The organism is Occallatibacter sp. (genome assembly GCF_049582745.1).
Taxonomy (GTDB): Bacteria; Acidobacteriota; Terriglobia; order Terriglobales; family Acidobacteriaceae; genus Telmatobacter.
Genome location: NZ_JBAUUO010000009.1, coordinates 1 through 57,671, shown reverse-complemented (window position 1 = coordinate 57,671; position 57,671 = coordinate 1). Strand labels below are relative to the sequence as shown.

Here is a 57,671-nt window from a genome sequence, read left to right as displayed (position 1 = left end):
CCACGATACAACCGGAACCCAAAAATGCGTCGTGCCTCGCGGTCGGTTGGAGGCCTTGTCCGTCGAGTCATCAGTTGAGAATCTTCCCTAGCTCGCGTAGACTTCCAGCCAATTCCGAACCTCAAGACTGAAGGAAAGATGCTACTGATATTCGGCGGGCTGCCAGGTACTGGCAAAACGACCATTGCTCGTGCATTGGCTGGACAAATCGGGGCGATGCATCTTCGCATCGATTCGATAGAGCAAGTCATTCGGAGCTGGGCAAGGAACGCAGTTTCTCTAGATGACGTGGGATACCGCGTGGCCTACGCAATCGCCGAAGAGAATCTTAAAATAGGGATTTCCGTGCTTGCAGATTCGGTGAATCCGATATATATCACGCGCGACACCTGGCGAAAAGTCGGGCAACGTGCGCAGACAAAACTTTACGAGGTCGAGATTGCCTGTTCAGATTTCGCAGAGCATCGCCGACGGGTAGAGGGTCGTTCTGCAGATATCTCCGGCCTTGAATTACCAAGCTGGCAAGATGTAGTGTCGCGCCATTATGAAACCTGGAACAGCGAGCATCTAGTCATCGAGACCGCAGGGAAAAGCGTTAAGGAAAGCGTCGAGATTCTACGTAAGTTGATTGGAAGATGATCGGCAACCAAAAGGCGCGAACTTCGTCCGCATCCAACCGCGGCATATCGTCAAAAATACAAGAGTCCCTTACAAGATCTTGGCGCCGGTGAGACCGGCCTCGACGAACTCCGAGAGAATAACCGTCAAGCGAGAACCAACGTGAGGCAGATCACGCTACATCTGGATTGCCCACCACCCTCTCGGAACTCGGAACTATGATGGAAATGCCAACCAGATGTTCGAGCATATTAGGCAGGTGGCCCGGTCATGAACACCCCTATCATTCGTGGAGCATCCGAAAAAACGCCAGCCTGTGCCCCGTTCATCGCGGCCTCATCGCGATGAGCGGGTCGCAATCAGTAGCCGCGAAGGCTCGCCGTCCACTCCGACTCTATCTCCACCCTTATTATTTCCATGATCGAAGGTGCCCCATGTCTCGATTCTGAGCCGTGGGAAACCACGAACCCTCCTAACCCCACAAACACCCCCACAGCGCGCACAACCCCGCCAACCCCGCTAACTCGTCAAGCCCCACTCCAGGAAAATCTCTCCTAACCCCCTCATTCCATTCGCCAAAAAACTTCCCCCATTTTGCAGGCAATTATGCCCTTCCGGCGCACAATGAAATCGTGATTGAAACCTCCATCTCCGCGAACCAGCACGTCACCTCCATACCTTTGCAAGAATCGGGCGATCGAGCCGCTAAGTCCAATAAGCACAAACCTCTACAGCGAACCCCAATCCACACAGGCCTTTAGCGCCACCCTCATCTGCAAGCCGATGTAAACAAGACCTTTACCCTGAGAGATGGGATAATAGGGGGTGCCACTGTTAGAGTCCACGCTCTCTGACAGAGCTGCATCCACCACGAGTCCACCTGAAGCTCCCATCGAAATCTGCAAAACTATGAACTGCAGAACCCTGACCCCTGACCCCTGAACCCATGAACGCCAACCTCACCAAATCCTTCCGCGCCCCTCTCGAAGCCACCGGCACCTCGCTCCGCTGGGTCATCGTCCGCATCCCCTTCGACCTCAAGAAAGCCTGGCCGATGTGGAAGAGCCGCCGCGTCTTCGGCGAAATCAACGGATTCGCGTTCAAAACCGCGCTGATTCCCGGCGCCAAAGGCCAGGGCCACGTCCTTATTGTGAATAAAAAAATGCAGGCCGGGGCCCGGGTCCGCGCCGGAGAAAGCGCCCTCATCAAGCTCTCTCCCGACCTCGGTGAACTCGTCATCGATCTCCCCCCGGAGTTCGCGAAGATTCTCAAAACCAACCGCGATCTCAGAAAGTTCTTCAATGCCATGAGCCCTTCCATGCGCAAGGGCTTTACCAACTTCATAGCCGACGCCAAATCTGCCGAAACGCGCCTCAAACGCGCCGAAGCCATGGCCGAAAGCCTCATGCTCGCCATGGACGGCGAAGTGGAACCGCCTCCCATCCTCCGCGCCGCCTTCCAGCGTCAGCCCGACGCCCGCCGGGGCTGGGACCGGATGACGTCCACCCAGCGTAGAAATCATCTCCTCGGCATCTTCTATCCGCAAACCGTGGAAGGCCGCGAACGCCGCGCCGCCAAAGCCATCGAAAGCTGCCTCGCCGTGGCTCGCCGCCGGTCGATTCCATAGCGCGCCATCTACACTAGACACATGGAAGTCCTCTACGGCGTGCATCCGGTGGCCGAGGCTCTCAAGGCCGGCCGGCGCCGATTCGATCACGTCCTGGTCGCCGCCGAACGCCACGACGAACGCCTCGCCCGTCTCGTTGCCGATTGCAAACAGGCAGGTATCCGCGTCCGCCAGGAACCCCGCGACCAGCTCACGCATCTTGCCGGAACCGCGGCCCACCAGGGCGTCGTCGCGCTCGTCCGCCCGCAGGAATTACTGGCCATCGAAGACCTCTTCACCGCACCCGATCCCTCGCAGCCGCGTCTGCTGCTCGCTCTCGATGGCGTAGAAGATCCGCAGAACCTCGGCGCACTCCTGCGCGTTGCCGACGGCGCCGGTGTCGACGGCATCGTCCTCACCGAACGCCGCTCCGCACCGTTGAGTCCCGTTGCGGTGAAGGCCAGCGCCGGCGCCACCGAACATCTCCGCATCGCCCGCGTAGTCAACCTCGTCCGCGCATTGGAGGAGTTGAAGCAGCAGAACATCTGGGTCATCGGCCTCGACGAGCGCGGCGCATCCGACTACGACCAGTTCGACCTTACCGGCGACTGTGTCCTGGTCCTCGGCCGCGAAGGAGCCGGCCTCCACGATCTTGTACGCCGCACCTGCGACCATCTCTTGCGCATCCCCATGGCTGGTGGCGTCAGCTCCCTCAACGTCTCCACCGCCGGCGCCGTCGTTCTGTACGAAGCTGCAAGACAACGCCGTGCCGCTGCTCGTAAGCCCGCCGACGCTCGCCACGACGGCGCTCCAGCGTCCAAGAAGAAACAGAAAGGCCTAGGTTCATGAAGTTGTTCCTCGCCCGAGCGCTGGCGATCGCCTCCTTTGCCGCGCTCGCGGCCACAGTCCCCGATCAAGCCCAGACTCCAGCGAACCCCAGTCCCGCCAATCCATCGGGCCCGCCCCAATCCACGCCTCAGCCCGCCAAGCCCGCAGGCAAAGTCCTCTTCCAGCGCTCCCTTGACACAAACGGCGACACCGTCAGTACCACCGGCCCCGCAGCAAAACCGGCCGCTCCCGCAACCTCCACCATCGACGACGCCGACCGCAAGTCCGTCAGCATCACCGCGCTTGACCTCGACGTCCGCCTTAACGCCACCGCCCAGCAACTCGCCGCACGCGCGCTGGTCACCGTACGCAACACCGGCGCATCTCCGCTGTTGCACATTCCGCTGCAGATATCCTCTTCCCTCAACTGGGAGCGCATGCGCATCGCCGGCCGCGACGTATCCTTCCCCATTGCCACCATCAACTCCGACTCTGACCACACCGGTCAGTTGCATGAAGCCGTCATTCCTCTCGCCGAGCCGCTCGCCCCGGGCGCAACAGTTCAGCTCGACGTCATCTACTCCGGCACCGTGGTCGCCACCGCGCGCCGCCTGCTCTCCGCAGGAACGCCAGAGGACTCCGCTTCTCACTCCGACTGGGATGAGATCAGCCCCACCTTCACAGGCCTGCGCGGCTTCGGCAACGTCGTCTGGTATCCCGTCGTCAGCGTCCCTGTGATCCTTGGCGATGGAGCGCGGCTCTTCGACGAAATCGGCCGACAAAAACTTCGCGCCTCTGGAATTGAATTCCGCCTGCGCCTCACCGTAGAGTTTCCCCATGGTCAAGCGCCAACGATAGCCGTGGTCAATGGCAACGCCGTCCCTCTGAAAACTGTCGATTCGCAGGCCGCGAATTCCGACCTGCCGGGCATCGCCGCCGCCGACTCCGGTCCGACCATGCTTACTTTCGAGTCGCCCAGCCTATTTGTTGCCGCGGAAACAGCTCATCCGGGCACCCATCTCACCGTCTACACCGTTCCTGAAGATGAACCGGCCGCTCAAAACTGGCTGACTGCGGCAACAACTGTTTCCCCCATGATCGAGCGCTGGCTCGGTCCCACTCCGCGTACGCAGCTCACGGTCCTCGATTTGCCGGATCCCGAGGATGTGCCCTGGGAATCGGGTCCGTTGCTCGCAATTCCAGTTCGCGGCGGTCCGTCTGATCAACTTTCTTCCGTGCTCGCGCACGCCATGACCCATGCATGGATGGCGCCCAATCCCTACTGGCTCAACGAAGGCACAGCTAATTTCATGGGTACGCTCTGGGACGACCACCTGCACCGTCGCGATCAGGCTCTGGGCACGCTTGAGGCGGGCAGGCAGGCGCTTGCGCTTGAAGAACCCCCCAGCCCCGGCGAAGGTGCGGGTCAGCCCCTCGCGCATGCCACGTCGCCCCTCTACTATCGAACCAAGGCCGCATACATTCTGTGGATGCTCCGCGACCTCGTCGGCGACGATGCGCTTGCTACCGCTCTCCAGGCATTCAACGCCGCCTCCGACAAGGGCGCAAACCCAGCCGGCAGTGATCCATCGGCCTCGTTTCAGGCAGCCCTGATGTCCGCCGCACCCAGGGCGAATCTCAAGTGGCTCTTTGCCGATTGGATCGACGCCGACCACGGCCTGCCCGATCTCTCCGTCGACAAGGTCTTTCCCAACGCCGTGCAATCCGGGAACTGGCTCGTCTCAGTCACCATCTCCAACGCTGGCTATGCTGCCGCCGAAGTACCCGTCACCGTGCGCTCAGCGACGAACACCACGACCGAGCGCGTTTTTATTCCTGCCCGCGGAACGGTCACGCCCCGCCTGCTCGTGCAAGGCAAACCGACTGAGGCCCAGGTGAATGACGGAACCGTTCCGGAAACCCAGGCGAGCCTCCACATAACGCATCTTGATCAGCAACCGGAATCCGAACCGGCAATCGCCGCGCCGCAGTAGCCGCAGATCTGCATCCGCACTCGATCAACACTCTCGACCAGTCCAGTCACCTCCATCCAAAGATTGATGCGCCGGCATGGATCGGATCCTTAGGATTGGCAAACCATGGAGGCCCTCCCCCAAACCAAACGGCAGATGGGCGTGTGGGCGGCCACGGCGGTCGTCACCGGCGAAGCCATCTCGCTCGGCATTTTCCTCACGCCCGCCGGCATGGCCCGCTCGCTCGGCTCGCCCGCGCTGCTCGCCGCTGTCTGGTGCGGCATGGCGCTGCTCACACTGGCCGGGGCTCTCTGTTTCACAGAACTTGCCATCCGCAATCCGCACGACGGCGGCGAATATCTCTATCTCCGCCGTGGCTTCGGCGCGCGCGTCGCCTTTCTGTACGGCTGGATGGCCGCCATCGTCATGTACCCCGGTGTGGCCGCTGCCCTCTCTGTCGGCACCGTTCCTTATTTGCAGGCCCTTCTTCCCGTATCCGCCCCAATAGCAAAAGCCCTCCCCGCTTTGATTCTGATCACACTCGGCGCACTCAACTACTTCGGCGCAGGATTTAACAGCGGCGTGATGACTGCGCTCAACTGGCTCAAAGTTCCTGTCCTCGCAGCCTTGGTCGGCTGGGCGCTGCTTTCCGGACACGCGACCATGGCCAACGTCTCTCCGATCACCGCGCGTCGAGCCGGTTCCGATCCCTTGATCGATGCCATCGCTGGAGCTACGATCAGCGCCTTCTTCTGCTTCGGCGGCTGGTGGGAAGCCGGAAAGATCGCTGGCGAGGTCCGCAACCCATCGCGCAACCTCCCGGTTGCCTTTTCCGGCGGAGTGCTGATCGTGACGGCAATCTACCTGCTGCTCAGCTTTGCGTTTGTTGCCGTGGTTCCCATGCAACAGATTCAGTCCAACACTGCCTTCGTCGCCGTGTTTGGCCAGGCGCTCTTCGGTTCTGCCGGAAGCCGCGTTCTTTCGATGTGCGTCGTGCTCTGCGTCTTCGGCGGCCTGTCCGTGCTTAGCATGGCCGTGCCGCGCGTCACCTATGCACTCGCCCTCGGTGAAGCGGGAGGCACAAAGCGTGGCGGACTTCTTCCCGCATTTGCGCGCCTGCATCCGCGCTCCGGCACGCCGGCCAACGCGGTCCTGTTGCAAACCGGCATGGCCCTTCTTGTCCTGATGCTTGGCGCCTTTGACCAAATCCTTGCATACATCATCTTTTCCGCCGTCGTCTTTCTCGCCCTCACCGTTGCAACACTGTTTCGGTCCATTACGCCCGTACGCCGCTGGTGGTTTCCGGTCGCTCCCATCGTCTTCATCGCGGGCAGTAGCTTGCTTGCCATCATGCTTCTGATGCACAACCCCGGCTCCGCACTTCTCGGTGCTGGCGTCGTCCTCCTGGGCCTCCCTGTCCGCTGGCTCCTGACCAAGCGCGGCGAAATGCCATCCCCCATCGCAGCCGATTCCATCTCTCCCTGATCCATAAGAAAAGCCCCAACTAGTCACTGATAACTGACAACTGAAGACTTACACCTGGAGAATCCCATGCCCCACATTCCGCTACCCCCTGAACACATCGGCATTCGCGGCGCGATGGCGTTTCGGCCTGAAACGGCGCGTCCTCTCAACGATCTCGTCGAAATCCTGCTCACCGGACCAAGCACATTGAGTAAAGGCGAGCGCGAACTTATCGCTACCTACGTCTCCAGCCGCAACTGCACGCATTTCTGCGCCAGCATCCACGGCGCGATCGCCGCTGCACATCTTGACGGTGATGAAGCGCTGGTCAAACAGGTCAAGACTGACTTCACCCAGGCCAATATCGGTCAAAAGCTCAAAGCGCTCCTCGTCATCGCCGGCAAGGTCCAGAAGGATGGAAAGCTCGTTACCGCCGCCGACGTTGAAGCCGCTCGCAACCTGGCCGCCACCGATCTGGAGATTCATGACACCGTCCTGATCGCCGCCGCCTTCTGCATGTACAACCGCTACGTCGATGGCCTCGGCACCGTCCAGCCCGACGACGAAGCCCTTTACCGCGAACGTGGCCGCATGGTTGCCCGCAATGGCTACGTCAACACCAGCAAGGAGTACCTCGGCAAAGCCGAAGAAGTTCACAGTTGAACACTGATCCCTGACCCCTGATCCCTGGAGGTTACACATGCCGCACATCAATCTTCCCGAAGGCTATCCCGGCATCAGCGCCGGATTCACCTATCGTCCCGAGACGGCGAAGCCCATGCGTGAGCTCGCCGACATCCTGCTTCACCAGCCCAATTCGCTCGCCCCCGGCGAACGCGAACTGATTGCCACCTATGTCTCATCGCGCAACTGCACGACCTTTTGCGCATTGAGCCATGGCGCGGCGGCTGCAAATCATCTCGGAGACGCGTCCGTCGTCGAGAAGGTGAAGTCGAACTTCCTCGCCGCGCCCATCAGCGCCAAACTCAAGGCCCTGCTCACCATCGCCGGAAAAGTCCAGCAGGATGGCAAGCTGGTTACGGAGCAGGACGTGAAGGCAGCGCGTGCCCTCGGCGCGACCGACCTCGAAATCCACGACACGGTCCTGATCGCCGCGGCGTTCTCTATGTACAACCGCTATGTCGACGGACTCGCCACCGTGCAACCGACCGATCCCGGCATGTACGCGCAGATGGGAAAGCATCTCGCCGAAGAAGGCTACACCAAGCCCTCAATCCGCCACCCCGTCACCGCATCCTGATTATCGGGAAAAGGCAACCAAACAGTTGCATATCCAGTGCATCGGGAAAGATTTGCCGCGCGCGGCATATTGTATTTGGATTCCCTAGTCCCTAGTCTCCGCGTTCCTCGCCTTCACCTTGAACCAGATCGGCGTCCCCTTGAATCCAAAAGCCTCGCGAATCTGATTCTCCAGAAAACGCTCGAAAGCAAAATGTAATTTGATGTCGCGATCCGTAAACAACACAAATGTGGGCGGCGCCACCGCTGCCTGCGTCATATAAAAGATCCTGATGCGCTTGGCCATTGGCACTGGCGCTCGCTGAAAATCAATCTTTTCGAGAAACCGGTTCATCTGCCCGGTCGTCACGCGCTTGCGCCGCTCCGCCGCCACTGACTTTACTTCTTTGAGAACGCGCGGCATTCCCTTCACTTCGAGTGCCGAAAGAAAAATCACCGGCGCATAATCCAGATACTTCAACGCTCGACGAAGCTGCTGTTCGAAGATCTCGCGATCTGCCGCGGGTTTCCCATCCGTGCGTCCCGTCGTCACCGCATCCCACTTGTTCACGATGATGATGACGCTACGCCCACTTTCGTGCGCATAGCCGCCGATGGTCGCGTCAGCCCCCGTCACACCTTCCGTCGCATCGATCACCAGCAGAGCAACATCCGCCGCTTCCAGGTGCCGCCGCGCCATCACCACGCTCATCTTTTCGGCCATCAGGTGCGTCTTTCCCTTGCGCCGGATGCCCGCCGTATCCACAAAGCGCAGAGTGTCGCCCTCAAACTCGATCGCCTCGTCCACCGCATCGCGCGTCGTGCCGGCAATCGGCGACACAATGGCGCGCGAAGTTCCCGTCAGCGCATTCAACAGCGTGGACTTGCCCACATTGGGCCGCCCGATGATTGCAATCGCCGTCTCACGTTGCTCAAATTCGCCGTGTGTACGAATCAGTCGCTTTTGGGATTCGTCGTCCTCGCCCGTTTCGAGCGGGCCGCCCTCGGAGATCTCGGCTTCTTCGGCAATTTCCTCTGCGGTCTCCGCTTGTGTAGTTGGAATGGCTTCTGAGATCGCATCCAGTAGATCGCCGATGCCCAACGCGTGCTCGGCGCTGATGGCGTACACGTTCTTGATGCCAAGCTGCCTGAAATTCTCGGCGGCATAGGCCATGGCCTCGCCCTCGATCTTGTTCACCGCCAGAAACACAGGTTTCTTGCTGCGTCCCAGCAGCCGCACCAGGTCGTAATCCGGACTGGCCAGCTCGGTGCGCGCATCCACCACCATCACCAGCGCCTGCGCTTCCCTGAGCGCTACCTTCGCCTGGTTATAAATCTCTGTAGGAATCAGCTCCGGGTCGTCCGGAACGATCCCGCCCGTATCCACCAATCGAAAGCGCCGCCCCATCCATTCGTATTCGCCGTAGATGCGGTCCCGCGTAATCCCCGGCTCGTCGCCGACAATCGACCGCCGACTCTTCGTCAACCGGTTGAACAGCGTTGACTTGCCCACGTTGGGTCGCCCCACGATTGCTACAAGCGGAAGCGCTTCCGCTCCAGGCCGCGCGGGAATTACCGATCTGCGATACGTTGGCAAAGCGTTCTCCAAATCCAGGACATCTCTTCCAGTCTATCGTCGAAGAAGGGCTGTGCCCCATCGGGGTACCCTCTGGGTCGGCGGCTTTTCGCGATAAGTGGGTCTTATGCATTCCCAGACGATTGCACAAGGACATCTACGCTGACCCTCAACGTCTTCAGGACCTATGATGGAACCAGCACCTGCCGCCGATGGCCTCCTCCCAAACCTCAACCCGAACCTTGCCCACTCTCCACGAGTTCTTCGCGCCCGGCGGCATCCTGTCCCGTTCGCCTTTGCCCTACGAGTACCGCCCTGGGCAACTCGAAATGGCCAAGTCCGTCGAGCGCGCGCTTTCTGAGCGCCGCCATCTGATCGTCGAGGCCGGCACCGGCACCGGCAAAACCCTTGCCTACCTTCTGCCCGCCCTGCGCACCGGCCAGCGCATCATCGTTTCCACGGGCACAAAGGCGCTGCAGGACCAGCTCTTCTTCCGCGACGTGCCGTTTCTCGAGACGCTACTCGGCGATTTGCGCGTCTGCTACATGAAAGGCCGCGCCAACTACCTCTGCCGCCACAAGCTCGTCGCCCTGCGCGATCAGCCGATCCTGTCGGGACTCGAAGAGATCGACCAGTATCGCCAGATCGCCGAGTGGGAGAAGTCGACCGAAACCGGCGATCGCTCCGAGCTTTCCGAACTGCCTGAGTCGAGCGCTCTCTGGCACAAGCTCGACGCGCGCAGCGACGCCTGCCTCGGCTCAACCTGCCCGGACTATCGCCGCTGCTTCATCACCGAGATGCGGCGCCGCGCCCTCGAGTCCGACATCATCATCGTCAACCACCACCTCTTCTTCGCCGACCTCGCCGTCAAACAGCAAGCCTCTGGCGCACCAGACGCGGGCATCCTTCCCGAGGCAGCCGCCGTTGTTTTCGATGAAGCGCACGAGCTGGAAGAGGTCGCGTCCAGCTACTTCGGCCTGTCGGTTTCGAATATCCGATTTGAAGAGCTGGCGCGCGACACTGACGTTCTCCTGCGCGGCAAAGCGGGCGCGGAAAAGATGCCCGCCTCAACACAGCAACTGCGCGACCGCGCGCGCATGTTCTTTTCCAACCTGCCGAGCAATGGCGATGGCCGTCAGCCCTTCGACAATCGCGAAGAATTCCTCGAAACCTCGGGCGACCTCTACCTCTCGCTGCGCAACACCCTGCGCCTGCTCGAGTCCGAGATGGAGCTGCTCACCGACATCGACGAAGCCCCCGGCCTGTGCAAGCGCGTAGCCCGCCTCCGCACCGAGCTCGAGTTCCTGCTCGAATCCAATTCCAGCAACATGGTCTACTGGCTCGAACGCCGCATCGTCGGCAGCATGAACGCCGACAAGTCCGGCTCTTCCGCTCGCGGAGGCATGCGATCGCAAACCCGCCACACGTTTCTCCAGGCCACGCCCATTGACGTATCGGAACTGCTCCACGAGCTAGTCTTCGAAACCATCCCCACCGCCATCCTCACATCGGCCACCCTCACCGTCCAGGGAGGCTTCGAGCACATCCGCAAGCGTCTCGGCATGACGGAAGCGCGCGAACTCGTCGTGCCGTCGCACTTTCGTTACGGCGAACAGGCTCTCCTCTACCTGCCGCCCAACATGCCCGACCCGCGCGATCCTGAATTCCCCGAAGCCGCCGCCAACTGCATCCGCCGCGTGCTCGAGCTTTCGAAAGGCCGCGCCTTCTGTCTCTTCACCAGCTACGCCCAGATGCGCGATCTCTACGAACGCCTCCTGCCCGTGCTCGATTTTCCCATCCTGCTCCACGGCACCGCCCCGCGCAAAGCACTGCTCGAGGAATTCCGCTCCACGCCCAACGCCGTTCTCTTCGGCACATCCAGTTTTTGGCAAGGCGTCGACGTGCAGGGCGAAGCGCTGAGTTGCGTCATCATCGACCGTCTGCCCTTCGCCGTTCCCAGCGATCCCGTTGTGCAAGCCCGCATGAAAGCCATCGAAGAAGCCGGCGGCAAGCCCTTCTTCGACTACCAGGTTCCCTCCGCCGTGCTCACGCTCAAGCAAGGCTTCGGCCGTCTGATCCGCTCCCTTGAAGATCGCGGCGTGTTAGTTCTCCTCGACCCAAGAATAAGAAAACAACGCTACGGCCAGACGTTTCTGGCGAGTCTTCCGCCCTACCGCATGACCGCAACAATCACGGATGTCGAGGCGTTCTTCAGCAGTTAAAGTATTGATTGGTTAGCTCTGTCATCCTGAGGCGAAGCCGAAGGATCTGCGGTTGTTCCATTTCGTCATGCAAATCACCCCCACCGACGTCCTCTTAGTCATCGACCTGCAAAACGACTTCTGCCCCGGTGGTGCGCTCGCCGTTGCCGACGGCGACACCGTCATCGAGCCGATCCATCACGCCGCGGAGCATTTTCAACACATCATCCTCACCCAGGACTGGCACAGCCCCGACCACAATTCCTTCGCATCCGTCCACCCCGGCAAAAAGCCCTACGAGCAGATCGAACTCAGCTACGGCGAACAAACCCTCTGGCCCGATCACTGCGTTCAGGGCACCCCCGGCGCCGACTTCCACTCCTCGCTCGAATTAACCCGCGCCGAACTCATCCTGCGCAAAGGCTTCCGCCGCGCAATCGACTCCTACTCCGCCTTCTTCGAGAATGACCGCACCACCCCGACCGGTCTTGCCGGATACTTACGCGAACGCGGTCTCAACCGCGTTTTTCTTGCCGGCCTCGCCTACGACTATTGCGTCGGCTACTCCGCTCTCGATGCACGCCGCCTCGGCCTCGACGCCATTATCCTGCGCGACGCCTGCCGCGCCATCGACCTCAACGGCTCCGTCGCCGCCATCGAGCGCGAATTCGCCGACACCGGCGTTCAGCTGATCAACACCGCCGACCTCGCCCACTGATCCCACAGCCGCAGCACGTAAAATCTTCAGCAGGCCCATTCGCATGTCGCGCAACTTCTACATCCTCGCCGCCGCGCTCGGCTTCTTCGCTCTCGTTGCGGCGGGCATGACGTTCGTTCCATCAAGCTTTCAGCCCGGCCTGCCCGCTAACGGCTCTCTGTGGCGCATCGTTGCGCTGCTGATGATGCTCGCGGCCCTCGCTTGCGCCTTGATCGCCGTCATGAGCAACCTCTTCGAGCAAGTTGACCGCCGCACCGAGCAGCAGCGCCAGGATGCGCGCCGCAAACGCAGAGACACACCCCGTCCGCTTGATGAAGATTGATTCCAAAGATCTTGTAGGCATTGTGAGATGGCATCGTTGCCAAAAGAATTAAAATGAACACAGGCGGGGACCACTCCGCAACAGGACGTGATCGCTGATGTTTGAAGTTACCGTGGAGGGCGGATTTTCCTCCGGGCACTACCTTCGCAACTATCGTGGCAAGTGCGAAAATCCGCACGGGCACAACTACAAGGTGCGCGTCACACTCCATGGCAAGGAACTCGACGAGGCCGGCCTGCTGCTCGACTTCAAATTGCTCAAGCAGGTGATGCGCCCCGTCATCGACCGCATCGACCACCAGATGCTCAACGAGCTCGAGCCATTCACCGTGCTCAATCCCTCGGCCGAGAATATCGCGAAGTTTTTTTACGACCAGACCAACGAGCAGCTCGCCGAGATGACCAAAGGCCGCGTCCGCGTGAAGGACTGCACCATCTGGGAGACCGACACCACCACGGCTACTTACTTTGAATAGTCTGTTAGCGGGCAAGCTCTGTCATTCCGACCGAGCGAAGTGAGTGGAGGAACCTGCAGTTGCCTTTCGCCGATGAATGCAAACCTTTTATCTCTTGCGCCCGCGGCCCAAGTTCGCGCAGACGTTGCGCCGAAAACACTCCGCCGAGTGATCGTTCACCATCCCCGCCGCCTGCATCCACGCATACACAATCACCGGCCCGACAAACTTGAACCCCCGAAGCTTCAGCTCTTTCGAAATCTTGACCGAGAGGGCAGACTCCGCCGGTAAAGGCCCGGAATTCTGAATCGGCTTTCCACCCACAAACCCCCACGCCCACGCTGAAAAATCCAAGCCGTCATCCTTCATTGCGCGGAAGATCCGCGCGCCCTGGATAGTCGCCTCGATTTTCGCGCGAGCACGGATGATTCCCGCGTTCCGCATCAGCCTTTCAATATCGGCTTCCTTGAACTTGGCGACCTTCCCCGGGTCGAACTGTCTGAATGCTTTCCTGAATTCATCGCGCTTGCGCAGAACGGTAATCCACGCAAGCCCCGCCTGAAATCCCTCCAGCATCAGCAGTTCCCACAGCGCTCTGCTGTCAAATTCCGGCACGCCCCACTCTTCATCGTGGTAGGCGCGCAGCAGCGGATCGCTCTCAGCCCAATGACAGCGAAGTTTCTCTTTCATATCCGCATGTTAAAGGGAAGATCCCGCTAATTCATCTCTTTCGACTTCGACTTCAAATAGAGATCGAATGGAATCTCAAAGTAGAAGAGCTCTTCGCCGTCTGCGTTGCGCAATTCATGCAGGTGCATCTTGGCGCCCTGCAGCGGATGATCCAGTTGCGAAACATCGTAAAACAGAAATCCAGCGCGCGTAGTATGCGGCTCCACCACCAGCGCCTGGTATTCGAACTGGTCAAAGTCTTCCTCGACCTCCTTATTGCTGGCCTTCGGCTTCATCTTGATCGGAGGCAGTGGTCCGGGTAGAGGAATCTTCTTGCCCTCGCGTTCCGCACGCGTCATCAGCCGCTCCACATCTTCCGGCTCAGCCGCCTGGATCTTGTCGCCGCCTGCGGTGTAGAAGAGAATGCGCGCATCCCGCAGCGAGATCGGCTTGTCGCCCAGGTTTGTAACGATGAGCCGCACCGGCATCACGCCATGAGCCAGGTAGTCGACGCGGAATATGGATTCCTTTTCCTTCGTGTCGTACGGCTCAACCGCGATCGCGACATGCTCTTTTTCGTGGACCTCGACCGCCGGATAGGTGGTCGCCGGCTGCACGGGCGGCGCCGTGTGATTGCTGGCGCGGGCTATTGCGGCCAGCCCAATGACCAGAAGCGGGAGCGTGCAAGCGACCCTCATCGTGCTCGACTGTATCATTTGAGGGTTAGACCGGGGGAAGGCGAATTCCGTCTCGCATGGTTCTCTTTTTCTATAACCTCGCGCTGCTCGCGGCCCTGGTGGCCGGCGCTCCGTGGTGGCTTTGGCGCATGGCGACCACGCAAAAGTATCGTGAGGGACTGGCCGAGCGGCTGGGGAGCGTGCCGCAGAGGCTAAGAGTCGCCGGAGCAGGAGACAAGCCGGTCATTTGGCTCCACGCCGTTTCGGTGGGCGAAGTGCTCGCCGTCAGCCGCCTCGTGCAGGAGATCGAAGCTGCCCTTTTCGGATACCGCATCTTCATCTCCACCACAACGCGGACGGGCCAGGAGTTGGCACGCACGCGCTTTGGGTCCGAACACGTCTTCTATTGCCCGCTCGACCTCCCTTGGGCTGTGCGCGCATACCTCAGAGCACTCCAGCCCCGCATGTTGATCCTTGCAGAGACAGAGTTCTGGCCCAACCTGCTGAACGTCTGCTTCCGCCGCGATATTCCAGTCGTGGTTGTCAATGCCCGCATCTCCGACCGCTCGTGGCCGCGTTACCAGATGCTGCGCCGTTTGTGGCGACCGATCCTCGGCCGCCTGACGCAGGTACTGGCGCAAACCGAAGTCGACGCCCAGCGTCTGATCGCTCTTGGATGTGATCCGCAAAGCACAAGCGTCTCTGGCAATTTGAAATTCGACGTGCGCGCGGCTAAGGAAGCCGAGGCGACGAGACGTTTAAAGGTCCTCGGCGAAAACTTTCGCTTTCTCGTTGCCGGAAGCACGCTGGAAGGCGAAGAGGCGGCGATGCTGGAGGCATGGCCGCGCTTGCTGGCGAAGGAGCCTAACCTTGTTATGGTGCTCGCCCCGCGGCATCCCGAGCGCTTTTCAGTCGTTTCTGCTCTCCTTCAGAATTCCGGCATGGTGTGGAACAAACGCTCGGACTGGGATAGAAACTCAACGAATGCCATCGCGCCGCTCACGCCCGGTCAGATTGTTTTGCTCGATACCATCGGTGAACTGGCGTCTGTGTATTCCCTCGCGGCCGTCGCCTTTGTGGGCGGCAGCCTCGACCCTGCCGGGGGACACAACCCGCTCGAGCCTGCTCAATTCGCCGTGCCCATCGTCATGGGGCCGCACTACGCAAATTTTCGCGCAATCACCGACGATCTTCGCGCTCACAATGCCATTCGCATTGCTTCCAGAGACGAGCTGGCAGATTCCATCGCGGTCCTGCTCTCCAATCCGAGCGATGCCCAGGCGATGGGCGAGCGCGCCCGCCATGTCTTCGAGCAGCAGGCTGGCGCAACTGCACGTTCCATCGCGGTGTTGCAAAAGATTCTTGACCCTTCTTCGGAAGTGCTGCAAGAACTCAGCCGATCAGCAAAAATCGAGGGCTCGATATGAGACGTCCCTTGATGCTGCCGCTGATACCGCTCTACGCCGCCGGTCTTGCGTTGCGTGAACTTCGCCTCAGTCGCGGCTGGGAGCCAATCCGGCGCCTGCGAAACCCCGTCATCAGCATCGGCAATCTCTCCACCGGCGGCTCCGGTAAAACGCCGTTCACCATCACCTTGGCGCGCCTGCTTTCCGCGCGCGGCTTTCACGTCGACGTACTCTCGCGCGGTTACGGCCGCAGCAGCGGTGAGCCTGCCCGCGTCCTCCCTCATGGCACAGCCGAACAATATGGCGATGAGCCTTTGTTGATCGCACGCGAAGCAGGTGTGCCCGTCTATGTCGCCGCGGAGCGCTACGATGCCGGCCTTCTCGCCGAATCAAATACGTCCAGCGACGCGGGCTCACCGCAGGCTCATATCCTCGACGACGGCTTTCAGCACCGCCAACTTTCTCGTGACATCGACATCCTTCTCGTCAACCGTGAAGACTGGCACGACCACCTTCTGCCCGTGGGAAATCTTCGCGAGACGTTGAATGCAGTCAGGCGGGCCAGCGCGCTCGCCATCCCGAAAGAAGATTCCGCATTTGAAGGCGAGCTCCGCGCTTGGGGTTGGACCGGTCCGATCTGGCGGATTCGCCGCCGCATGGAAATTCCGCAGGTCTCAGGCCCTGTAGTCGCCTTCTGCGGCATCGCGCGGCCCAGCCAGTTCTTTGCTGGTCTCGAAGCTGACGGCATTTCACTCGCTTCTCGAGTTCAATTTCCAGACCACCATCGCTATACGCCCCGCGACATCGAGAAGCTCATCGCGACTGCTCGTTCCAAGGCGGCCACCTCCTTCATCACAACCGAGAAAGATGAAGTTCGGCTAGCCAGCCTCGCATCAGCATTTCCATCTTCGCTTCCGCTCAAAGCCGCACGCCTCACGCTCACCATAGAGGATGAATCGCAAGTTTCCGAATGGCTTGCCTGCACGTTACGTACGAACCAAACACTTCAGTCGCTGTGAGAAAATCAGAATTTGCAAACCCAGTCCAAGTTTCGTCTGCTCGTGGTCCGTCTCGGCGCCATGGGCGACATTCTCCATGCCCTTCCGGCCGTCACGGCGCTGCGCATCGCACATCCCGAATGGAACATGGAATGGGTGGTTGAACCATCCTGGCGCGCTCTGCTCGCGGCAAAACAAAGTGCGGGCCGCGATACTGCCAACGATCATCCCATGCAGCCCCTCGTTGATCGCATCCACTTCGCATCGTCAAAGCAGTGGCGCAAAACTCCCTTTTCTGGCAAGACGCGCCGCGAAATCAGTGCGCTTCGTCGTGCCCTCAAACATGAGCGGTACGATGCTGTTCTCGATCTCCAGGGAGCGCTGCGGTCGGCGGTAATCGCTCGGATGGCATCGAGCCGACGCATTATCGGCGAATCTCATCCCCGCGAGGGCATCGCCCGCTGGCTCTTTACTGAACACATTGACACGCACACCGCCCACGTCATCGAGCAGGATCTTGAGCTGGCCTCGTCGGTCGCCGCAGACACGCTTGTCCCTGTCCAGCCCTGGCTTCCTGCCGATCCCGACGCCGAAGCGTGGGCGTGCGAACAGCTTCAATCGGGCGAGCCCACCATCCTCATTAACCCCGGCGCAGGATGGGGCGCCAAGCGCTGGCCTGCCGAGCGCTACGCTGAAGTCGCGCGAGCCTTACTGAATCGCGGCACCCGCGTCCTGGTCAATGCAGGACCCGGCGAATTGGCCCTCGCCAACTCCATCATCCAGAAGACCGGAGGGGGCGCCTCTCTTCTACTGTGTTCCGTCGAACAGCTCATCGCCATCACGCGCCGCATAAGCCTTGCCATCGCCGGCGACACCGGTCCGCTTCATCTCGCCTGCGCCCTCGGGCGCCCAGTCGTCGGCATCTATGGCCCCACCGATCCAAGCCGTAACGGTCCTTATGGCACACGCTTCAAGGTGCTCCGCAGTCCCGAGAGCCGCCGCGATCACTCCCGCCACGACGCTCCTGAAGCCGGCTTGCTCACCATCACACCCGAAGATGTCCTGCGGGCTGCCGAGGAACTGCTCTATTCTGAGGCGGCCCTATGAGCTCGCACGAATCATCTCCAAGACGCAAAACCACGGAGTGGTGGGAAAAGGTGGCGCGGCGCATTCGCGTGCCTCTCGGGTTCCTAACCGCTGCCGTCTATCTCTTCGAACTCTGGCGCCATCAGCCCCGTCCCTCGGCAATTGCCTGGAGCTTGCTCCTTGTCCTGCCGGGTCTCTGGCTCCGCGCCTATGCCTCCGGTTATGTCAAAAAGAATCGCGAACTTACCCAGACCGGCCCCTACGCGTACACGCGCAATCCGCTCTACCTGGGCTCGATTCTTATCGCTGCTGGATTTGCCGTTGCCTTGCTCAGTTGGCCCGTGGCGGCGATACTCACCGCCATGTTCTTGATCGTTTATGTGCCGGTAATCGCCTCGGAAGAACGGTTTTTGCGGTCCAATTTCGCGGATTTTGCGGCCTATAGCCAACGGGTTCCGCGCCTTTTGCCGCGGATCTCGCCTGCCCTTCTCTCTGGCGGCGAAACCGAAGTTTCTTCGGGCAAGTTCTCTCTCGACCTCTATTTAAGACACCGCGAGTACAATGCATCTATAGGAGCTGCCCTGCTTTATCTCTGCCTGCTCTTCCTCCGGCCGGTGCTTGGCTTGTTCCTACATGTGCCGCACTAAACTGCACTGCGGTGCAATCAGGGGTCGCTGGCAGCCGGTTTCAACGCCAATTCCGTCCAATTCTTTGAGGAGCAAAGTTCACCGGTGAGAAAGCGCACGATGTTCAGGACAATTTTTTGCGCTCTCGCCTGTGCATCGGTATTGCATGCCCAGCAACCCCCGCAAGCAGCCACGCCGCTTCCCCCATTGCCCCCGCCCCGGCCTGGTTTCAGCTTCCCCCAGAATCAGACCCTCACTTACATGGTGGACTGGCGCGTCTTCTCGGCAGGAACCGCTGTCATCCATTTCGAGGCAGTGGGCGATCGCGAAAAACTGACTGCCAATGCCGACACCATCGGTGCAATCAACCTGCTCTTCCGCGCCAGCGACCAGTTCCAGTCGACCTTCGACCGCGCCAAGGGCTGCACCTACGAGTTCGACAAGCAGACCGTCGAAGGGCGCCGAAAGATCAACTCCACCCTCAAGCTGGACTACGCCCAATCGAAGTCCATTCTCGATGAGAAGAATCTCGTGACCGGGAAGGCGAAGCACGTTGAATTGCCAGTCCCAGGCTGTATGACCGATTTGCTTACCGGAGTGTTCTACGCTTCTTCGCAGCCGCTCGAGATCGGCCACAGTTTCGTTTTGCCGGTCGTCGACGCAATGCATAATGTGCCGGTCACCATGAAGGTGGAGGGCCGGGAACTCATCAAGACGACGCTGGGAACCTTCAAAACCATCCGCGTGCAACCCACCGCCGATGCTGGCGTAGTCAAGAACCGCGGCAACATCTGGATCTGGTACACCGACGACGACCGCCATCTCCCCGTCCAGATGCGGGCACGCCTCTTCTGGGGCACCATCACCTTCCGCATGGTCGGCAACGACAACAAATGAGAAGTGCAGTGAAGAAGACTCCTTCACTTCTTCACTTCTTCACTCCTTCACTTCCTCACTTTCTTCACTGCATCCTGAACCGTTCGCGCATCAGCCGTTGCAGCCGCGGCCAGTAGATCAGGTTGAAGGCAAGCTCTTTGTCGGGAAACATCAGCAGCGCGGCCTTGCGCGCGTCCGCCACCATCTCCGAAGCCTCGTCCACGGTGAGCGTCAAGTCCTGCGCGATGACCTGCATTACCATGCTCATCATGATCTGCAGGCGGCGAATCTTGCGGCTCTCTTCCTGCAACTCCTCAGGCGTCTGAGCAGGTTGCTTTGTCGAGTCCGTTGAAGCCGAGGGCGAACCTGCAATGCTTTCGCGCGATGCGCGGGAGTTCTCCGGCAGGACCATGCGGCAATTCCTCCTCTGCATTGGATGAAATTGTCGTGCTTGCTGTGCATCTTCGCAGCGGTTTTTTCGGCGACCGCCGCGCACCAGGGGATTGAGGAATCTACTGAGCCACCACCCGCAACCCTACCGACGCAGGATCCTCTTTCCAGCCCACAACATGATCGCCTTTGAAGTACACGCGAGACCCGCCGTAACCGAACTCATTGTCTGAGAAGAAGGTTGGAGTCCCTTGCAAAGCAATCACGTCGCCCTTCGACGAGCCTATCGCGTATGCGTGCTGGCCCGGCACCAGGGCCTGATCGGGCCACAATTTCACCCGTATCGGATTCTTGGGATCAATCTTCCATCCCGCCACATGCCCATCCCGGAAATCAATTTCCGTCCCGTTGTAGAACATCTTTTCTCCAGACGAGGACGTTGGGTTACCAAGAACGGCCAACACTTCCGTCGGCGTCAATCCCGGGGTGATGTAAGGCTTTGCCCCGGACACAACCCTCGCGGGCGCTACGGCCTTTGTTTTCGCTCCGGTTTTCACCGTGGCTTTGGGCACGGGTACTGGTTCATTGCTTTGTGCTGGCGCAGCCGGAGGCAGCGCATTTTCTGCCTGCGAGCCATGCAGGTCATCGGTCGCATTTCCCCACAGGCGCACGATGCCGGCGTGAACATCTCGCGATATCTCGGTTTTGAATTCTTCCCAGGATCGCTGCGTCTTTGGATTTGCGGAAAGGACGAAATCCATCGATATCCACAGAAACACCATCGCTGCGATCCCGCCAGCCAGGAACAAAACCCTGGGAAGAACCTTCTTGCCCGACCGTCTCCGAGTGCGTTTTAGAACCCTCTTCAGTTCGTCGGGCTCCTCATCCATTGGTTCGCGCGCTTTGAAGGTCTCTGCTGGTTGCTCTTCCGGTTCCGGGACGGGTTCTCGCTCTTCGGCCACAAACCTGGGCTCTTCAACCGCAGCCCCAAAAGCCAGATAATCGTGCGCCGCGTTGATCTCCTTCAGCTTTTCTTCCGCAGCTTGCCTGAGCCGCGGATCGCTCTGAAACCGATCCGGGTGCCACACCTTTACAAGGGTCCGATAAGCCTCTTCAATTTCCGCCAGGGAGGTGTATGGTTCCAATCCGAGCGTCTGCAGCGCCGCACAGCGGCCACAGAAGCCGCCAAACGTATCCGCCGGTTTACCGCACGCGCAGGTACTCATGAAGGTCGACGAACTCCTCGTCAGTCCCCAATTCCCGGAATGCCGCCATTATAGAGAATTCGAAGATCGTTTTGGCGATGGGCTGCTTTGCCGGTCTTCACTCAAATCGCAGAATGCGATACCGGCGAACCCGTAAAATAGAATTGGATGGCTTTCACCGAACAATACGACGTGGTCGTGGTGGGCGCCGGGCATGCCGGCTGCGAAGCGGCCATGGCTGCCGCGCGCATGGGCCTGAAGACCGCTTTAATCACCATGAATCTCGACCTGATTGCGCAGATGAGCTGCAATCCGGCGATTGGCGGCGTGGCCAAGGGGCACCTGGTGCGCGAGGTCGATGCGCTCGGCGGCATCATGGGTGAAGTAGCCGATGCCGTCGGCATCCAGTTTCGCCTGCTCAACACCTCGCGGGGACCGGCCGTCTGGAGCCCCCGCGCCCAGTGCGACAAACAGCTCTACCGCGTGAAGATGCGGGAGGTGCTTGAATCCCAGCCCGGTCTCCACATCCGCCAGGCCGAAGTCGTCGACCTGGTCATCGAAGAACAGGGAACAGGAATCAGCGATCAGGGACTAGAAAGCGCGATGGGTGCCCCCGGTCCCTCGCATTTGGGGACCGGGGAAAGCTCAATCATCGGTCCGCCTGAAATTCCTCGTCCAACACGCCCCCATCGCCGCGTCCTCGGACTCAAGCTCCGCGACGGTCGCAACCTCCTTGCCGGCGCCACCATCATCACCACCGGCACCTTTCTCAACGGCCTTATCCACTGCGGCGAAGAGCGCTATCCCGCTGGCCGCAGCGGCGAACCTGCCTCGGTGCTGCTGGGAGAAGCGCTCCGCGCTCTTGGACTTCGGACTTGCAGGTTGAAGACCGGAACCCCGCCTCGCCTCGACGGACGCACCATCCGCTGGGATGCCTTCGAAGAACAACCCGGCGACGCCGAGCCCACGCCTTTCAGCTTCCGGACCAGGAAAATCGTTCAGCCCCAGGTGAGCTGCCACATCGCCTTCACCACGCCGGAGACGCTGCGCCTGATCCGTGAGAATGTCCACCGTTCCGCCATGTACTCCGGCCAGATCGAAGGCATCGGTCCCCGCTACTGTCCGTCCATCGAAGACAAAATCGTCAAATTCCCCGATAAGACGCAGCACCAGTTCTTCCTCGAACCTGAAGGCCTCAACACCCACGAAGTCTACGTCAACGGCATGTCCACTTCGCTGCCGATGGAAGTGCAGTGGCAGATCGTCCGTTCCATCCCGGGCCTCGATCAGGCGGAGATGCTGCGTCCCGGCTATGCCATCGAATACGACTCTGTCGACGCTACCGAGCTGGACCGCAGCCTCCGCGTGAAATCGATGCAGGGTCTCTACCTCGCCGGCCAGATCAACGGCACCAGCGGGTATGAAGAAGCCGCCTGCCAGGGCATTATGGCCGGCATCAATGCGGCGCTCTGGCTAAAGGGCGAGCCGCCGTTTCACATGGATCGCACCGAAGGATATACCGGTATCCTCATCGACGACCTCATCTCCAAGGGCATCAACGAACCCTATCGGATGTTCACGTCGCGCGCGGAGTTTCGCCTTCACCTGCGCATCGACAACGCAGACCGTCGCCTCACGCCCCACGGACGCCGTCTCGGCCTCATCAACGACGGCGCCTGGGCCGAATACGAGCAGAAGCAAGCGCGCATGGCTGCGCTTGAAACCCTCCTTACAACGCGCAAAGTCGACACCGAAAAGCTGGCCGCGGCGGGATTGGCCGATCTCTCATCCGTTGCGGGTCAAACCTGGGCGCAGCTTCTCAAGCGTCCAGAGGTCGGGATTCAGCCTGCCCTCGCAGCTTTGCGCGAAAGCCTCGCAACGGACCCGCTGCTTGCTGAACTCGCCCACGTCGACGAAGATTCCGCGGTGCGTCGGGCGCAATTGCACAACGAAGCCCGCGCCGTCGAGACCGAAATCAAGTTCGCCGGATACCTCGATCAGCAACGCAAGGCCATCGACAAACTGAAGGCCGCGGAGTCCGTTTCCATCCCCGCTTGGATCGACTACAGCGTCATCAGCGGCCTATCCCGCGAAATGCGCGAAACGCTCGAGCGCGTCCGGCCCATCACCATCGGCCAGGCCAGCCGCATTCCCGGCGTCACTCCGGCTGCGCTTTCACTCGTTCACGTTTCCATCCGCGTGCAGGGTGCGGGGCGAGGGCAGGGATCCGGCGGAGCACTCTCGGCGAAGCCGCCGGCTGCAAAGTTCGGATAAAGGCTTCCGGCTCTTACTGGTCCTTCTTTTCGCTCTTACCGAAGATCGGAATGTGGAACGGAAATTCCGCACTGGACTGCTTTTTGCTCTTGCCGCCGTCCTCGCGGAGTACCGTCCGCTGCGAATTGATGCAGAGCCAACCGCTGTGCGCGCGCTCAAACACGTGCGTGAACACGCCCTTTTCATCCACCTGGCCGGAAGAGCCACGATGGTGCAGGACATAGGTTCCATTTGCCACGGCGATATCGCCCAGCATCCGAACCGTCACCACCTTCTGTTCAAGGTGAAGCGTCTTGTCCCCGGTACCAAGTAGGTAGGCTACTTGCTGGTTCCGGGTTGAAATGTCCCCCGACGCCGCAACGTCAAGAAACAACGGGGAAAGCACTAACTCCAGGCCATATTGATCGCGCCGGTTAATGGCATCGTCCCAGGAATCCTCTATCTTCTGAAACTGCTTGATCTCCGGAGATGAGGTTGTCGTTATGGGCATCTGGACGGGCGGAGGGGTAGGAGCCGGAACCTGTGCCACCGCAGTGCAGGAGAGAAGAACTACAGAAAAACAAACAGCAATACGAGTCATATCCGTGCCAATACTCCCAAACACGATGATATCTCTTGGACTTCAGACAGGGCTTGGCGGAAGCCGCAAACGCGCAGGCAAAGTGGCCGAATCTCAACTTAGATCAGGTTTTGCAGCCGGTCCGGCTGATGAAGCGTGATCACCGAGTCCTCGATCGAAATCGTTCCGTCCTTGCGGAATTGGCCCAGTGTCCGGGTGACGGTCTCACGCGTCGTGCAAGCCATGGATGCCATTTCCTCGTGCGTCAGGAGCAGCGGGAAGCGGAACCCGCCATTCACATGCTCGCCGATCTGGTGCGCAAGTTCCAGAAGCAACCGGCCAAGCCTGCCCGCAACAGTCTCTGCCAGAGAAATGCGGCACGCGTCCTGCAAGGCAAAGCGATATTCCTGGCAAATGCACTGGACCGCGCGCATCTGCGCTTCCTTGTGATTGCGCAGAAATGTCAGAAATCGTTCCCGCTCGATTGGACGAAGCTGTGCCGGGGTCAGCGATTCGGCTGAAACCTCATACACTCCGTGCGACAGAGCTGCATACAGACCGAGCATCGACCCAGGGCCTGCTACGCGCACAATCATCTGCCGATCCTGGGCGCGGCCCGCGGTGAGTTTCAGATATCCGCTGCAAATCAGGTAAAGGCAGCGCGCATCTTCACCCTGTGTGAAAAGGGTAGCCTCGGCAGGCAGGCTGATGGTGCTGGTTACAAGTTCCAAATCCGCAAGAACGGCGCTTCCCAGCGAACAAAACCAGCCAGGACGACGATTGGAACATGCCGCGCAACCGACGGGCGACGGGCGGGAGAGGCTCCTCTGCCGTCTTTGCGGGCCCGCGATGACTTCGTACTCGGCCATAATATTGTCCACGATCAGTCTGCCTATTTGCGCCTCTCTGTGGATGTGATGGGGCTCACGTGACCGCGCCCAATCGGTGGTGTGCCAACTGAAAACGAACCCTGAATCCCATTCGGCTTCGCCGTTTTTTCCGGGACATTCCCGTGGGGAGAATCTTGCTCGGTTTTCCCTGAACGACGAGAAAGTCGAATGTGTGACGGAACGCAAGCTCCCTGTCTTCAAGTCGGTTTCAAAGCCGTCCCGCAGGGAGCCTTCAAGTCCGGTGCCCTGCAGCCGTAACGAGGCCAGGCATCCGTCCGCAAATTAATAGAAAATAAACACTTATTAGGAAGAACCACCTATCCTGATTCGAAAGTGGATTCGCGTAAACCATCCCTCAATCAAGATTCATTCTCAATCCGTTTAATTGTGATGACGCAATGTGATGGATGTCACCGTATCTGTCTACGACCCACTGTACGATTGCGCACATAAGGTGGTGCTCCACACATAATGCAACTTTCCCTCCAAACCGTTCAAAACTGCTCAACCTGTTAGAAGGGCAGTACGAGAGAATCGCGAACGTCGAGTCGAAATCTGCGACCGGAGCTCATCAATGTGGATTTCTATGCATAAGGAAGGGCCAAATATGCGAACGCAACCGATTCCGGCTCAGGGAATTCTCCCCAAACCGCTCGTCTCGTTGTTGCTTTTGCTCGTGGTGGTTTTCTTCTCCGCCTGCGCATTCGCTGCTCCAGCAAAGGGTGTCAACCCGGCCGGTGCGAAATCAAGTCAAGCCGCAGCCGCTCCGGGAGACTACGTAGGTCAGGAGACCTGCGCAACCTGCCACGATGAAGTCGCCAAGGGATTCAGCTCGAATCCGCACTCCAAGCTCGCGGAAATGCACGGCAAGACCGGAGTGACGTGCGAAGGCTGCCACGGACCGGGCAAAGCGCACGTCGATGGCGGCGGCGACATCACGAAGATCTTCAATCCCGCCAAGGCGACCGCCAAGGAAGTCGACGCAAAGTGCCTTAGCTGCCACCAGGGCCAGCACGCCAACTTCGAGCGCACTGCCCACGGCCAGAACAATGTGAGCTGTGTAAGCTGCCACAGTATTCACCACGGCGAAGACAAGGAGCAGTTGCTCAAGGTCGCAGAACCCAAGCTTTGCTTCCAGTGCCACACCGATACCAAGGCGCAGTTCAACATGCCCTTTCATCACAAGGTGGAAGAAGGCCTGTTGAAGTGCTCCGACTGCCACGATCCGCATGGCACATTCGATAAGAAGAACCTCCGCTCCTCGTCCCAAATGGATGCCGTCTGCACCAAGTGCCACTCCGAAACAGCGGGCCCGTTTGTCTACGAGCACGATGTGGTCAGAACCGAAGGCTGCACTGCCTGTCACTTCCCGCACGGCGGACCGAATCCGCGCCTTCTCAATCGTGCCAACGTGAACACGATCTGCCTGCAGTGCCACTCACCGTCGCCGAACTTCACCACCGCTCAGCCTTCCGGACCGGCACATAACCAGGCGGCGCAATACCAATCCTGCACCATTTGCCATACCAGCATTCACGGTTCCAACGTGAGTCCGGTGTTCTTCAATTCCAACTGAGTAAGGGGCGAGCGATGACAAAGCAGACAACACACGCATACAGTCTGGTTGGGTCGCCGGCCGGGTTCACAATATCCCGGTGGTGCACCCTTACCGCAGTGGCCATGCTGGCCATTTCCGCAATCAGCGGCTTCGGGCAGCAGCCCCAGGCAACGCAACCTGAAACCGCTAAGCCGGCAGCCGAAAAGAAACCCGCAGCTGAGCCGAAACAGAAAATGCTCGGCAACTACAGCATGCACTCCAGTGTCGAACTGGGCGGCGTCATCACCCAGAAAGACGGCAGTCGCGCGATGTGGGCCACCATGGTGAACGAGGGGACAGGGATGCGCATCCTGAACCAGTCGCTCGAACTCCGCACCATGAACCCCTCGAAGACACCGTTCTTCGATACTCTTTCAACGGCCAGCTTCGGCTACGGCGGCGAACCCAATGACGTCTCTTTCCTGAAGATGTCGAAGGGAAAGCTCTACGACTTCACCGGCAGCTTCCGGCGCGATCGCAATTATTTTGATTACAACCTATTGGCAAACTCGCTCTTGTCCACGGCGACTGCAGCCAGCCCGGCCTTGATTTCCGAGCCGGATTCCCTGCACCTGTTCAACACTGTGCGCCACAACAGCGACGCGTTGTTTACGCTGTTCCCGATTTCGAGAGTAAGCTTCCGCATCGGCTACAACCACAACACCAACGAGGGGCCCACCTTCTCCACCATCCATAACGGCGGAGACGTCCAACTCTCGCAGTGGTTCCGCAACGCACTCGATACCTATACCGGTGGCGTCGACTTCAAGTTGGCCAAACGCACCACGTTGAGCTACGACCAGTTCTTTGCGCTTTACCGCGGCGATACAACCTTCCAGATTGCGCCCACACCGTTCACGCTCGCCAACGGAACACCCGCGTCACTCGGCGTTGATACGCTGGCCGGCACAACCTGCGGTACGGGCGCCAACAAGACCGCTGAAGTCGTGAACGGAATTGTCAATCCGTACTGTAGCCAGACGCTTGTGCAAAGCGCGGTCTCACCGACGCGCACAACATTCCCAACGGAACAGTTCCGCTTCAGTTCGCACTATTGGGACAAGGTGGCGTTCAACGGCCGTCTCACCTATGTTGGCGGCGTCATGAACGTCAGCAACTTCAATGAAACGTTCAACGGCCTGCTAACCCGCACCTTCCTTCGCCAGGAGATCAGCACCGGCGGTATGGGGAACGGCCGGCTCGCGCACAACAAGCGCGACAGCCTCAATGGAGACTTCGGTGTCGAAGCGGAACTCAGCAAGTACTTCGCGGTTTCCGATGCCTTCTCGTATCGCGACTTCCGGCTCGAAGGCAACAACATCCTTGTAAATGAAACCTGGGCCGACAGCGGTACGCCTCCGCCGATCCCCACCGCGAATCTAAACGTCAACACACCGCTCAGCAGTCTCGTCGATTCCACCTCGACCACGCCGAACAACTATTTCCTGAACCAGAAGATTATCGGTAATACGATTCTCGGCACGGCGACGGTGATTCCCGAGGTGAAGTTCTCCGCTGGATGGCGCTTCGATACGCGCAACATCGTGGATCCGGGCGACGACCTTACCTGGCATCAGAACGGCATGCTGCTTGGTCTCGTGGCTACACCGTCGCCGATCTTCCGGTTCAACGTCAATTTGGACACGCTGAATTGGAAATCCGCCAATGGCGCCACGCCGAGCAATACCTACACCCGCGAGGCGCCCGACAAGGTCTACCACGTCAGGGCGCGAGCCAGCGTGAAACCCGCAAAGTGGATTAACTTTGCCGTGACGGCCAACGATTTCGAAGGCAAAAACCGCGATCCCCTGGTGAATCACTTTGAGCACAGCCATGACCTGAGCTTCGCAACTCAGATCATCCCCAGTGAGAAGTTCAGCTTCGACATGAACTACGCTCATGACGATGTCTCCTCTCAAACGGATCTCTGCTACATCTATGTGCCGACAGCGGCCTATCCTCTGCCGTCCGGCGCGCAGGGATCCGCGGGAACCTGCCTGCAGACTGCCGACAATCCTGGAGGCACTCTGCCCACGCAGTCGGCTTCAACACAGCTTTATCTCGGAAACGGCCGTTATGACGCTCCGGTCAACTTCTTCTCCGGCGCCATCAGCTGGGCTCCGTCGAAGTACTTCCGTCTTAACGGTGGCGCTCGTGTTACTCATACCAACGGCACTGCCGAATTTCTTAACCCGCTGATGGTCCCCGGCGCACTGCAGTCCAAGGTCCTGTCGCCCTTCAGCGATTTGCTAATCAACATTGCGCCACAATGGGCGTGGCACGGTAACTGGGTTCATCATGGATACGACGAAGCCGGCGGTCCTGGTCCGGCTGCGCGTACCTTTCATGGTGACGTTGTAACTCTGGGTGTGAAGTACGCATTCTGAGTAGTGGATGGACTGGACTCCGTAGAGCTGCACCGGTCCACCCATCAATGAATGAACGTCGCAGTTGCGAATCTTCGCGGCATCGAAGTACCGCGGCTGCTTTGAACGATGTCCCTTCGTCGGCGATCTTCCCCGCGCAGTTACAAGGGGAGATCTCTGGGAGAGCTAGACATGAGTAAGTTGACTCGCAATGGTGTGACGGCAATTCTGGTTCTGCTCCTTGCCGGCACCGTGGGCTTCGCGCAATCTGCCGGCGAAGCGACGTACAAGGCAAAGTGCCAGATGTGTCATGGAGAAAAGGGCCTCGCGGATTCCGGTGCAGGCAAGGCGATGAAAGTGAAGCCCGCCACCGATCCGGATGTAAAGAAGATGAGCGAAGTGCAGATGGTCGATGCAGTCCACAACGGCATGGGCAAGATGCAGGCCTACAAGGACAAGTTGACCGACGCGCAAATCAAGGATGCAGTCGGATATTTCCGCACGTTCGCAAAGTAATTGAAGTCGTTTGTTCGTAGTCCGTTGTTTGTTTGCAGTTGAATGCAGTTCCGGCGCATCCTCATAAATAATGAGAATGCGCCGGATTTCAGTCAGAAAGCCCCTCGAACGGCATCACATGAGCCAGCTACTTATTGTTGTGTTCAGTGTTTAAAGAAGTAAGCTGAATGGGCATGGCCCCCTACCATCTGGCCATAATGCATTTTTGAAGGAGTCTTGCAATGACGAAGACAATTCGATCGATGGCGGTGCTGGCGGCAACAGTGTGTATGGCCGGCTCCATGGGCTTCGCTCAATCAGCGGGTGAAGCAGTCTACAAGGCAAATTGCCAAAGCTGCCACGGCAGCTCCGGAACACCGAGCCCAGGCATCGCCAAGATGATGGGCGTCAAGCCGGCTGCAGAGTACAAGACGACAGAGAAGGAACAGATTGATGCTGTCAAGAGCGGCAAAGGAAAGATGAAGGCGATGTCTCCCAAACTCACCGACGCGCAGATCAAGGACGCCGTCGACTACTTCCGCACCTTGAAATAGGCTAAGCATCCGGCCCGCTTCAGGCGGCTAGATCCCGGTCGTAATTTCGGGGTCCCCGGCGACAGGTCTTCGTCGCTGGGGTTGTTCGGGGTGGTTGAAGCGGGTCATTTCTTGTCTGGGGGAGACAAAATAATGTTGCAGCGATTCCGCGAGAACTGGGTGCGGCCGGCGCTGTTCTTCGGCAACAATCCAATCAGCCTGGCCGGCGGCGCCATCACCAGCGCCGCCGGTGTCACCATGATCGGCTACTGGCTGGTGGAGTTATTCGGCCGGCCGAATGATAACCCTTACCTTGGAATCATCTTCTTCCTTATCCTGCCCGCGCTATTCGTACTCGGGCTGTTGCTCATCCCGATCGGCGTGTTCATCCGCCGCAGAAAGCTACAGCAGGCGGGTCAGATTCCCGCTGAATTTCCCAAGATCGATCTCAACGACCGCATGTTCCGGCATGGCCTCGATATCGTGCTGGTCGCGACCATCGTCAACCTGCTGGTTGTCTCCATGGCCAGCTATCGCGGTGCAGCTTACATGGATTCTCCGCAGTTCTGCGGTGCGTCCTGCCATGTCATGCACCCCGAGTACACGGCCTACAAAGTCTCCGCGCACTCTCATGTGGCCTGCGTCGAGTGCCACATCGGTTCCGGCGCACAATCCTATTTTGAAGCGAAGGTGAACGGCACCAAGCAACTTGTCGAGGTTGCTTTTAACCGGTATCCCAAACCGATCCCTTCGCCCGTCCGCAATCTGCGCCCGGCCCGCGAAATCTGCGAAGGCTGCCATACCCCGGCACGGTTCGTCGGCGAAAAGCTCCTCGTTAAATCAAGCTTTGCCGACGACGAAAAAAATACTGAAACACAGAGCGTGGTCGTTCTCCACCTCGGCGGAGTAGATTCCTTCTCCCACCTCACGGGCATTCACGGAGTTCACCTCGGCCGCATTGAGTACATCGCTACCGATCCCACCCGCACGACGATCCCGTGGGTCGAGCGCACTTATCCTGACGGTTCGAAAACTGCCTTTGCCGCATCGACGCTCAAGGGTGCGATTCCACAGGGCGAGCGCCGCGTGATGGACTGCATCGACTGCCACAATCGCGCAGCCCACACCATGCAGACCGCGGAAGATGCACTCAACCGCGCCATGGCCGAAGGCGCCATCAACCCCGAGTTGCCCTGGGTCCACAAAGAGGGACTCGAACTGCTGAAGGCCAGCTACGCCACTGAAGCCGAAGCACGTGTCAAGATTCCCGCGCAGCTCACTCAGTTCTATCGCGACGCGCACCCTGATGTGCTGGCCGCCCACCCTGATCTCGTCAAATCTGCGGGCGAAGGCCTGGTCTACGTCTTCACCACCAACGTCTTTCCCGACATGAAGGTCACCTGGGGCACTCACCCGAATCATATCGGGCACATGAGCTATCCCGGCTGCTTCCGCTGCCACGATGGCGATCACGTATCAAAGGACGGGAGCAAGTCGATCACACAGGACTGCTCTGCCTGCCACAACCTCCTTGCGGTTGACGAGGCCAAGCCTAAAGTCCTCTCCGATCTCGGCATTCAATAAAGAGTGTTGTGCACCAGTTGGGGAGCTGGGCGGCGTAAGCCGCCCCGCGGTGTTTTTGCACACCTCACATCTGCCCGTGATAGGCTGGCTCTTCACTCCTGAGGGCCCAATTCACGATGCACTCCACCAAAGCTCTGCATTTCAATCTGGTCGCTGCAGCTCATGCCGAAATGATCCAACGAGGGTTTCAGCCCGACTTCCCCGCTGGAACCGATACTGAACTTGCCGCCATTAAAGCGCAGCCCGCGTTGCCTTCCGCTCCGGGCGCCCAGGATCTTCGTAGCCTCCTCTGGTCTTCCATCGACAACGACACCTCCAAAGACCTCGACCAGATCGAGTGGGCCGAACAACTGCCCGACGGCCGCATCCGCGTGCTGATCGGTGTGGCGGATGTTGACGTGCGCGTACCCCAAGGAACTCTGCTTGATAAACACGCCCAGTCTGAGACCACTTCTGTCTACACCGGCGTAAAAGTCTTCCCCATGCTCCCCGCCGATCTTTCCGAGGGCATCACGTCGCTCAACGAGAACGAAGATCGTGTCGCCATGGTCGTCGAATTCGCCGTCGATCCCAGCGGTTGCGCTTCTGGAGGCAAAGCCTATCGCGCGTTGGTTCGCAATCGTGCTCAACTGGCGTATAACAGCATCGGCGCGTGGCTTGAGGCCCGTGGCCCGGCGCCCGCCAAGGTCGCAGCCAACGCCGATCTCGCCGCCCAACTCAAGCTCCAGGACAAGGCCGCGCAAGTTCTTGTCGGCTGCCGATTCCAGCACGGAGCCCTCGATCTTGAAACCATCGAGACGCATCCGATCATGTCAGCCGATGATCAGCCTGTCGGCATCACCAAGCTCGAAAAGAATCGTGCCACATCCCTCATTGAGGAATTCATGGTTGCAGCCAACGGCGTCATCGCGCGCACGTTTGAAGATGCCGGCGTCGCCTCCATCCGCCGCATCGTTCGTACTCCCAAGCGCTGGGATCGCATTGTTGAAGTCGCCAATGGACTTGGCACCAAGCTTCCCGAACAGCCGGATTCCAAAGCGCTCAACGATTTCCTCCTCGTGCAAAAACAGAAGGATCCCGACCACTTTTCCGACCTCTCGCTGACGGTCGTCAAGCTCATGGGTCCCGGCGAATATGTGCTCGTCAAGCCGGGCGAGGTGTCACCCGGTCACTTCGGCCTCGCCGTGCAGGATTACACGCACTCCACCGCGCCCAACCGCCGCTTTCCCGACGTTGTGACCCAGCGCCTCATCAAGGCCCACGTCGCCAAAGCCGCGCAGCCCTATTCCGAGGGAGATCTCAACGCCATCGCACTGCGCTGCACGCAAATGGAGGACGCCGCCCGCAAGGTGGAGCGCGATATGCAAAAGCGCATCGCCGCCGTGGTCCTCCACCCGCGCATCGGCCAGACCTTTCACGCCATCGTCACCGGCGTGAATCAGTCGGGAACCTTCGTGCGCGCGATTGATCCGCACGTTGAAGGAATGCTTGTGAATGCCGGCAAGCCGGGCGCGAAAGGCCTCGACGTTGGCGATAAGCTCGACGTCAAGCTGGTCAACACCGACCCGCAACGCGGCTACATCGACTTCGCCATGTAAGTCACTGCATAGCAATTCCTAACAGGCTACGGAAAAAAGCAAGCTTGCGCACTCGTTTTGTAACAGGGCACGACTCGGGGAACCCACGTAGGGGGTCGCGTGCCGCAAGAACCGCAAAATGAGTGACACTTTAGCCCCTGCGGCAAGCCCTTCGGTTCTCGTCGACCCGCTCTAACTGTCGGGACCTTCCGCAGTCTCGTTCGCATCAAGATATTCACGCACCGGCGCCTCTGAGCTGCCACTCTCCAGTGCCGCGGTCCCCGGCTCATCGATCCAAAGGCAAACGATCCACCAGATCAGCACAATCACGTAGACCGCGCTATTCGTATTCAACAGCTTCTCCTGGAGTCCCAACACCCGCTCGTATTCCGCCTGCGAATGCGGCGTTGTGTGCCGGGCGATGATCTCCCAAATCCCCTGTGCTCCCATTTGCGCGATCGACGCCGTCGACAGGCCGATCATGATGCGCTGCACATGGCTGTGCCAGCCCGCCCCGTACCTGCGTCCCAACGCCACCACCAGCAGCCCAAGAGCAATCGAAAGCACATCGACCAGCAACCCCGTCTTCACGGCGATCAGTTGCATGAACTGGAGCCTTGCGATTGTCGTATCGAAAGCGATTGCCTTCCACGCCGGCCACGGTCCCCACTTCCACAGCACCACGCCGCCCAGACCGAGCAACCCCAGCGTCCATACGGCCCAGGCGAGTGCGCCGGCTTTTTTGAAAGCGCGTCGCGCCATCTCCACCAGCACCGCCAGGTTCACCAGCACTGAAAGGTCCGCCAGCGAAATCGCAATGGTTGCCATCGTCATTTGCGGCAACTTGTCATGCAAAAGCCGGTTCGTCAGCAGCCGCAGTGCGACCAGCACAATTGACGCCGTAAACCATGGGAAGCGCCTTACGCGGTCGCGCCCCATCAGCACCACCAGCAAAACCAGAAGCGACGCAAACGTCAGCGTCCACATAACCGAAACAGCCGTGAAGTGATAATCGAAATGCATGCAATCCTTAGGGGCCCGGCTTCAGGTCCGGACCAGTTCAAAATGATTTCGGGAACAGTGCGGAGGGAAATGGTGCGCCCGGAGAGATTCGAACTCCCGACCTAACGCTCCGGAGGCGTTCGCTCTATCCAGCTGAGCTACGGGCGCGCTCTACCAGTCTATCGTACTTCGAGAGTAGAGCCCTCCGGAGGTCAGATACTCGCGGTCCCTTGGTCGCTAGGTCCCTTTGTCCCTATGTCCCTATTCCCTTGGTCCCTGCTTCTTCGCAGCTCGTCCATCACCGACTGGATCAGCGCCTTCGCCCCTTCCATCCCGCTCAGCACCGCCTGCAAATCCAGCGCCGGCTTCGATGGATTCCGGCTCGACGCACAGTACACTCCATGCTGGCCCACCATGATCAGCGAATCGGTCAGAAGGTCCAGGGCCACCGCCAGCCTGCCCCGCTCTACGCCCATCATGAACTCGTGCTTTTCCAGCTCCGCGCGCTTCTCATCAAAAACATCCATGGATCAAGCCTACCCGAAGCGCCTCACCCACCTCGATCTCGGACCGCGCCCAGCGCGCGAATCTAGAATTCCAGCTTCTTCATGAAATCGGCATCCTCGCGCAGCTCCGTCATCGGGTCGCCTTCGAATTCTTCCTGCTCGATAAAGTAGTGCTTCAACCCCGTTGCAGCCCGGAAGATCGGCTTGTAATCGATCGTGCCTTTCCCCATCACCACGTTGCGCCACTTCCCATCCGCGCCTTTGATCAAGTCCTTCACGTGCAGCATCGGAAACCGCTCCGGAAACTTGCTCAGATACTCAACCGGATTGTGGCCGCCTGCGACTACCCATCCGCAGTCCATCTCGAAAACCACGTACCGGGGGTCAGTGCGTTTCAGAAGCTCATCAAAGTACACAATCCCGTTCTCTTTGCCGAATTCAATGGTGTGGTTGTGATACCCGAACGTCATCCCGGCAGCCTGGACCTTCCGTCCAATCTCGTTGAACTGGTCAGCCACGTACCGCCAGTCGTCGAGGTCGAGATCGCCGGTGCGCGTGGGGTCGCGATGCACGCCTGCCCACGAACAAATGATGTATTCGAGCCCTAGCGCCTGCCCGTATTCAATCAGCTGGTTGAATTGTGTTTTCAACTGGGTGAGCTGGTGGTGCGTACTGATGCACTTCAGTCCCGCCTTCTGCAGGGCATTTCCAAAATCGGCCGCCGTCTTGTCGAAGTATCCAGCCGCCTCCACTTCCTTGTATCCCGCTGCGCCCAGCTGCTGCAGCGTGCCCTCAAAGTTCTTGGGCAGCAGGTTGCGTACCGAATACAGTTGCAACCCGATCGGCTGCTTGAGCCGCTCAGCCATCAAATAGCCCCCTCCAACACATGCCGCAGCCGCCACTGCGCTTGAAGCCTTCAAAAAACTGCGGCGAGAATATCTATTCATTCACTTGTTCTCCGCAAGGCCTTGGTCATCCCTTGATCGATTGTGAGGCCGCGTCCCACTTGGCCACGTTCTTATTGAAATAGGAGTGGTTGGCCATGTGGCACGCAATCGCCGCATTGTTGCCGAAGACTTCGTCTTCCACAACGTGCTCGCGCGTCTCCACCGCATGAAAGAAGTTGGCAATATGATCTGCTGTGTCATCGTATCCCTGCTGTGCTGAGAATGTCTCCGTCAGCGGCAAGGCCGCAGGCGGCTGAGGATGCGCCGCGTGCCATTCTTCCAGGTATTTCTGCTTCGCTTCGGCCGTCCACCCGTTTAGCGAATAGCCCTCCGGCTGCGGCCGTGTGTCCTGCGGAGCCACCGTAAGCGTATTTCCATTGATCGTCATCGTGGCCTCCTTACCGTAAAAGATGGTGATGTCGCCCGCCGCGTTGTTCTGGTTGCAATGCATATTGACCCTTACGCCGGGATAGTCGTAGAGCGTCTCCAGCAAATCAGGGAAATCGCGTCCGTCCTTGAAGTGAGTCAGGTTTCCCGTGGAATACGCGCGCTCCGGAATCGCGTTGATCCCTGTCACGCACTGCATTCCCGACAGCAAGTGCACAAACAAATCTCCCGCCACCCCTTCGCCGTAGTCCGCAAAGCAGCGCCAGCGGAAAAACCGCGCCGCATCGAACGGCTGGTCAGGTGCATCGCGCAGCCACGTCTTCCAGTCAATCGTCTCCGGACTCGCATCCGGTGCAATCGGATAGACCCAGGCGCCGGAAGGAGAATTGCGATCCGTGTAAGCTTCAATCGACGTCACCTCTCCCAGCCGCCCCGACTTGTAAATCTCCGCGGCCTTCTTGACGGCTGTATTGCTCACACGCTGGCTGCCCGCCTGGAAAATCCGTTTGCCCTCCTGCACCGCCTTTACCATCGCAAGCCCATCAGCCACGTTATGCGACATCGGCTTCTCGCAGTACACATCCTTGCCCGCCGCCACGCAGTCCAGCACCACGCGCCGATGCTGAAAATCCGCGACAGCAACAATCACCGCATCCACATCCTTGCGATCCAGCAATTCGCGATAATCCCGCGTTGTGGGAACGTCAGCGCCCCACGCCTCAACGCCGGCCTTGCGATGCATGTCATATAAATCCGCGGTCCCTACGCAAACTCCGCTCGATACCTTGCGCGCTGAGCGCAGCAGGTCGCATCCGCGAATCCCCGTGCCGATCGAAACAAAGCGGATCTTTCGTTCCGTCTGCGCGGTCTGCGCCGCTAAAACCTCCGGCTCCAGCGCAATCGATTTAGCCGCGGCGCCCGCCGCCATCGCGCCCGCGCCAAGACGCACAAAATCCCTGCGTGAAATTGGTCCCATGTCAAGATGCCTTTCCCTTGCGACCGCAATTCTCGCCTGCCGGACGCAGCCATGTCCACCCACGTAGGCCTCGAGCGCATGAATGGCATAGGATGCTTAAGTCGGAAGGAACCCGCGCAATGCGCAATCCAGAATCAATTAGAGCCGGCTTCAACTCAACGCAGGCGTCGCTGTGTATCTTCAGCTGTCTCGCTGCCCTTCTCCTGTTCGCAACTGCGAACGCGCAACCTGACCGTTCTCCCCGACTTGTGACGCAGCCTGAATTGGGCGACAACGTCCTGCTCTTCGATCCCTCGATGCCAATGGCCAACATCCAGGCCCAGATTGACAAGGTCTACGCGATCCAGCAGCACAGCGAGTTCGGTACGGCTCGCTACGCCCTCCTTTTCCTGCCCGGCGAGTACCACGTCGATATCCCCATCGGCTTCTACACGCAGGTGCTCGGCCTCGGCGCTTCGCCTGACGCGGTACATATCATCGGCAAGGTCCACTCTGACGCCAGTCTCCCGCGCAACAACGCCACCTGCACGTTCTGGCGCAGCGCAGAAGGATTCTCAGTCACGCCGACCGGCGGCACCATGCAGTGGGCCGTCTCGCAGGCCGTCCCCTTCCGCCGCATGCACGTTCGGGGTAACATCGTTCTTCATCAAAAAGGCGGATGGGCCAGCGGCGGCTGGATATCCGACTCGCTCATCGACGGCAACGTCGGCGCCGGTCCGCAACAGCAATGGATCTCCCGCAACAGTGAATGGGGCGGTTGGACGGGCGCCAACTGGAACATGGTCTTCGTCGGCATCCCGCACCCACCTGAAGGCGAGTGGCCGCAGCCGCCTTACACCAAAGTCGACAAAACTCCCATCGTCCGCGAAAAGCCGTTCCTTGAAGTCGACGCGCATCGCAAGTGGTGGGTTCGTGTTCCCGCTCTCCAGTCCGACAGTCAGGGCATCACCTGGCACGGCGGCTCCACACCCGGCCGTGCAATTTCGCTCGCAGACTTCTACATTGCTCGACCCGACAAAGACACCGCCGCCACCATCAACTCCCAACTCGCCAAGGGCAAAAACCTGCTTCTGGCTCCGGGGATTTACGATCTCACCGAGCCAATCCAAGTCGTACGTAAAGACACCATCATCCTCGGCCTCGGCTTTGCTACTCTTCGCCCCACCAACGGTACCGCCGCCATCACCACCGCCGATGTTGACGGCATCGACCTCGCCGGACTTCTCATCGACGCCGGTCCGCAGCAATCCGCAGTCCTCGTCGAAATCGGACCTCGAGCCAGCCACGCAACGCACGCGAAGAATCCCATCTTTCTCCACGACGTCTTCTTCCGCGTCGGCGGAGCGGGCGTGGGCCGCGCAAAAGTGAACCTGCTCATCAATTCAAACGACACCATCATTGACCACACCTGGATCTGGCGAGCCGATCACGGCTCCGGCGTCGGCTGGACCAGCAACCTCAGCGACAATGGCCTCGTCGTAAACGGGAATAACGTCACCGCCTACGGTCTATTCGTCGAACATCACCAGCAATTCCAGGTCCTATGGAACGGCAACCACGGCCGCACCTACTTCTACCAGTCCGAGATTCCCTACGACCCACCCGACCAGGTAAGCTGGACCTCCGCTCCCGGCACAAATGGCTGGGCCTCGTACAAGGTTGCCGACAATGTGACCAACCACGAAGCCTGGGGACTCGGCATCTACTCCGTCTTCCGCCATCCCAATGTGACGTTAACGCGTGCCATCGAGGTTCCCGTTACGCCCGGTGTCCGCTTCCACCACATGATTACCGTCGCCCTCGACAACCTCGGCGAAATCTCCAACGTCATCGACAACAAAGGCGGCCCCACCCACGTCGCACCCAACCGCGTTACGCCCAAGGTTGCGGAATTCCCTCAGTAGGCCTCAACCAGCGAAGCCCGGCGCACCAGCAACCGCGCCGGGTTACGCATGGGACAATGGAACAGTAGACATCATGAGCGACGAAAGCATTTCCGAGTCCCAGCCGGCCCCCGAATCTCCCGATACCACCAGCGAGCAAACGCCTCCGTCCGCAGCGAGTGCCCCCGCTGACGCCGCGAAAACTGAAAGCCCCGCTGCACAATCCGTTCCGCCTGCTCCCGCGGACCCGCGAGCCGAAGAACCAATCGAGCCACCCACCGAGCCTCAGGAAAACTTCGCCGACATTCTCTCCCAGTTTGAGAAGAGCCATACCCACAAGCCAGCCTCCGGCGCTAAGCAGATCGAGGGCACCATCGTCTCCCTCTCCGCCGAACAGGCCTTCGTCGACATCGGCTACAAAACGGAAGGCGTCCTCCCGCTCTCCGCTTTCCCGAACAACGCCGAAGGTGTAAAGCCGGGCGACAAGGTCCTCGTCTCGGTCAAGGGCCGCAATGAAGAAGGCTACTACGACCTCACGCGTTTCAAGGTCTCCCAGCCCCGCGACTGGTCCGCACTTGAAGAAGCCTTCGCGCAAAAGGCCGCTGTCGTCGGCACCGTCACCGCTGTCATCAAGGGCGGCCTCACCGTCGACATCGGCGTGCGCGCCTTCATGCCCGCCAGCCGCAGCGGCACCCGCGACGCTGCTGAACTCGAGAAGATGGTCGGCACCGAAATCACATGCCGCATCACCAAGCTCGACGTCACCGACGAAGATGTCGTCGTCGACCGCCGCGTCGTCCTCGAAGAACAATCCCGCGCCGAGCAGGAAGGCCGCTTTGGCGCAATGCAGCCCGGCGACGTGCTCGACGGAACCGTGCGCAGCCTCATGGCCTACGGCGCATTCGTTGACCTCGGCGGCATCGATGGCCTCCTCCACGTCAGCGACATCTCGTGGAGCCGCGTCAACAAGCCCGAAGACGTTCTCTCCGTCGGACAACAGATCCAGGTCCGCATCCTCAAGATCGATCCGGAAACGAAGAAGCTTTCGCTTGGATTGAAGCAGCTTCAGCCCGAGCCCTGGGAGGCCGCGCAAAGCAAATATCTGGTTGGCCAGCGCATCACCGGCGCCGTCACCCGCCTCGCCGACTTCGGAGCCTTCGTTGAAATCGAGCCCGGCGTGGAGGGCCTCATCCACATTTCAGAAATGTCCTGGGGCAAAAAGATCCACCATCCCAGCGACGTGCTCAAGCAAGGCGACACGGTCGACGCCGTCATCCTCGCGATTAAGCCTGAAGAACGTAGAATCTCGCTCGGCCTCAAGCAGACTCTCTCCGATCCGTGGTCCGAGGTCACCAGCAAGTTTCCCGTCGGCTCGCAGGTCGAAGGCCCGGTCAGCAAGATCATGCCATTCGGAGCCTTTATCCAGATCGCCGACGGCATCGAAGGCCTCGTCCACGTCAGCGAAATCAGCGCCGACAAGCGCATCAATCATCCGCAGGAAGTGCTGCGTGCCGGCCAGGTCGTCAAGGCGCAGGTGCTCGGCATTGCGCCTGAGAAGCGCCAGATCAAGCTCAGCATGAAGCAGTTGATTCCCACCAGCATCGACGAGTACATCGCCGAGCACAAACCCGGCGACATCGTCTCCGGCCGTGTAGTCGACGAATCAGCTACGGTCGCCACGATCGAACTCGGCGAAGGCATCCGCGCAACGTGCCGCGCTGCCAAGGCCGCACCGGCCGCGGCTGAATCACAACCCTCCGCCAAGGCCGACCTGTCTTCGCTCTCCAACATGCTGCAAGCCCGCTGGAAGGGAAGTACGCCCGCCGCGTCCGCAGCCCCCGAGCCACTCCGCCCCGGCCAGATCCGCAGCTTTAAAATCACGAAGCTCGATGCCGACGCCAAATCCATCGAGGTCCAGCTGGCCTGAACCGCTCACTTCCAGGCGCTTGTCAGGCGCTCTCCTTCAGCATCCTGCAGCATCTGAAATCCCTCATCGTCTGAAATCCCTCATCGTCTGAAAGTCCCCATCGTCTGAAATTCCCCATGTAGTTGGCGGTGTCATTCTGAGCGAACGGGGCCCCGAACGTACCAGGGGCCCCACAGAGCGATAGCTCTGTGGGGTAGGTTCGGGGGTGGTGAGTCGAAGAATCCGCTTTTGTTTTTCGGCATTTTCTTTACGCAGTCATTCTTTACGGTGTCATTCTGAGCGAACGCAGCCCCAAACGTACCAAGGACCCGCAGAGCGATAGCTCTGTAGGGCAGGTTCGGGGGTGGTAAGTCGAAGAATCTGCTTTTCGCCTCTTAATTCCTGCTGAGGATTTCAGGCTCAAGGCGCTACAGATACGCGTCGTCGATATAGCACCAGCGCCAATCCTCTCCGCGCTCAGCCGAGCGAATAATCGGATGCTGCGTCGCATGAAAATGTGCTCGCGCGTGCCGGTTCTTCGAAGAATCGCAGCACCCCACGTGCCCACACTCCAGGCACATGCGCAGATGCACCCACGTATCGCCCGTCTTCAGGCAGTCCTCGCACCCTTTGCTGCTCGGCTTCACATTCTTTATGTGATCCTTCTCATGCGTGCATTTCGTAGCCATTCGTCGCCTCCGCCGGGGAAACCCGCCTTCACACCATATATTGTTTCGCCAGCGCGCGGAACTCCGCAACCTGCGCCGTCGCCCACGTTCCATCGCGCCCCAGTTCCGCCGCCAGCAAATGCGCCACTGGTTCCGCCATCTCCACCGCCGCGCGCGCATTCAAAAACAGTGCCCGCGTTCTCCGTGCCAGCACATCTTCGACACCCCGCGCCATCTCAGCACGCGCCGCCCACACCACCTCTGCTGCGATATAGGGCAAGTCGCGATGAAGTCGCTCGGCCAACTCGGGCCGCTCCGTGACTAACTTCTGAATCTCCTCAGCATCAGCCCCATATACCCCAAGTGGATCCTCTTCGCCCTCTTCCTCAGCATTCAAATACCCATGTACCCGCAGATTCTTCGTCGTGCAAGCCTCATCCCGCAACCTGCCCAGCGTAATCGCGTGATCCACGCAGTCCTCAGCCATGTGCCGATACGTTGTCCACTTCCCGCCCGTAATCGTCAGCAGCCCCGACGTGTCCACATGAATCACGTGATCGCGCGACAGCGCCGCCGTCTTGCTTTCTCCATTGCTTTTCACCAGCGGCCGCAACCCCACATAAACAGCCAGCACATCCGCCCGCGTCGGAGGCCTGCTTAAATAACGCCCCGCCGTCTCAAGAATGAACTCAATCTCTTCATCCAGAGCCTTCGGTTCCAAACTCGGTGCATCCACCGGAGTATCTGTAGTACCCGCCACCGCATGCCCATGCCACGGAATCACAAACAGCACGCGCCCATCGCTCGTTCGCGGCACCATCAGTGCCGTCTCCCCCTTCAAAAAACTCCGATCGAACACCAGGTGAATTCCCTGGCTCGTCACCATCAACGGCTCTGCCTTGGCATCGGCCATGCGCCGAATCTCGTCGGTGAACACTCCAGTCGCATTCACCACGATTCGCGCTGCGATCCGCAACTCCTCGCCCGTTTCCTCATCGCGCGCCGCCACGCCATTCACATAGCCTTCGTCATCGCGCAACAATCCGGTTGCAGGACAATAATTCACCAGCGTAGCGCCATGATCCGCCGCTGTCATCGCCAGATGCATCAGCAGCCGCGCGTCGTCGAATTGCCCATCGTAGTAAACAACCCCGCCGCGTAATTCCTCCGGCTCCAGTGCCGGCAACCGCTCCAGCGTCTCTTCTTTCGAAAGTAGTTTCGACGCACCAAAGCCATACTTGCCGGCAAGCAGGTCGTAGAGCTTCAGACCTATCCCGTAAAACGGCGCCTCCCACCACGAATAATTCGGCACGACAAATGCCAGGTCATGCACAAGGTGCGGAGCATTCTGCCGCAGCAGCCCGCGCTCTTTCAGCGCCGACATCACCAGCGGAATATTTCCCTGTTCGAGATACCGCACGCCGCCGTGTACGAGCTTTGTACTGCGGCTGCTGGTCCCCTTGCCGAAATCGTGCGCCTCCACCAGCGCTACGTCGAATCCCCGCGCCGCCGCATCCACGGCCACGCCCACGCCCGTAGCACCGCCGCCGATCACCGCAATATCCCACGGTTCGCCGGCATCAGCCCTTTCGCGGATCCTGCGCAGCATCTCTTCTCTGCGCATCAGTTGCTCCAGTTTTTCGATCGCTCTACCGCGCGTTGCCACCGCTCCCGGCGATCCTTGCGTTCGGCGGCCTCCATGCGCGGCTCAAAGCGCACATCGCCTTCCCGCTGAGCGCGCAGCACTTCGGGACTTGCCCAGAACCCCGTCGCCAGTCCCGCCAGATACGCCGCACCCAGCGCCGTCGTCTCCGTCACGCGCGGCCGCACAACAGGCACTCCGAGCACGTCCGCCTGGAACTGCATCATCAGGTCATTCACCGCCGCGCCGCCATCCACGCGCAGCGCGCCCAGCGGAGTTCCCGTCTCGCTGTGCACTGCTTCCAGCACATCCGCAACCTGAAATGCGATGCTCTCCAGAGCCGCCCGCGCAATATGCCCCGGCTTGGTATCGCGTCTCAACCCAATCAGCAGCCCACCGGCATGCGGATCCCAATGCGGCGCGCCCAGCCCCACAAACGCTGGCACAAACACGACGCCGCCGGTGTCCGGCACACTCGCCGCCAGCGCCTCCACCTCTGCCGAAGATCCAATCAGGCGCAGATTATCGCGCAGCCACTGCACCACGGCGCCGCCAATAAAGATGCTGCCCTCCAGCGCATATTCCCGCCGTCGTTGCGCACTCGCCGCCAGCGTCGTAATCAGCTTGTGTTTCGACCGCACAAATTCCGTTCCCACGTTCTGCAGCAGAAAGCAGCCGGTACCGTACGTGTTCTTCGCCTCGCCCGCATTCCAGCAAAGCTGTCCGAACAGCGCCGCCTGCTGATCGCCCGCGATTCCCGCAATCGTCGTGCCGCCTAGCCCAAGAGTGGTGGTGACATCGCCGATGCGATCGCTCGACCACACAACCTCCGGCAAAAGGTTGGCTGGAATCTCGAAGATGCGCAGCAACTCCGCATCCCACTCGCCCTTCACGATGTTGTAAAGCAGCGTGCGCGACGCATTCGTCACGTCCGTCACGTGCCGCATGCCGCTGGTCAGGTGCCAGATCAGCCAGCTATCCACGGTGCCAAACGCCAGTTCTCCGCGTTCCGCTCTTCCCCGCGCACCCGGCACGTTGTCCAGGATCCAGCGCACCTTCGTCGCCGAAAAATATGGATCGAGCACCAGCCCCGTCTTCGCGGAAACCGTCTCCCCGACCCCACTCTTTTCCAAAGATTCACACACCGGAGCAGTCCGCCGGTCCTGCCACACAATCGCCGGATGAATCGCCTTGCCCGTTTCGCGCTCCCACACAATCACCGTTTCGCGCTGGTTGGTAATCCCGATTGCCGCCACATCGCGAGGACGGGCCCCCGCCTTGCCCAGTGCTTCCACCGCGCAAGAGAGCTGGCTGGTCAAAATCTCCATGGGATCGTGTTCTACCCATCCTGCCTGCGGGTAGAACTGCTCGAACTCGTGCTGCGCTACTGCGGCAATCGAGCCGGCTTCATCGAAGAGAATTGCGCGCGAACTCGTCGTGCCCTGGTCCAGTGCAAGAATGTATGCCATCGGGAGTGGTCAACCTTCGGACCAAGTCAATCACGAGCCACCACGGTGCCGCAACCGCCCCAGGGCCGAGACAGCGCGGAATTCACACAACGTACAAATCCACGTACTCACTCACCGGCATCCGCTCCAACTGCTCGCGATCAAGCGACGCATCCAGAATCCTCTGCTGCTGCTCTTCGCCAAACCGTCGTGCCAGGTTGCGTTTGAACTTCTCCACCAGCAGCGGCATCCCTTCCTTGCGCCGCCGCTTGTGCCCGATCGGATACTCGACCGTCTCCTCGAGCACCGTCCCGTCCGCCAGTTCCAGGCGCAGCGCATTCGCAATCGACCGCTTCTCAGGATCGTGATAATCCTTCGTGAACTGCGGCTCCTCCACGCACTCCACCTTCGCCCGCAACGCATCAATGCGAGCATCGCCCGCAACCTGATCCTCATAGTCCGCCGCTGTCAGCCGTCCGAAGATCAATGGAATTGCAATCATGTATTGCACGCAATGATCGCGATCCGCAGGATTCGAAAGCGGCCCCTTCTTGTCAATGATCCGCAAACACGCCTCGTGCGTGCGAATCGTGATCTTCCTGATATCTTCGGCTGTCTTGCCGCGCAGATCCAGCTTGCCGCGCAGCGTCATCGCCGTTTCCACCACTGTCTGCGCGTGAAATTCCGCCGGAAAGCTGATTTTGAACAGCACGTTCTCCATCACGTAGCTGCCATAGGGCCTCTGGAATTTGAACTCTTGCCCGCGAAACGAAACGTCGTAGAATCCCCAGGTCTTTGCTGTCAGCGCCGAAGGATACCCCATCTCACCCGCCCGAGCCATCAGCGCCAGCCGCACTGCCCGGCTGGTCGCATCACCCGCAGCCCAACTTTTCCTCGAACCAGTGTTCGGCGCATGTCGATATGTCCGCAGGCTCTGTCCGTCCACCCAAGCAAGTGAAATTGCATTGAGGGTTTGTTCTCGATTCAGGCCCAGCAGCCCGCACACCACCGCCGTCGACGCCACCTTCACCAGCACCACATGATCGAGTCCAACCTTGTTGAACGAATTCTCCAGCGCAATGCATCCCTGGATTTCATGCGCCTTGATCATCGCCTCCAGCACCTGCTTCATCGTTAGCGCAGGCTTGCCTTCAACGGCGCCGGTCCGCGAATGCCAGTCCGCGACCGCCAGGATTCCCCCCAGGTTATCCGAAGGATGTCCCCATTCCGCCGCCAGCCACGTGTCGTTGAAATCCAGCCACCGAATCATCGCGCCAATGTTGAATGCCGCCTGCACGGGATCGAGCTGGAAGCTTGTCCCCGGCACGCGTGCCCCATGCGGTACAACCGTTCCCGGCACAATCGGCCCAAGCAGCTTGGTGCACGCCGGATATTCAAGCGCTTCCAGCCCGCAACCAAGCGTATCCATCAGGCAATAGTGCGCCGTCGCATAAGCCAGATCGCTCTTGATCTCATACCCCAGCGCGTAATCCGCAATGTCCGCGATCACTTTATCGAACGACGGCCGTTCATTACTGATGTGCGAAGTCAACCTGGATATCTCCTCAGTGCCTCTGTCATTCTGAGCGCACGGGGCCCCAAACGTATTTCAGTTTGGGGGTGGTAAGCGAAGAATCTGCTTTTGGTGCGAAAATCTCTTTGAGAATCAAGCGTTGCCTGGGTGCCCCATCCTTGCGTCAGCAAGGGTGAGAAAGCACGATCCTCTGTCCGTTACGCCCGCTTCTCAATCGGCACAAATTTCTTATCCTCCGGTCCGGTATACACCGCCGAAGGCCGAATGATTTTTCCGTCCTGCCGCTGCTCAATCACGTGCGCACACCAGCCCGCCGTCCGCGCCATCACAAACAGCGGCGTAAACAGATCCACCGGCACACCCATCAAATCGTACGCAACCGCGCTGTACCAATCGAGATTCGGGAACATGCGCTTGGCATCCTGCATCGTAGTTTCAATGCGCTCAGCCACGCTATAGAGTCGAGTATCCCCGCTGGCCTTTGCCAGGCCATGCGCAACTGCCTTGATGATGTCGCTGCGCGGATCGCTGATGGTGTACACCGGATGTCCGAAGCCAATGATTACTTCGCGCTCCGCCACGCGCCGCCGCATGTCCGCCTCGGCCTCGTCCGGCTTCTCATAGCGATTCTGAATCTCCAGCGCCACCTCATTTGCACCGCCATGCTTCGGCCCTTTCAAGGCTCCGATCGCACCCGCAATGCACGAATAAACATCCGATCCTGTACCGGCAATCACCCGCGCCGTAAATGTCGAAGCATTGAACTCGTGCTCCGCATACAGGATCAGCGATGTCTGCATCGCCCTGGTCCACTCTTCGCTCGGAGCTGTCCCGTGCAGCAGGTGCAGAAAGTGCGCGGCAATCGAATCCTCAAACCGTTCAACCTCAATGCGTCGTCCGTTGCGCGCATAGTGGTGCCAATAGAGAAGCATCGATCCCATGCAGGCCAGCAGGCTGTCCGCAATCTTGCGCGCGCCGCTCTCCTTGTGGCTCTCACCCTCCGGCAGCACGCAGCCAAGAACGGAGACGCCCGTCCGCAACACGTCCATGGGATGAGTCGATGGCGGCAGCAATTCCAGCGCCTGCTTCACGGCCGCAGGCAAGCTCCGCAGCGGCCTCAGGCTCGCCTTGTATGCCGCAAGCTCTGCCACGTTGGGCAGCTTGCCGTGGACCAGCAAATAAGCGACCTCTTCAAACTCGCAGTGCGCCGCAAGGTCCTTGATGTCGTATCCGCGATAGTGCAGATCGTTGCCGCTATGCCCCACCGTGCACAGTGCTGTCGATCCCGCCGGCGTGCCCGATAGCGCGACCGACTTTTTCGGTTTGAATGCCGCGGGCGCGGCGTTTCCCTCATTGCTCATTCCAACCCCCGCAGAGCATCACGCTAAAGGATCAGCGGCGAAGCTGTCTACTTGCCGTCCTTGCCCTTCGCAAACAGATCGTCCAGCTTCTTCTCGTACGCGTGATAGTCGAGGTACTTATAAAGATCAGCGCGCGTCTGCATCATCGGGATCACATGCTTCTGCGTGCCCTCGGTCCGTATCGCCTCGTACACCTGCAGCGCAGCCGAATTCATCGCCCGATACGCGGCGCAGCAATAGAGAACAATGTCCACGCCCGCCTGCGCAAGCTCCTCGCGCGTCCACAGCGGAGTCTGCCCAAACTCCGTAATGTTCGCCAGAATCGGCACCCCCGCCGCCTTGCGAAACTCCGCATACATTCCCAACTCGGTCACCGCCTCGGCGAAAATCATGTCCGCGCCCGCCGCTACATACGCCTGCGCCCGCTCGATCGCCGCCTTCAGCCCTTCGCCCGCCAGCGCATCCGTCCGCGCCATGATTACGAATTCTCTATCTGTCCGCGCATCCACCGCCGCCTTGATGCGGTCAACCATCTCCTCTGCAGCGACAAGTTCTTTCCCCGGCCGATGCCCGCATCGCTTCGCGCCCACCTGGTCTTCCATGTGAACGGCGCCCGCGCCCGCGCGAATCATCGCCCGAATCGTCCGCGCAATGTTGAACGCGCCGCCCCATCCCGTATCGATATCCACCAGCAGCGGCAGCGTCGTCACCTCTGTAATCCGACCCACATCCGTCAGCACATCTTCCATCGTGCTGATGCCCAGGTCCGGCATCCCCAGCGAATTCGCAGCCACGCCGCCGCCCGAAAGATACAGCGCGCGAAATCCCGTAGCCTCGGCCATTCGCGCCGTATAGGCGTTAATCGCACCCGCAACCTGCAGTGGCTTTTCTTCCGCTACCGCGGTGCGAAACCGCGCTCCAGGCGATCCATCACTGCGAGTCTTCTGCATGCAATGCCCTTTCGCCGCATCATAGCAGCAGGAACGGCTACAGCGATTCTGCCGTTGCTTTGTCCCAAATCCGATGTCGACGCGACCATCTGCGAGTCGGCGACCCGGCGAAAACTCAACAGGAAATGCCTATCCAGGAATCGCTCCGGCTTCCCCACCCCCACCCTCCGGTGCGACAATCGTTCCCGTTGCCGCGGCTTTCCGTTTCTTGCGCCGCTGCCCTGGAGGGAGAATCACCCATGAAGCCTCTCATCGTATGTGCCGGACTTCTTTTCGCTGCCACCACAATCCTGGCCCAGCAAAAGCCGCCAGCCAGCCCGCCGGCTAAGGCAGAAGCCACCATCGGCGGCCACCAGATCACCATCGCCTACTCCTCCCCCGGCGTCAAAGGCCGCGAAGGCAAAATCTTCACCAAGGATGGCCTCATCAGCCACAACCCCCACTACCCCGTCTGGCGCGCCGGAGCCAACTCCGCCACCACCCTCCACACTGACGGCGATCTCATGATCGGCGACCTGAACGTCCCTAAGGGCGACTACACCCTCTTCGTCGACATCTCCGATCCTGACCAGTGGACCCTCATCGTCAACAAGAAAACCGGCGAATGGGGACTCGCCTACGACGGCTCCCAGGACCTCGGCAAAACCAAAATGCACATGACCAAGCCAGCCTCCATGGTCGAGAACCTCCTGTACACCCTCGAAGACGATGGCGGAGGCAAAGGCACACTCACTCTCTCATGGGAAGACCATTCCGCATCCGTGCCCATCTCGGTCCACAAGTAACAACAATGCGATCAAAACGGCCTGGGCGGAGATTTCTAACATCTCCGCCCACCGCTACAATGGATACAGAGCTTCATCGCTTCGGAGAGTCGAACCGCCTTGCCCCTCTACGCCTATCGCTGCACGAGCTGCGGTAACAAATTCGAAAAAATTCAGAATTTCTCCGCCGAGCCGGAGACCGTCTGCCCCAAGTGCGGCAAGGCCACGCTAATTCGTCCGCTCACCGCACCGCGCCTCAATTTCAAAGGCGCAGGCTGGTACATCAACGACTACGCCCCCAAAAGCTCGGAGTCTTCGACCGAATCATCCAGCGAATCGAAGCCCGCCGAATCCAAAGAAACGTCTAAATCCAGCGATAAGCCGACCGCCCCATCCTCCACCACGGCCGCCCCCTCCGCGCCCGCATCCACGCCCAAGTCCTCCACTGACAGCTAGCGTTCTGTCCTCGCGTTCATAAAAAGTTGGCGGTGTCATTCTGAGCGAACGGGGCCCCGAACGTCTCTCAGTTCGGAGGTGGTGAGCGAAGAATCTGCTTCTCCCCATAGACCGCCTCGAGCTCGCTGCGTGCCCCATATCTCGCTTTTGAGACATGGGTACGCATTCCGCCCAACCCCCTCCCACTAAACTAAACACAGTCCATGTCCCTGCTCGAACCCATCCCGTCCCCCGTCGAAGACGCCGACACCGCCGCCCTCGAATGGGACCATCTCCTCGCGTTTCTCGCCGCATACGCCGCATCGCGAGTGGGCCGCGAAGCCATCCTCACCCTGCTCCCTTCCAGCGACGAGCCCTGGATCACTCGCCAGCACCAGCTCACCGGCGAACTCCGCCTCCTCCTCGCCGAACAAATCTCCATCCCCCTCGGCGGCCTCTTCGATCCCACCCAACTCGCCGCTAAAGCCCAAATCCGCGGTGCCGCCCTCGAAGCCGCGGAATTCCAATCCATCGCTCGCCTCGCCCACGACGTCGCCGCATGGCAGGCTCTATTGCGCGAACCGCCGGCGCGTATAGCTGGAAAGCTGCCTCGGCTCTCCGAGCTTTCCGCCGCACTCGCCGGCTCGTCCCTCAAGCCGCTAGCCGAATCGATCGAGCGCAAAATCCTCCCCGACGGCACCCTTGCCGACGACGCTTCACCCGAGCTCAACCGCATCCGCCGCGAGCAGGAACGACAGCAGCGTGCCATCGAAGAATCCCTCCGCTCCGCCCTGCGCAAGCTCACCGGCGAAGGCGCCACGCAGGAAGATTTGATCACCATCCGTGGCGACCGCTTCGTCATTCCCGTCCGCAGCGAACTCAAGCGCCGCGTCTCCGGCGTCGTTCACGGAGCAAGTTCATCCGGGCAGACCGTCTACGTCGAGCCTCTCGAAACCATCGAGCAGAACAACGAACTCGTCCGCCTCCTCGAAGAAGAACAAGCTGAAATCCATCGCATCTTCGTAGCCCTCACGCGCCAGGTCGGCGGATACGCCACATCCCTCGTCGAAGGCGCCAAGGTCCTTGCCCTCGTCGACACGCTCCTCGCCCGCGCCCGCTTCGCCCGCGACTACGATTGCGTGGCCCCCACCATCACGCCCGACCAGCTCAGCCTGAACTCCGCCCGCCATCCGCTTCTCGAGCGCCACCTCCGCCCAACCCATGGGCGCGTCGTCCCTCTCACCCTCGAACTCACTACTGAAGCCCGCCAACTCATCATCAGCGGCCCCAACACCGGCGGCAAAACCGTTACGCTCAAGACCACCGCACTGCTGGCCATGATGGCCCAGGCCGGCCTTCCCATTCCCGCCGTCGCAGCCAGCTTCCCCATCTTCACCGCGTTCCTCGCCGACATCGGCGATGCGCAATCCATTGAAGCCGAGCTCTCCACTTTCTCCGCGCACATCGTTAATCTCAATCGCCTCTCCCGCCTTGCGGATGCAAGCTCTCTCGTCCTTCTCGACGAACTCGGCTCCGCCACCGACCCTGAAGAAGGTGCCGCGCTGGCAGTCGCAGTTGCAGCGCACTTCCTTGAATGCCGCGCATGGACGCTCATCTCCACCCATCACACTTCGCTCAAGGTCTACGCCGCCAACACCCCCGGCGTGCTCAATGCAGCCGCGGGCGTCGACGAAGTCACACTCGTCCCCAACTATCAGCTCCGCCTCGGCGTCCCCGGCGCCTCCGCCGGCATTCAAACCGCCGAGCGTCTCGGCCTCAATCGCACCATTGTTGCCGCCGCCCGTGCGCGCCTCGGCTCGCAGCAAGTCGACATCGCCCGCTTCCTCGACAAACTCCACGACGATCTTTCCGCGCTTGAAGTCGAAAAGAAAAATGCCCGCGAGCAGCAGTACGCTCTCAACCAGGTGCGCGCCAAACTTGCCCGCGAAGGCGACGTAGAACTCCGCAACCGCACCCGCGAACTCGAATCCAAGCTCGCCTCCCTAATGAAAGAGTTCGAATTCCAGATGCGCGAGAACGTCCGCGCCATCGAAGACCGCGCCGCGCAGCAAAAGCTGTCCAAAGAAGCCGAGCGCCGCATCAATCGCCTGCGCCGCGAATTTCAGGAGAGCTTCAATCAGACCGTCGTCGCCCACCGCACCGGCGCAGACACCGGCGATGTCAACGCCCAGCCGCACCTTCTCCGTCACATCGCGCCCGGCGATCAGGTCCGCATCAAGTCCATGAATAAGATCGCCGTCGTCCAGCGCGAAGTAGAAAAGGACCTCTTCGAAGTAGCCCTCGGCCCCATCAAGATGCGCGTCAAGCGCGACGACTGCTCCGCAGTCTCACCCTCTGGTGGAGATTCCGGCCAAACCAAAGCCGATCCCCTGGCCGCCGCGCGCAATCAAAAAGGTGTCCACGTCACCGTCACCAGCGCCAACGCCGACGACATGCGCATGGAGATCAACCTCATCGGCCGCACCGTCGACGAAGCCACCGAGGAGTTGGAGAAGTATCTCGACCGCGCCTTTCTCGCCGGCCTCCCGCGCGTCCGCATCATTCACGGCCACGGCGCCGGCATCCTCCGCCGCGGCGTCCGCGACTTCCTCAAGTCGCACCCCCACGTAGCCACCATCGCCGAAGCCCCCCAGAACGAAGGCGGCCAGGGCGCCACCCTCGTCGAACTGCGCCAATAGCGGTCTCGCCAGTGACACACAAAGCGCCGTCATTCCGACCGACCCTGAGCGCAGCGAACGGGGAGCGGAGGAACCTGCAGTTGCTTCTCTGATTGCGTGCGGACTATTCAGCGGCAGCCATTCGTCGATCTGAAGAGCCTTCCACCCTCCAGCTCTCGCCTTCACCCAACGCCACAACTTGATCGCCTACTGCTGTCCGCTCCGCAGCCTGCAACAGCCGCGGCAACGGCTCATCCATAGGCTCGCGGCCAAGACGAAACGTACCGTAATGCATAGGAATCATCACATCGGCCTTCAAGTCTCGAAAAGCCTGCAGCGCCTCCTCCGGGCTCGTATGCACCGCGCGATAGCCGTCCGGAAAATAAGCGCCAATCGGCAGCAGCGCAATCTCCGGATTCAGACGCCGTCCGATCTCCGCGAACCCGCCGAAATACGCCGAATCGCCGGAGTGATAAATCGTCGGCCCGTTCGCCGATTCAATCACGTATCCGCCGAACCCCCGATGCGTGTCTTTGAACATCCGCGCACCCCAGTGCCGCGCCGGCGTCGCTGTAATGGTCAGGCTCTCCTGCTCCATCAGCCTTCTCGGAGGTTCACCAGGGTCAATCGGAACCAGCCGCGCACTATTCGGCTCCGCGTGCGGCGGACTCTCGAGCTCAGTCGTCTGCCACCACTCGAGCGAAACTACCCCCGCGAAACCGAGATCCGCCACCAGATCTTCCACGCCCTGCGGCACAATCGCCACCGGAGCAGCCAACCCCCGCCGCCGCATCTCCCGCGTAATCGCCCGCAACGAAGGCCGATTCAAATGGTCCATGTGCGCATGCGTCAGCAGCACCGCATCAATCGGCGGCAAATCTCGAACGCGCAAGCCAGCGCGCCGTTGCCGCCTCAGCACGATCAGCCGCGTCGCAAACACCGGATCAATCAGTAGTGCGCGCCCCGCTGTCTGAATCAAAAACGACGAGTGCCCGATAAACGTGATCGCCGTCTCGCCCGATCGAACCTTGGGTGGCTTCGTCGCTTTTCCCGCCAGCGGCTTTGCATGACTCTCACGCACCAGCTTCCAAAGCTGCTGCACTTTTATTGCCCAGAACGGAATCCCCATCCTTATACGCACCTGCTACATAGATGCTGGCTAATAAGAAAGGACCCTCGGGGCGCTCCAAAGCCTGTTTCCGCTTCACTCACCGCAACTCAGTCTGTCGCAGAAGAAAGAAAATGAAGACCGATTTTCAACCAACGGCGATCTGTCAAAATACAAACTGTCTCACTCAAGGGGTTCACCTCAATGGCTGTCAACCCTCATTTTGAAAAGTATTTTCTAACCCCTTCTTTCCGAACAACTTCCCGTCACTGCCCTTTTGCAGGTAATTTCCCGCAAATGTTGCACAATGAGATTGTCTGGCTTCGATGCGCGGACCCGGTAGCCATGAATCCGAACTTCATTAGCAACTCAGCGCGTTCATCCAACCCGCCATTCAGGAAGACGATCGAAGCCTAAGTCCTTTCGCAAGAAATATCTGCAGCCTAAGTCATTTCAGAAGAAATATTTAGCGCGAAGCTCCTCCGTAACCCCCTGAAAAGAGGACATTTCCTTCCGAATACCCAGTGGGGGGGATACCGCAACTGGTGTACGGACCGGGGACAAGGCTGACATTCTGTTGACAAACCGGATGGTCTCGACCGGTATCATCAGCGTCAGCCAAGGCCCCAAGGAGGATCATTCGTGCGCAAACCAATTCTGGCCCTCGTGCTTTTTCTGGCGGCGACCGTCATGTTCGCAGCATCTGCTGGCAGCATCTACGACTTCACCATCAACTCAATCGACGGCCAGCCTGTCAGCCTCAAGAGCTACAAAGGCAAGGTTGTTCTGCTCGTGAACGTGGCCAGCAAGTGCGGATTTACGCCGCAGTATGCAGGCCTTGAAGCGCTCTACGAAAAATACAAGGCTCGCGGATTGGTGATCGTTGGTGTGCCTGCCAACAACTTCGCCCAGCAGGAACCGGGAACCAATGAGGAGATCAAGACGTTCTGCTCGCGCAAATACAACGTCACTTTTCCCATGATGGCCAAGGTCTCGGTACTCGGCGACGACAAGGCTCCGCTCTACCGCTTCCTCACCGACAGCTCCACAGATCCTAAATTCGCCGGCGACATCAAGTGGAACTTCACCAAGTTCCTCTTCGACCGCAACGGCAACCCCGTGGCAAGGTTTGAGCCCGCCGTCACTCCCGATTCAACAGAGGTTCAGTCCGCCGTCGAATCCGCTCTGCGGAAATAGCATGGCGGCCCTTACGCCCTAAGGTTAACGCACAAAAAGGAGCCTCGGAGTAGTTGATCTCCGAGGCCCTGACTGTTTCTGGCGCGATAGCGCAGTTGGCCCCACCGCAGGTGGTTAAGCCATCGCTTCGCGGCCCATCGGCTCGAAGTGCAGCACGTTCGATTTCCGATCCACGTCGATCCGCACATGCGCCCCATGCAGAATCTCGCCATTCAGAATCTTGATGGCCAGCGGATCCTGCACCATCCGCTGCAGAGCACGCTTCAACGGCCGTGCTCCATACGCAACATCCGAACCCGATGCCAGGATCAACTCCCGCGCCGACGGCGTCAGTTCGAGCGAAATCTGCCTGTCTTCCAACAGTTTCCCAACCTCCTCCAACCGCAGTTCGAGAATGGCTTCGAGCTGTGCGTGACCCAGCGGACGGAAGATCACCATATCGTCCACGCGATTCAGAAACTCCGGCCTGAAATGCTCGCGGAGCACACGCATCACGCTCTCGCGCGCCATGTCAAAGTCGTGCTCTGTTTTGAGCGACTCCGTCGACAGAAACGCAGCGCCAAGATTCGACGTCATGATCAGCACCGTGTTCTTGAAGTCCACAGTCCGGCCCTTCGCGTCGGTCAACCTTCCGTCGTCCATGATCTGGAGCAGCACGTTGAACACATCCGGATGAGCCTTTTCGATTTCGTCGAAAAGGATCACCGCATATGGCCGCCGACGTATTGCCTCAGTCAACTGCCCGCCCTCGTCGTAGCCCACATATCCCGGAGGCGCGCCGATCAACCGCGCCACCGCATGTTTCTCCATGTACTCGCTCATGTCGATGCGGACCATCGACTGCTCGTCATCAAAAAGAAACCCCGCCAACGCGCGCGCCGTCTCGGTCTTTCCAACACCCGTGGGTCCAAGGAAAATGAACGAACCGATCGGCCGCTTCGGATCGCTCAGTCCCGCCCGCGAACGCCGAATCGCATTCGCCACGATACTCAACGCTGCGTCCTGCCCAATCACGCGCTCGCGCAGACGCTCTTCCATATGCACGAGCTTGTTCACTTCGCCTTCGAGCATCTTCGAAACAGGAATCCCGGTCCACTTGCTGACGATCTTGGCGATGTCCTCTTCGTCGACCTCTTCTTTCAGCATCCGCGTCACGTTTGAGGTGCCATCTTGCAGCGCATTCAACTGCTTCAACTCGGCTTCCATCTTGGGCAACTCACCATATTGGATCTGCGCCGCGCGATCGAGTTGCCCCTTGCGCGTCTGCTCCTCTGCTTCGAAGCGCAGCGCCTCAATCCTCTTCTTCAATTCGCTGATCCGGCTGATGGCATCCCGCTCCATTGTCCAGCGGGCACGCAGAGCGGTCGTCTGCTCCTTCAGCGTGGCCAGTTCGCGCTCCACCTCTTCGCGCCTGCCGCGGCTGTTCGCGTCGGTCTCGCGCTTCAACGCAGCCTTCTCGATTTCAAGCGATGTCGCCTGCCGCTCGAGCTGGTCGATCTCCGTCGGCACCGAGCCGATCTGGATAGCGAGTGAAGCCGCGGCCTCATCCACAAGATCGATGGCCTTGTCCGGAAGAAACCGGTCGCTGATATAGCGATGCGACAATGTCGCCGCCGCGACAATCGCCGAGTCCTTGATGCGCACATTGTGGTGCGCCTCGTAGCGATCCTTCAAGCCGCGCAGAATCGCAATCGTGTCCTCAACGTTCGGCTCTCCGACATACACGATCTGGAACCGCCGCTCCAGCGCCGCATCCTTCTCGATATATTTGCGGTACTCATTCAGCGTGGTTGCGCCGATAGCCCTCAGTTCCCCGCGCGCCAGCGGCGGCTTCAGCATATTGCTCGCGTCAATGGCGCCTTCCGCGGCGCCGGCACCAACCAGCGTATGCAGCTCGTCGATGAACAGAACAATCTGTCCGTTCGACTCTTCGATTTCCTTCAGCACAGCCTTCAGCCGGTCTTCAAACTCACCGCGATACTTCGCGCCTGCCAGCATCGACCCCAGGTCGAGCGAGATGACGCGCTTGTCACGCAAGCTCTCCGGAACATCACCGGAGACAATCCGCCGCGCTAGCCCTTCCACGATGGCAGTTTTGCCAACGCCGGGTTCGCCGATCAGAACCGGATTGTTCTTTGTGCGCCGGCTCAGCACCTGGATCACCCGGCGAATTTCCTCGTCACGCCCGATCACCGGATCGAGCTTGCCGCGACGCGCCAATTCCGTCAGATCCTTCGCATATTTCTCCAGCGCCTGGAACTTGCCTTCTGGATTCTGGTCCGTCACGCGCTGTGATCCGCGTACCGCCGTGAGCGCCTGCAGAATGGCTTCGTGCGTGGCGCCAACGGCAAGCAGCGCATCGCGTGCCGCGTCGCCCTTCTGATGCGCCACCCCCAGCAGCAGGTGTTCGGTCGAGATGTACTCGTCCTTGAAGTTCGAGGCTTCGCGAAATGCCTGATCCAGCACCTTGGTCAGCGCGGCGCTCGGTCCGGGCTGCGCCGAGCTGCCTTGCACCTTGGGAAGTTTCTCCTCGATCTGGTGCAAACTGCTTTCCAGCCGCTCCGTGGGAACACCGATCTTCTCAAGCACCGCGGGAATCACGCCCTCACGGTCCTCAATCAAAGCAAGCAGCAAATGCACCGGCTGAATCTCGGGGTTTCCGAGTTCGGTCGCGCGCCCTTGCGCCTGCTGCATCGCTTCCTGCGATTTCACTGTCAGTTTTTCCCAACGAATAGCCATGAAGTAGTCCTCAGTTTTCAGTCTTCCGTTCTCAGTTTGGCCTGCTATCAGCTCTCCGATTGATCTGCGTCCTGATTTTGGAGAGATAAAGAAAAGTTGTCAGCCGTCGAGTCTCCAATTCAACCCATGAGCTGATCATCGGCCCGGAGACTGACAACTGACAACTGATCGCTGATAACTGCTTTTCCTTACCGAGCGCCTACCAGTTCGTGCTCTTCCGTCTTGTTTTCGATCTTGCTCTGGCCGCCGATGTTGACTTTGATCTGCTTCGGCTGTGCCTCGGGCTTCTTGCTCAGTTCCAGCTTCAGAACGCCGGCGTTGTAGCTGGCCTGCACGTTCGATGTGTCCACCGTCGAGGGAAGGGTAAAGGCGCGATAAAAGCTGCCGTAACGGCGCTCAATTCGATGGAAATTCTCTTCCTTTTCGTCCTTTTCGAATTTGCGCTCGCCTTTTACGGTCAGCGTGTTGTTCTCAACACGGACGTCCAGGTCTTTCTCTTCCATCCCCGGAACTTCGAGCTTTAAAACAACCTTCTTGGCGTCTTCATAGATATCGACGGCCGGCACAAAGCTGGCAGTCGTTAACGGGCTGTCGCCTTCGTTCATTTCGCGAAAAAGCGAGTTCACGCGATTCTGTAATGCAACAACTTCACGAAAGGGATCCCAACGAGTGATTGCCATGATTTTGTGTCCTCCAACTGGATTTGGTTTTGTGGGTTGGGGAGGCTGATCCC

Annotated in this window: 49 protein-coding genes and 1 tRNA gene; 29 read left to right on the top strand and 21 right to left on the bottom strand. The window is 59.8% G+C overall.

Going from position 1 to position 57,671, the window contains the following annotated elements; translation table 11 throughout:
• The first annotated feature begins 138 nt into the window (after positions 1-138).
• From WCA10_RS01025 to WCA10_RS00995, 7 genes are all read left to right on the top strand, one after another.
• Positions 139-639 (top strand): P-loop nucleotide/nucleoside kinase family protein, encoded by a 501-nt coding sequence (locus WCA10_RS01025; RefSeq protein WP_472820619.1) that lies wholly within the window; start codon positions 139-141, stop codon positions 637-639.
• Positions 640-1,564: 925 nt separating this feature from the next.
• Positions 1,565-2,245, top strand: coding sequence for a YdeI/OmpD-associated family protein (locus tag WCA10_RS01020; protein WP_472820618.1), 681 nt, complete (start codon positions 1,565-1,567; stop codon positions 2,243-2,245).
• A 21-nt stretch (positions 2,246-2,266) separates the two neighbouring features.
• Positions 2,267-3,073: a 23S rRNA (guanosine(2251)-2'-O)-methyltransferase RlmB gene (gene rlmB / locus WCA10_RS01015; RefSeq protein ID WP_472820617.1), complete on the top strand. Its 807-nt coding sequence runs from the start codon at positions 2,267-2,269 to the stop codon at positions 3,071-3,073.
• A complete protein-coding gene (locus tag WCA10_RS01010; protein ID WP_472820616.1) occupies positions 3,070-5,046 on the top strand; it encodes a M1 aminopeptidase family protein in 1,977 nt (658 codons plus the stop codon). The genes rlmB and WCA10_RS01010 overlap by 4 nt, the downstream gene beginning before the upstream one ends.
• 105 nt (positions 5,047-5,151) lie before the next feature.
• The gene (locus tag WCA10_RS01005; RefSeq protein ID WP_472820615.1) at positions 5,152-6,510 is read left to right on the top strand and encodes an APC family permease; all 1,359 of its coding nucleotides are present in this window, start codon (positions 5,152-5,154) and stop codon (positions 6,508-6,510) included.
• Between the two features lie 66 nt (positions 6,511-6,576).
• Complete coding sequence (locus tag WCA10_RS01000) at positions 6,577-7,152, top strand: carboxymuconolactone decarboxylase family protein (RefSeq protein ID WP_472820614.1); 576 nt, start codon at positions 6,577-6,579, stop codon at positions 7,150-7,152.
• A 37-nt stretch (positions 7,153-7,189) separates the two neighbouring features.
• Positions 7,190-7,750, top strand: a complete 561-nt coding sequence (locus WCA10_RS00995) for a carboxymuconolactone decarboxylase family protein (protein ID WP_472820613.1) — start codon at positions 7,190-7,192, stop codon at positions 7,748-7,750.
• An 84-nt stretch (positions 7,751-7,834) separates the two neighbouring features.
• Here WCA10_RS00995 and der read toward each other — a convergent pair whose 3' ends face one another.
• The gene (gene der, locus WCA10_RS00990) at positions 7,835-9,325 is read right to left on the bottom strand and encodes a ribosome biogenesis GTPase Der (protein ID WP_472820612.1); all 1,491 of its coding nucleotides are present in this window, start codon (positions 9,323-9,325) and stop codon (positions 7,835-7,837) included.
• A gap of 191 nt (positions 9,326-9,516) precedes the next feature.
• On the opposite strand from der, the gene WCA10_RS00985 reads away from it, so the two are divergent.
• The 4 genes from WCA10_RS00985 (at position 9,517) to queD (ending at position 13,020) form a co-directional block, all read left to right on the top strand.
• Complete coding sequence (locus WCA10_RS00985) at positions 9,517-11,526, top strand: ATP-dependent DNA helicase (RefSeq protein ID WP_472820611.1); 2,010 nt, start codon at positions 9,517-9,519, stop codon at positions 11,524-11,526.
• 52 nt (positions 11,527-11,578) lie between these two features.
• Positions 11,579-12,223, top strand: a complete 645-nt coding sequence (gene pncA / locus WCA10_RS00980) for a bifunctional nicotinamidase/pyrazinamidase (protein WP_472820610.1) — start codon at positions 11,579-11,581, stop codon at positions 12,221-12,223.
• A 43-nt stretch (positions 12,224-12,266) separates the two neighbouring features.
• On the top strand, positions 12,267-12,545 hold the full coding sequence (locus tag WCA10_RS00975) for a hypothetical protein (RefSeq protein WP_472820609.1): 279 nt from the start codon (positions 12,267-12,269) through the stop codon (positions 12,543-12,545).
• Positions 12,546-12,642: 97 nt separating this feature from the next.
• Complete coding sequence (gene queD / locus WCA10_RS00970) at positions 12,643-13,020, top strand: 6-carboxytetrahydropterin synthase QueD (protein ID WP_472820608.1); 378 nt, start codon at positions 12,643-12,645, stop codon at positions 13,018-13,020.
• Between the two features lie 87 nt (positions 13,021-13,107).
• Here the strand turns inward: queD and WCA10_RS00965 are convergent, their stop codons facing one another.
• Positions 13,108-13,689, bottom strand: coding sequence for a DNA-3-methyladenine glycosylase I (locus WCA10_RS00965; protein ID WP_472820607.1), 582 nt, complete (start codon positions 13,687-13,689; stop codon positions 13,108-13,110).
• A 26-nt stretch (positions 13,690-13,715) separates the two neighbouring features.
• A complete protein-coding gene (locus tag WCA10_RS00960; protein WP_472820606.1) occupies positions 13,716-14,366 on the bottom strand; it encodes a hypothetical protein in 651 nt (216 codons plus the stop codon).
• A gap of 56 nt (positions 14,367-14,422) precedes the next feature.
• Here WCA10_RS00960 and WCA10_RS00955 point away from each other — a divergent pair, with 56 nt between their 5' ends.
• From WCA10_RS00955 to WCA10_RS00935, 5 genes are all read left to right on the top strand, one after another.
• On the top strand, positions 14,423-15,772 hold the full coding sequence (locus WCA10_RS00955; RefSeq protein ID WP_472820605.1) for a 3-deoxy-D-manno-octulosonic acid transferase: 1,350 nt from the start codon (positions 14,423-14,425) through the stop codon (positions 15,770-15,772).
• Positions 15,769-16,770, top strand: a complete 1,002-nt coding sequence (lpxK, locus tag WCA10_RS00950) for a tetraacyldisaccharide 4'-kinase (RefSeq protein WP_472820604.1) — start codon at positions 15,769-15,771, stop codon at positions 16,768-16,770. The genes WCA10_RS00955 and lpxK overlap by 4 nt, the downstream gene beginning before the upstream one ends.
• A gap of 12 nt (positions 16,771-16,782) precedes the next feature.
• Positions 16,783-17,856 carry a glycosyltransferase family 9 protein gene (locus WCA10_RS00945; RefSeq protein WP_472820603.1) on the top strand — a complete coding sequence of 358 codons (1,074 nt, stop codon included), beginning with the start codon at positions 16,783-16,785 and terminating at the stop codon, positions 17,854-17,856.
• Complete coding sequence (locus WCA10_RS00940) at positions 17,853-18,482, top strand: methyltransferase family protein (RefSeq protein WP_472820602.1); 630 nt, start codon at positions 17,853-17,855, stop codon at positions 18,480-18,482. The genes WCA10_RS00945 and WCA10_RS00940 overlap by 4 nt, the downstream gene beginning before the upstream one ends.
• Before the next feature lie 99 nt (positions 18,483-18,581).
• Positions 18,582-19,358, top strand: coding sequence for a DUF3108 domain-containing protein (locus WCA10_RS00935; RefSeq protein WP_472820601.1), 777 nt, complete (start codon positions 18,582-18,584; stop codon positions 19,356-19,358).
• A 64-nt stretch (positions 19,359-19,422) separates the two neighbouring features.
• On the opposite strand, the gene WCA10_RS00930 is transcribed toward WCA10_RS00935, so the two are convergent.
• Entirely contained in the window at positions 19,423-19,749 is a 327-nt protein-coding gene (locus WCA10_RS00930; RefSeq protein WP_472820600.1) for a hypothetical protein, read from the bottom strand.
• Between the two features lie 100 nt (positions 19,750-19,849).
• A complete protein-coding gene (locus tag WCA10_RS00925; RefSeq protein ID WP_472820599.1) occupies positions 19,850-20,953 on the bottom strand; it encodes a DnaJ domain-containing protein in 1,104 nt (367 codons plus the stop codon).
• Between the two features lie 147 nt (positions 20,954-21,100).
• On the opposite strand from WCA10_RS00925, the gene mnmG reads away from it, so the two are divergent.
• Positions 21,101-23,206, top strand: coding sequence for a tRNA uridine-5-carboxymethylaminomethyl(34) synthesis enzyme MnmG (mnmG, locus tag WCA10_RS00920; protein WP_472820598.1), 2,106 nt, complete (start codon positions 21,101-21,103; stop codon positions 23,204-23,206).
• Between the two features lie 13 nt (positions 23,207-23,219).
• On the opposite strand, the gene WCA10_RS00915 is transcribed toward mnmG, so the two are convergent.
• Both WCA10_RS00915 and WCA10_RS00910 read right to left on the bottom strand, forming a co-directional pair.
• The gene (locus WCA10_RS00915; protein WP_472820597.1) at positions 23,220-23,786 is read right to left on the bottom strand and encodes a nuclear transport factor 2 family protein; all 567 of its coding nucleotides are present in this window, start codon (positions 23,784-23,786) and stop codon (positions 23,220-23,222) included.
• Positions 23,787-23,884: 98 nt separating this feature from the next.
• The gene (locus WCA10_RS00910) at positions 23,885-24,646 is read right to left on the bottom strand and encodes a Crp/Fnr family transcriptional regulator (RefSeq protein ID WP_472820596.1); all 762 of its coding nucleotides are present in this window, start codon (positions 24,644-24,646) and stop codon (positions 23,885-23,887) included.
• Between the two features lie 616 nt (positions 24,647-25,262).
• Between WCA10_RS00910 and WCA10_RS00905 the strand changes: the two genes are divergently transcribed.
• From WCA10_RS00905 to WCA10_RS00880, 6 genes are all read left to right on the top strand, one after another.
• Positions 25,263-26,231 carry a DmsE family decaheme c-type cytochrome gene (locus WCA10_RS00905; protein WP_472820595.1) on the top strand — a complete coding sequence of 323 codons (969 nt, stop codon included), beginning with the start codon at positions 25,263-25,265 and terminating at the stop codon, positions 26,229-26,231.
• 14 nt (positions 26,232-26,245) lie between these two features.
• Positions 26,246-28,639 (top strand): hypothetical protein, encoded by a 2,394-nt coding sequence (locus WCA10_RS00900; RefSeq protein ID WP_472820594.1) that lies wholly within the window; start codon positions 26,246-26,248, stop codon positions 28,637-28,639.
• A gap of 171 nt (positions 28,640-28,810) precedes the next feature.
• The gene (locus WCA10_RS00895) at positions 28,811-29,134 is read left to right on the top strand and encodes a c-type cytochrome (protein ID WP_472820593.1); all 324 of its coding nucleotides are present in this window, start codon (positions 28,811-28,813) and stop codon (positions 29,132-29,134) included.
• Between the two features lie 221 nt (positions 29,135-29,355).
• Entirely contained in the window at positions 29,356-29,667 is a 312-nt protein-coding gene (locus tag WCA10_RS00890) for a c-type cytochrome (protein WP_472820592.1), read from the top strand.
• A 132-nt stretch (positions 29,668-29,799) separates the two neighbouring features.
• On the top strand, positions 29,800-31,230 hold the full coding sequence (locus WCA10_RS00885) for a cytochrome c3 family protein (protein WP_472820591.1): 1,431 nt from the start codon (positions 29,800-29,802) through the stop codon (positions 31,228-31,230).
• 116 nt (positions 31,231-31,346) lie between these two features.
• Entirely contained in the window at positions 31,347-32,828 is a 1,482-nt protein-coding gene (locus tag WCA10_RS00880; protein WP_472820590.1) for an RNB domain-containing ribonuclease, read from the top strand.
• Between the two features lie 171 nt (positions 32,829-32,999).
• Here the strand turns inward: WCA10_RS00880 and WCA10_RS00875 are convergent, their stop codons facing one another.
• The 5 genes from WCA10_RS00875 to WCA10_RS00855 all read right to left on the bottom strand — a co-directional run bounded on the left by WCA10_RS00875 (position 33,000) and on the right by WCA10_RS00855 (position 36,625).
• Positions 33,000-33,830, bottom strand: a complete 831-nt coding sequence (locus tag WCA10_RS00875; RefSeq protein ID WP_472820589.1) for a hypothetical protein — start codon at positions 33,828-33,830, stop codon at positions 33,000-33,002.
• Positions 33,831-33,900: 70 nt separating this feature from the next.
• Positions 33,901-33,977 (bottom strand) — tRNA-Arg (locus WCA10_RS00870).
• Positions 33,978-34,021: 44 nt separating this feature from the next.
• A complete protein-coding gene (locus tag WCA10_RS00865; protein ID WP_472820588.1) occupies positions 34,022-34,336 on the bottom strand; it encodes a hypothetical protein in 315 nt (104 codons plus the stop codon).
• A 62-nt stretch (positions 34,337-34,398) separates the two neighbouring features.
• Positions 34,399-35,262 (bottom strand): sugar phosphate isomerase/epimerase family protein, encoded by an 864-nt coding sequence (locus WCA10_RS00860; protein WP_472820587.1) that lies wholly within the window; start codon positions 35,260-35,262, stop codon positions 34,399-34,401.
• A 25-nt stretch (positions 35,263-35,287) separates the two neighbouring features.
• Positions 35,288-36,625 carry a Gfo/Idh/MocA family protein gene (locus tag WCA10_RS00855; RefSeq protein WP_472820586.1) on the bottom strand — a complete coding sequence of 446 codons (1,338 nt, stop codon included), beginning with the start codon at positions 36,623-36,625 and terminating at the stop codon, positions 35,288-35,290.
• Between the two features lie 119 nt (positions 36,626-36,744).
• Between WCA10_RS00855 and WCA10_RS00850 the strand changes: the two genes are divergently transcribed.
• Positions 36,745-38,529 (top strand): coagulation factor 5/8 type domain-containing protein, encoded by a 1,785-nt coding sequence (locus tag WCA10_RS00850; RefSeq protein ID WP_472820585.1) that lies wholly within the window; start codon positions 36,745-36,747, stop codon positions 38,527-38,529.
• 73 nt (positions 38,530-38,602) lie between these two features.
• Complete coding sequence (locus WCA10_RS00845; RefSeq protein WP_472820584.1) at positions 38,603-40,435, top strand: 30S ribosomal protein S1; 1,833 nt, start codon at positions 38,603-38,605, stop codon at positions 40,433-40,435.
• 407 nt (positions 40,436-40,842) lie between these two features.
• Here WCA10_RS00845 and WCA10_RS00840 read toward each other — a convergent pair whose 3' ends face one another.
• The 6 genes from WCA10_RS00840 to prpB form a co-directional block, all read right to left on the bottom strand.
• On the bottom strand, positions 40,843-41,103 hold the full coding sequence (locus WCA10_RS00840) for a UBP-type zinc finger domain-containing protein (RefSeq protein ID WP_472820583.1): 261 nt from the start codon (positions 41,101-41,103) through the stop codon (positions 40,843-40,845).
• A 28-nt stretch (positions 41,104-41,131) separates the two neighbouring features.
• The gene (locus WCA10_RS00835; RefSeq protein WP_472820582.1) at positions 41,132-42,706 is read right to left on the bottom strand and encodes a glycerol-3-phosphate dehydrogenase/oxidase; all 1,575 of its coding nucleotides are present in this window, start codon (positions 42,704-42,706) and stop codon (positions 41,132-41,134) included.
• Positions 42,706-44,193, bottom strand: coding sequence for a glycerol kinase GlpK (gene glpK / locus WCA10_RS00830; protein WP_472820581.1), 1,488 nt, complete (start codon positions 44,191-44,193; stop codon positions 42,706-42,708). Before glpK ends, WCA10_RS00835 begins: the two co-directional genes overlap by 1 nt.
• A gap of 82 nt (positions 44,194-44,275) precedes the next feature.
• Positions 44,276-45,724: a bifunctional 2-methylcitrate dehydratase/aconitate hydratase gene (locus WCA10_RS00825; RefSeq protein ID WP_472820580.1), complete on the bottom strand. Its 1,449-nt coding sequence runs from the start codon at positions 45,722-45,724 to the stop codon at positions 44,276-44,278.
• Positions 45,725-45,903: 179 nt separating this feature from the next.
• Positions 45,904-47,067 carry a bifunctional 2-methylcitrate synthase/citrate synthase gene (gene prpC / locus WCA10_RS00820; RefSeq protein ID WP_472820579.1) on the bottom strand — a complete coding sequence of 388 codons (1,164 nt, stop codon included), beginning with the start codon at positions 47,065-47,067 and terminating at the stop codon, positions 45,904-45,906.
• 47 nt (positions 47,068-47,114) lie between these two features.
• Positions 47,115-48,017 carry a methylisocitrate lyase gene (prpB, locus tag WCA10_RS00815; RefSeq protein WP_472820578.1) on the bottom strand — a complete coding sequence of 301 codons (903 nt, stop codon included), beginning with the start codon at positions 48,015-48,017 and terminating at the stop codon, positions 47,115-47,117.
• A 239-nt stretch (positions 48,018-48,256) separates the two neighbouring features.
• Between prpB and WCA10_RS00810 the strand changes: the two genes are divergently transcribed.
• From WCA10_RS00810 to WCA10_RS00800, 3 genes are all read left to right on the top strand, one after another.
• Positions 48,257-48,802, top strand: a complete 546-nt coding sequence (locus WCA10_RS00810; RefSeq protein WP_472820577.1) for a DUF2911 domain-containing protein — start codon at positions 48,257-48,259, stop codon at positions 48,800-48,802.
• Positions 48,803-48,901: 99 nt separating this feature from the next.
• Positions 48,902-49,237 carry an FmdB family zinc ribbon protein gene (locus WCA10_RS00805; protein ID WP_472820576.1) on the top strand — a complete coding sequence of 112 codons (336 nt, stop codon included), beginning with the start codon at positions 48,902-48,904 and terminating at the stop codon, positions 49,235-49,237.
• Between the two features lie 203 nt (positions 49,238-49,440).
• Entirely contained in the window at positions 49,441-51,915 is a 2,475-nt protein-coding gene (locus tag WCA10_RS00800) for an endonuclease MutS2 (RefSeq protein WP_472820575.1), read from the top strand.
• Between the two features lie 103 nt (positions 51,916-52,018).
• Here WCA10_RS00800 and WCA10_RS00795 read toward each other — a convergent pair whose 3' ends face one another.
• A complete protein-coding gene (locus WCA10_RS00795; protein ID WP_472820574.1) occupies positions 52,019-53,023 on the bottom strand; it encodes an MBL fold metallo-hydrolase in 1,005 nt (334 codons plus the stop codon).
• 621 nt (positions 53,024-53,644) lie between these two features.
• On the opposite strand from WCA10_RS00795, the gene WCA10_RS00790 reads away from it, so the two are divergent.
• Positions 53,645-54,199, top strand: a complete 555-nt coding sequence (locus WCA10_RS00790; RefSeq protein WP_472820573.1) for a glutathione peroxidase — start codon at positions 53,645-53,647, stop codon at positions 54,197-54,199.
• A 114-nt stretch (positions 54,200-54,313) separates the two neighbouring features.
• Here WCA10_RS00790 and clpB read toward each other — a convergent pair whose 3' ends face one another.
• Positions 54,314-56,938, bottom strand: coding sequence for an ATP-dependent chaperone ClpB (gene clpB, locus WCA10_RS00785; RefSeq protein WP_472820572.1), 2,625 nt, complete (start codon positions 56,936-56,938; stop codon positions 54,314-54,316).
• A 188-nt stretch (positions 56,939-57,126) separates the two neighbouring features.
• Positions 57,127-57,618 carry an Hsp20/alpha crystallin family protein gene (locus WCA10_RS00780; protein ID WP_472820571.1) on the bottom strand — a complete coding sequence of 164 codons (492 nt, stop codon included), beginning with the start codon at positions 57,616-57,618 and terminating at the stop codon, positions 57,127-57,129.
• Between the last annotated feature and the right edge of the window lie 53 nt (positions 57,619-57,671).

Bases quoted from the DNA above. Each gene is read 5' to 3' on its own strand.
- WCA10_RS01025 (WP_472820619.1), top strand. From the start codon at position 139: ATGCTACTGATATTCGGCGGGCTGCCAGGTACTGGCAAAACGACCATT.
- WCA10_RS01020 (WP_472820618.1), top strand. From the start codon at position 1,565: ATGAACGCCAACCTCACCAAATCCTTCCGCGCCCCTCTCGAAGCCACC.
- rlmB (WP_472820617.1), top strand. From the start codon at position 2,267: ATGGAAGTCCTCTACGGCGTGCATCCGGTGGCCGAGGCTCTCAAGGCC.
- WCA10_RS01010 (WP_472820616.1), top strand. From the start codon at position 3,070: ATGAAGTTGTTCCTCGCCCGAGCGCTGGCGATCGCCTCCTTTGCCGCG.
- WCA10_RS01005 (WP_472820615.1), top strand. From the start codon at position 5,152: ATGGAGGCCCTCCCCCAAACCAAACGGCAGATGGGCGTGTGGGCGGCC.
- WCA10_RS01000 (WP_472820614.1), top strand. From the start codon at position 6,577: ATGCCCCACATTCCGCTACCCCCTGAACACATCGGCATTCGCGGCGCG.
- WCA10_RS00995 (WP_472820613.1), top strand. From the start codon at position 7,190: ATGCCGCACATCAATCTTCCCGAAGGCTATCCCGGCATCAGCGCCGGA.
- WCA10_RS00985 (WP_472820611.1), top strand. From the start codon at position 9,517: ATGGCCTCCTCCCAAACCTCAACCCGAACCTTGCCCACTCTCCACGAG.
- WCA10_RS00975 (WP_472820609.1), top strand. From the start codon at position 12,267: ATGTCGCGCAACTTCTACATCCTCGCCGCCGCGCTCGGCTTCTTCGCT.
- queD (WP_472820608.1), top strand. From the start codon at position 12,643: ATGTTTGAAGTTACCGTGGAGGGCGGATTTTCCTCCGGGCACTACCTT.
- WCA10_RS00965 (WP_472820607.1), bottom strand. From the start codon at position 13,689: ATGAAAGAGAAACTTCGCTGTCATTGGGCTGAGAGCGATCCGCTGCTG.
- WCA10_RS00960 (WP_472820606.1), bottom strand. From the start codon at position 14,366: ATGAGGGTCGCTTGCACGCTCCCGCTTCTGGTCATTGGGCTGGCCGCA.
- WCA10_RS00955 (WP_472820605.1), top strand. From the start codon at position 14,423: ATGGTTCTCTTTTTCTATAACCTCGCGCTGCTCGCGGCCCTGGTGGCC.
- lpxK (WP_472820604.1), top strand. From the start codon at position 15,769: ATGAGACGTCCCTTGATGCTGCCGCTGATACCGCTCTACGCCGCCGGT.
- WCA10_RS00940 (WP_472820602.1), top strand. From the start codon at position 17,853: ATGAGCTCGCACGAATCATCTCCAAGACGCAAAACCACGGAGTGGTGG.
- WCA10_RS00935 (WP_472820601.1), top strand. From the start codon at position 18,582: ATGTTCAGGACAATTTTTTGCGCTCTCGCCTGTGCATCGGTATTGCAT.
- WCA10_RS00930 (WP_472820600.1), bottom strand. From the start codon at position 19,749: ATGGTCCTGCCGGAGAACTCCCGCGCATCGCGCGAAAGCATTGCAGGT.
- WCA10_RS00925 (WP_472820599.1), bottom strand. From the start codon at position 20,953: ATGAGTACCTGCGCGTGCGGTAAACCGGCGGATACGTTTGGCGGCTTC.
- mnmG (WP_472820598.1), top strand. From the start codon at position 21,101: ATGGCTTTCACCGAACAATACGACGTGGTCGTGGTGGGCGCCGGGCAT.
- WCA10_RS00915 (WP_472820597.1), bottom strand. From the start codon at position 23,786: ATGACTCGTATTGCTGTTTGTTTTTCTGTAGTTCTTCTCTCCTGCACT.
- WCA10_RS00905 (WP_472820595.1), top strand. From the start codon at position 25,263: ATGCGAACGCAACCGATTCCGGCTCAGGGAATTCTCCCCAAACCGCTC.
- WCA10_RS00900 (WP_472820594.1), top strand. From the start codon at position 26,246: ATGACAAAGCAGACAACACACGCATACAGTCTGGTTGGGTCGCCGGCC.
- WCA10_RS00895 (WP_472820593.1), top strand. From the start codon at position 28,811: ATGAGTAAGTTGACTCGCAATGGTGTGACGGCAATTCTGGTTCTGCTC.
- WCA10_RS00890 (WP_472820592.1), top strand. From the start codon at position 29,356: ATGACGAAGACAATTCGATCGATGGCGGTGCTGGCGGCAACAGTGTGT.
- WCA10_RS00885 (WP_472820591.1), top strand. From the start codon at position 29,800: ATGTTGCAGCGATTCCGCGAGAACTGGGTGCGGCCGGCGCTGTTCTTC.
- WCA10_RS00880 (WP_472820590.1), top strand. From the start codon at position 31,347: ATGCACTCCACCAAAGCTCTGCATTTCAATCTGGTCGCTGCAGCTCAT.
- WCA10_RS00875 (WP_472820589.1), bottom strand. From the start codon at position 33,830: ATGCATTTCGATTATCACTTCACGGCTGTTTCGGTTATGTGGACGCTG.
- WCA10_RS00865 (WP_472820588.1), bottom strand. From the start codon at position 34,336: ATGGATGTTTTTGATGAGAAGCGCGCGGAGCTGGAAAAGCACGAGTTC.
- WCA10_RS00860 (WP_472820587.1), bottom strand. From the start codon at position 35,262: ATGAATAGATATTCTCGCCGCAGTTTTTTGAAGGCTTCAAGCGCAGTG.
- WCA10_RS00855 (WP_472820586.1), bottom strand. From the start codon at position 36,625: ATGGGACCAATTTCACGCAGGGATTTTGTGCGTCTTGGCGCGGGCGCG.
- WCA10_RS00850 (WP_472820585.1), top strand. From the start codon at position 36,745: ATGCGCAATCCAGAATCAATTAGAGCCGGCTTCAACTCAACGCAGGCG.
- WCA10_RS00845 (WP_472820584.1), top strand. From the start codon at position 38,603: ATGAGCGACGAAAGCATTTCCGAGTCCCAGCCGGCCCCCGAATCTCCC.
- WCA10_RS00840 (WP_472820583.1), bottom strand. From the start codon at position 41,103: ATGGCTACGAAATGCACGCATGAGAAGGATCACATAAAGAATGTGAAG.
- WCA10_RS00835 (WP_472820582.1), bottom strand. From the start codon at position 42,706: ATGCGCAGAGAAGAGATGCTGCGCAGGATCCGCGAAAGGGCTGATGCC.
- glpK (WP_472820581.1), bottom strand. From the start codon at position 44,193: ATGGCATACATTCTTGCACTGGACCAGGGCACGACGAGTTCGCGCGCA.
- prpC (WP_472820579.1), bottom strand. From the start codon at position 47,067: ATGAGCAATGAGGGAAACGCCGCGCCCGCGGCATTCAAACCGAAAAAG.
- prpB (WP_472820578.1), bottom strand. From the start codon at position 48,017: ATGCAGAAGACTCGCAGTGATGGATCGCCTGGAGCGCGGTTTCGCACC.
- WCA10_RS00810 (WP_472820577.1), top strand. From the start codon at position 48,257: ATGAAGCCTCTCATCGTATGTGCCGGACTTCTTTTCGCTGCCACCACA.
- WCA10_RS00800 (WP_472820575.1), top strand. From the start codon at position 49,441: ATGTCCCTGCTCGAACCCATCCCGTCCCCCGTCGAAGACGCCGACACC.
- WCA10_RS00795 (WP_472820574.1), bottom strand. From the start codon at position 53,023: ATGGGGATTCCGTTCTGGGCAATAAAAGTGCAGCAGCTTTGGAAGCTG.
- clpB (WP_472820572.1), bottom strand. From the start codon at position 56,938: ATGGCTATTCGTTGGGAAAAACTGACAGTGAAATCGCAGGAAGCGATG.
- WCA10_RS00780 (WP_472820571.1), bottom strand. From the start codon at position 57,618: ATGGCAATCACTCGTTGGGATCCCTTTCGTGAAGTTGTTGCATTACAG.